Raw genomic sequence first — 42309 nt, 5'->3', positions numbered from 1 at the left:
AGTAGCTGTTTTTCAGGTTTCCGGCCGTGTTGGCAGCCAGCATATTGGTGTTGAGCGAGACCATCACGCGCCCCCTTCAGCGGCGGCGAAGGACGCGCGACAGTGCAAAATTTCAGCGATGATTCCGGAAAGACAGGATGCTACGGAGGCGGCAGGGCGCAGCCAGGGGGAGAAACCCGCGCCCACTGGCGGGTGTATCGCGGGAAGGCTGTTAAAACGCGGTGTTAATGTGTGTGTGTGTGTGTGTGTGTATATATAGCAAGAATCGTACACAACAGCGAAGCATTCCGCGTGCCGTGTATGCCGGAAGCACTATGACGGTGTGGATCGCGCATCATGATACCTCATGCCTGTCCGCATCGTGGATCCGCCGGCATGCCCGTCCGGCTGGGGGTGTCCCTTCTTCTTATCGGTCAGGATCCCGGCGGCGTTATGCCCCCGCATGTTCGTATGCAAGGTTCGCGCCAGGAATGTCTTGCCGGGTCTCTTCACCGGCGGCCGCTTGTTCCCCGCAGACGGTACCGCGCCGTCCCGCTACGCGACCGCGTTTCGTTCCTCTTCGGCCCAGGCGGCAAGGGCCTTGGTCAGTTCCGGGCCGGGCCGCACCTTGAGGGCGGCGTCCAGCCGCAGGCGGCACTCGCAGCCGTCCAGGCGGACGATGGCTTCCGCTTCCACCTCTCCCGCATGGCGTTCCAGAATGTTCCGCAAGGCCAGTATGTCCGCCCGGCCAAGCCGGTGCGCCGGTATCTCCACCTGGATGGGCGTATCGCTTTCGGCGCAGACCTCGGCCAGCAGGCGCACACGCTGGCCGAGCAGCTTGCACTCGGCGGCGGGCGCCTCGTTTTCCTCTTCCGCCTCGGGATTTTCGCGGTTGCCTTCTCCCTGGCTTTCCAGCCGCGCCGTCAGGCACAAGGGCTGTTCGCCGCGGATGAGTTCGCGCGCCTCGGCATAGTCTTTGGGGAAGAAGGTCACTTCCGCATGGCCGGTGAAATCCTCCACTGCCACAAAGGCCATACGGTCACCGCGCTTGGTGACGACCTCGCGCACGCTGGTGACAAGAACGGCGCAGTTGACCCGCGCGCCGGCGAAAAGTTCATGCAGCGCTTCAAGTGTTGTGAGGCCCAGGCGCGGGATCTCGCGGTTATAGGGCTGGAGCGGATGGCTGGTGAGGAAGAAGCCCAGGGCCTCCTTTTCCGCCTTGAGCCTGAGGTCGTCGGCCATTTCCGGAAGCGCCGCTTCCGGGCAGTCGAGTCCGATGCCGGGCAGGGGGGCGCTCTCCTGCGGCGGGGCCATGCTCAGCAGCGAGACCTGCGGGGAATTGCGGGCCTTGGCCTTTTTTTGCGCGCGCAGGACGACCAGCTCCAGCGCGGCGAGCATGGCCGCGCGGGGCACGCCGAAACAGTCGCAGGCGCCGCCCTTGATGAGCGATTCCAGAACGCGCTTGGTGACCTTGCGCAGGTTCACGCGGCAGGTGAGGTCGAAAAGGGAGGCATAGGCGCCGCCCTCGCGGCGCGCTTCCACAATTTCGCGGATGGCCTCGTCGCCCACGTTCTTGATGCCGCCCAGGCCGAAGATCACGCGACCGCCCCGGGCGGAAAACTCGCGCTCGCTCTCGTTGACCGAGGGCTGGGCCACTTCGATGCCCATGTCCTTGCAGGCGGCAACATATTTGAGGAGCTTGTCCTGGTTGCCCATCTCCGAAGTGAGCAGGGCCGCCATGAATTCCACCTTGTGGTGGACCTTGAGATAGGCCGTGAAATAGGAAATGAGCGCATAGGCGGCCGAATGCGACTTGTTGAAGCCGTATTCGGCGAATTTTTCCATGAGGTCGAAGATCTCGTTGGCCTTTTCGGCGGCGATGCCGTTTTTTTCCGCCCCGGCCACAAAGGTCACGCGTTCGCGAGCCATGGCCTCGGGCTTTTTCTTGCCCATGGCGCGACGCAGCAGGTCCGCCCCGCCCAGCGTGTAGCTGGCGATGATCTGGGCGATCTGCATCACCTGTTCCTGATAGACGATGACGCCGTGGGTATCGCGCAGGCAGTCCCGCAACGACTCGTGCGGAAAGATCACCGGCACCTGGCCGTGCTTGCGCTTGATGAATTCGTCCACCATGCCCGAGCCGAGCGGTCCCGGCCGGTAGAGGGCCAGCATGGCGATGATGTCCTCAAAGCAGGAGGGCCGCAGCATGCGAAGATACTGGCGCATGCCCGAGCTTTCCACCTGAAAGATGCCGTCCGTGTCGCCCCGGGCGTAAAGCTCGTAGGTGGCGGCGTCATCCAGGGAGAGCGTGTCGAGGTCGGGCGCCTCGGCGCCCTGGCGCGCGATGTTGTCCAGCGTATCCTGGATGAGGGTCATGGTCTTGAGACCGAGAAAGTCGAACTTGACCAGCCCCGCCTTTTCGGTCATGGGTCCGTCGAACTGGGTGACAAGTTCGCCGCGCTTGCCGAGATAGAGCGGCAGGTATTCCTCCATGGGCCTGTCCGAGACCACCAGACCCGCCGCGTGCGTGGACGCGTGGCGCGCCAGGCCCTCCAGCCGCCGGGCGGTGTCGAGCAGGCGCCGCACCTGAGGTTCCTCGTCCTGCAGGCGCTTGAGTTCCGGCTCCAGCTCAAGGGCCTTGTCGATGGTCATCTTCAGGCTTTCGGGCACCAGCTTGGCGATGCGGTCCGTCTCCGCAAAGCTCATGCCCAGGGCGCGGCCCACATCGCGCACCACGCCCCGCGCCTTCATGGTGCCGAAGGTGGTTATCTGCGCCACCGAATCCTCGCCATAGGTCTCCACCATGTGGCGGATCACGTCGCCGCGCCGCCGTTCGCAGAAGTCCACGTCGATATCGGGCAGCGAGACGCGCTCGATATTGAGGAAGCGCTCGAACAGCAGATTGTAGGGCAGCGGGTCAAGGTTGGTGATCTTCAGCGCCCAGGCCACCAGAGAGCCTGCCGCCGAACCGCGGCCCGGCCCCACGGGGATGGCGTGGTTCTTGGCCCAGTTGATGAATTCCTGCACGATGAGGAAATAGCCCGGAAAGCCCATTTCCAGGATGACGTCGATCTCGTGTTGCAGGCGCTCCCGGTAGCGGGCCGGGTCGATATGTTCGCGGTCCGGGTGCGCCTGGAGGCGTTTTTCCAGCCCCTCCTCGGCCAGCCGCCGGAATTCGGACTCCATGCTCGCGCCTTCGGGCAGCGGATACACGGGAAAATAATGGTGCCCGAAATCCAGTTCCACCTGGCAGGATTCCGCAATGCGCGCCGTATTGGCGAGCGCCTCGGGCACATGGCTGAAGGCGCGCTCCATTTCCTCCGCGGTCTTGTAATACAACTCCCGCGTTTCAAAGCGCATGCGCTTGGGGTCGTCCATGGTGGTCTGCGTCTGGATGCAGAGCAGCACCTCGTGGGCGTCCGCATCCCCGGCCTCAAGGTAGTGGCAGTCATTGGTCGCCACAAGCGGCAGGCGCGCGCTTTCGGCCAGTTCCAGCAGCCCGGTGTTGACGCGCTCCTGTTCGGCGAGTCCATTGGACTGAAGCTCCAGATAAAAGCGCCCGGGGTAGATGCCCGCGTACTCGTCGGCCAGGGCGCGGGCCTTGTCCATGTCGCCGGCGAGGATGGCGCGGGGGATCTCGCCCGCAATGCAGGCCGAAAGGCAGACAAGGCCGTCGGCATAGCGGCGCAGTTGCTCCTTGTCCACGCGGGGCTTGTAGTAAAACCCGTCAAGAAAGCCGTGGCTGACGAGCTTGACGAGATTGTGATAGCCGGCATCGTTCTGGGCAAGAAGGATCAGGTGGTTGCGACGCTTGCCCGTCTCCGGGCTTTTGTCCGTGTGGTCGGGGCAGACATAGACCTCGCAGCCGAGAATGGGCTTGAGGCCGAAGTCCTTGCAGGCTGTATAGAAATAGGCCGCGCCGAAGAGATTGCCGTGATCCGTGATGGCGCAGGCGCCCATGCCGTTGTCCTTGGCCCTGGCGCAAAGGTCCTTGATGCGGATCGCCCCGTCAAGAAGGCTGTATTCCGTATGGCAATGAAGATGGACAAAATCGGACATGGCGGCTCCGGAGAAGGCTTCAGGCTGTCGGGGAAGGATATCCTTCTAGCATAGGGGAGGGCCGGTCTCAAGGCGCCCGTGCCGTGCGGCGCGGCCGGATGCCGCGGGCACCGGGCGGGCGCAGCGCGTTTTTTGCGCGCAGGACCGTTCGGGAAGCGGTGCCCCCTCTGGTGTCCGCCTGCAAAAGCAGACGCTAGGGTCTGGGCCTATGTACACTCCCTCCAAAAATCGTCCACTTCCTTGCCAGCGCAAAAAAATCTTATTTTTTAGGATCCTTGCGGCGACAGCCCCCGCCCTTCGCTCCGCTTCGGGCGGCCAGCGGAAAAACCTCTTTTCCTCGCTGAAAAAAACATAACGTACTTTAATGAGTCCAGACCTAGAGAGGACGCGCCCGGGCAACACGCGCCAGCAGCGTCGCCACGGCCGCCGCCAGCAGAAGCCCCGGCGCAACGGCGTAGGCGCCTGTTGTTTCCAGCACGAGCATGATGCCTGTCAGCGGGGCGCGCTCGGCGGCGGCAAAGGCGCTTGCCATGCCCATGGCAATGAACGCCGCCATACCGCCGCCCCCGGCGATGCCGGCGGCCGTGAAAAAGGCGGCGCACAGCCCCCCGGCCACACCGCCCAGGGCCAGCACCGGCACCATCACCCCGGCGGGAACGCCCGAACCATAGCAAAACGACGTAAACAGGAGCTTGACGCACAGAAAGACGAGCAGCGCCGGGAGCGCGCCCCCTGATTCCATGGACCCGAAAATGGCAAGCCCCTCGCCGGTCGCCTGCGGATAGAAAAAAAGCATGAATGCCGCGCCGAGAAAGGGGAGGAGCGGATGCAGCAGGAGGGGGATGCGGCGTCCGCGTGCGTAGAGCCTCTGTGCCCCCCGGAGCATGCCGCAATAGACGATGCCCACAAGACCCGCGCAAATGCCCACTATCGCCGCTGTCCAGAGGAAGGACGGCGCCGGCGGCGCGGCGTCTTTGAGGGGCAGCATGAGTCCAAGCCCGAAAAGCCCCGTGGTGGCAAGATAGACCCCCAGGCTCGCGCCCAGCATCAGGATGAGCAGATTGCGCGAGATCCGTTCCTTCATGATTTCCAGCACATAGAAGATCCCGGCAAAGGGGGCGCTGAAGGCGGCGGCAAGCCCGGCGGCGCAGCCGCACAGGATGAGCATGCGGCGCTTGGCCGCATGGGTGGCCGCATCTCCGCCGCCATCGCACCGGGCGAGGCCGAGAGCAGTGGAAGCGCCCATCTGGATGCACGGACCTTCGCGCCCGACGGAAAGGCCGCAGGCCATGACAAGCCAGCTCCCGAGAAACTTGGGCAGCAGGATGCGCGTCAGGACGTTTTTTTGCGGTCCGGCGAGCGCCTGCGTGATCCATGCGGCGCCCCCGGAGCGGATGGCCGGGTCGCGCATGAGGCGCCCGGTGATCAGGGCGGCCAGAAGCGCGGGCAGGCCCCACGCCGCGCACATGAGCGGCTCCCCGGCATGGACGCGGAACCAGTCGAGCACGGCGGAGAAGGCCGCGCTGGAAGAGATGCGGAACACGGCGATGATGTTGCCCGCCAAAAGGCCGATGATCAGCCCCCACAGGGCAAGCCGGACCTCCTCGCCGGCGGTGTGCGCGTCAGGCGCGGGGAAATGCAGAACTCCGCCAATGCGCTGGAAAAAGGATGGACCCGCCATGAGCCGCCCCTGCGTTGAAGGTTCCGCCGGAAGTGCCGCGCGCCTGCCTAGCCACGCCCACTGATGGCAGCATATATCCTCCGCCCGTGATTTCCAATGGGTCCGGACGGCCCTGGCCGTGTTTGCATGGCGGTGCCCATTGGCATATGCTCGGGCTGCGGCATGTGGCCCATGCGCCGCCAGCATGGCGAACACCAGATGGAGGACATATCATGAAATATACGCGTTTCCGCCGCTTCCCGCTCGCGCTGGTCCTGGTTGTCGCCCTTGTGGCGGCAGTGGCCGGCTGCCGGGGAGCGCTGCAACGGGGCATGCTCGGAACGGCCTATGTTTCCACCGCCCGGCCCGACATTGCCATTGAGGCCAGGAACATGCCCCTGATGACTGCGGGCAGGGGCATGGCAAGCCTGATATGGAGCGACATGCTCGGCGGCCTTCCCATCCAGATGTGGCTTGCCGTTTATGGCGAAGGCGGCCTCGCGCCACTGGCTGTCGTGGCCCAGGCGGCGGTGCCCCAGGGCTGGTACTGGGACAGCATCACGTCCCATCCCCAGAGCGTGGATGAGACCGTGGAGACCTTTGGCGGTGTGGGGTACCAGGCGTGCACCTTCATCGTCGATCCCGCCCGCGACCCCTTCAGCGGCCTGGTCACGGCCGTCCATCCTGACGGAAGCCCGCAACTGTGGCTGGCGCGCTCCTTTGCCGCCCGCTTCAACTTCAATGATGATAAAATCATCATGGAATATCGCGAGCCGCTCCCGGAAGGTGTCGAATCCCTTGCAGCGCTTCCGTTCGGCCACTCCGAACTGCTCGCCGGCTTCGAGCAGCGGGCGCGCGATGCCTTTGCGGTCAGCGTCGCCCCGCAGGAGCTTGCGGGCGTGAAGACGGGGTTCATCCAGGGCATCCGGTGGCAGTATATGGGGCAGAATTTTCTCGGCACCGCTTCCCGGTATGATATCTACAATTTCGACTAGTGCCTGCCTGCAAAAAGCAGGTACTGCAAAATCCGCAAGGGTCTTGCGGCGGCGTAGCCGCCGGGAGTGAGCGGAAAATCATGTTTTTTCGCGAACGATCCTGCAAAAATTCCGCGCAGAATTCTGCGCGGAATTTTTGCAATCAGACACGAGTGCCTCTTTCGCAAACTGGCATCAGGCGCGTTGCGGCGGCCAGCATCCCGCGGGAGCCGGTTGACGAAGCTGAGGGCGTCCCCGGGCGCCCTTTCTCATTGCCGGCCCTCATGCGCGGAAACAGGGCGGCAGGCCGAACAGCCAGGATGCGGAAAAATTCAGTTTCTTATATCTGGCTTCATGTTGGGGATGCGTTCTGGAAAAACAGTGCGGGCGCAGTGCGCGGATGCAATGGGATGTTTCATTTGCGGGTTGCATATGTGCACAAAAGAGGCATCCGCCCCGCCTCTTTTTTCTTTCGGAAGGAATTTTTTGCCACCCACGCGAAAGAATTGACGTTGTCGCAAAGGTTGTGTAGTGTCTGTCCGTGTTGATTGATTGAAAGAGTCAACGCGGGTGCCAGAAGCATGCATTTCCCTTTTGCCGTTGTGCCGGAAATCGCTTTTGTAATTTCAAAGAACGAGGTGAAGCCATGGATGACTATCTGAAGGAAGCGCTCGAAATCGCGCGTGCCCAGGCTGGCGTGCGCATCATGAGTGAAGAGGAAATTACCGCCTATATCCAGAAGCTGACTGCCGGCATCCGCGCCATTGCGGAGGATGCCGTTCCTGACGAGATGGATTGCGCGGAAATGGCCCAGGAAGCGCGCAAATCCATCAAGGAAAAATCCGTCACCTGCCTTGAATGCGGCAAGAGCTTCAAGATCCTCACCCGGCGCCATCTGGCGAGCCACGGACTCGATAGCGCCGCCTACCGCGAAAAATGGGGCCTCAAGAAAGATACGCCTCTTGTGTGCAAGTCGCTCCAGCGCGAACGCCGCAAGAAGATGAAAGACATGAAACTGTGGGAAAAGCGCCGCAAGGCCAACTAGCAGGGATGTGAGGCCGCCATTGGGCGGCCTTTTTCCCGGTGCGGCCGCCGAGCCTTTGCTGTTTTTCGGCGGCCGCTCACGCGCTCACGCCTTCCCTCCATACTGGACTCTCATGGACCTGCTCCCCGCCGCCACCGCGGAGGAAGCTCTTGCGCTTCTCTCCCTGCCGGATGCGGAACTCCTTTCCCGCGCCGCCTGCCTCCGCCATGCGGCCACAGGCCGCTCGGTGAGCCTCTGCGCCATCATCAATATCCGCAGCGGGCATTGCGGCATGGATTGCAGCTTTTGCGCGCAGAGCCGCCACGATCCGGCGCCGCAGCGGGGGTTTCCGCTTCTGGCGGATGCCGTCCTGCGGGAGCGCATCCTTGCCCTTGCCGCAACGCCGGTGCAGCGCATCGGCCTTGTGGCAAGCGGCGCAGCCTTGGATGGCGAAGACTTCGAGCGTGTCCTGCGCCTTGTGGCGGGATTGCCCGCCCCTGTCCGCGGCCGGCTCTGCGCGTCCTTCGGGCGTCTTGACGCCCGGCGCATGCAACGGCTCGTGCAGGCGGGCATTGTCCGCTACCATCATAACCTTGAAACGTCGGAACGCTGGTATCCGCGCGTCTGCACCACGCAACGCTGGGAACAGCGCCGGGATACGGCGCGCCGGGCGCTGGCCGCGGGGTTGAGCCTCTGCTGCGGCGGCATTTTCGGCCTGGGCGAGACCTGGGAGGAGCGCATCAGTCTGGCCTTTGCCCTGCGGGACCTCGGCGTGGCGCATGTGCCATTGAATTTTCTCCACCCGCAGCCGGGAACCCCCCTGGCGAAACGTGTCCCGCTTGCTCCGGAGGAGGCCTTGCGGATCATTGCCGTTTTTCGGCATGTGCTTCCCGAGGCCGCCCTGCGCGTTTGCGGGGGGCGTCCGCTGGTGCTGGGCGCGCGGCAGGGCGAAATATTCGCCGCAGGCGCGAATGCGCTCATGACAGGCGATTATCTGACCACCAGGGGAGAGTCCCTGCACAACGACCTTGCCCTGATCTTTGCCCATGGCATGGAGCCTGATACCGATGCCGCGCGCTGATGCCGGTTGCACCCTTCGCGCCGTTGCCGTGGCCGGAACGGGCACGGATGTGGGCAAGACTGTTGTCACATCTGCCCTGTTGCGCGCTCTGCGGGGGCTTGGTGTGGCGGCTCAGGCGGTCAAGCCGGTCCAGACCGGGGTCTCCGCCGCGGGAGGCGTCCGGGACGGAGGAACCGGCGGCATGCCCCGCAGGGGAGACGCAGGAACCTATGCCTCGGCTGTGGCCGATATGGCGGGCGCCTCATCCGTGCCGCCGGCAGCGGCATTGCGGACCTTTGCCCTCGCCGCATCACCGCATTTTGCGGCTGCCGCCGAGGGTGTTTGCCTGAATGCCGCGGGGCTTGCCGAAGACATCCGCGGGCATTGGGCGCGACTGTCGCCGCCCGCGGAACTCCTGCTTCTGGAAACAGCGGGGGGCCTTCTGGCGCCGCTCAATGCGCGCGAGACGATGCTCGACCTTATGGCCTTCCTGGGGGCGCCGGTCATCCTGGTCGCTCGCAACGAACTGGGCGCGCTCAACCATGCCCTGCTTTCCCTTGCGGCGCTGCGCCGGCGGGGCCTTGCGCTGGCGGCCCTGGCGCTTGTGGAGCCGCCGCGTGAGGTGCGCGAGGCATCAGGGCCGGCCATCCTGGAAGAGAATATCCGCTACCTGCGCGAACGGCTGCGCGCGGACTGGCCGGGCGCCGTCATGTGCTGTCTGCCGCATGTGGAAACACTGGGACCGGAAGGCTGGAGCCTGCTTGCGGAACAGCTTTTGCCGCTCGCGCATTCCCTGCGCGGAAAGCCGGCGCCGGGCTTTCCCGATACGTCGGATGACCTCGAGGGCCGCGACCATGCCGCGCTCTGGCATCCCTACGCTTCGGCAACGCGCCTGCCGCCGCTGGAAACGGCGTCCCGCAGCCATGATAACCGCATCGTCTTGGCCGATGGGCGGGAACTGGTGGATGGTATGTCCTCCTGGTGGGCGGCGGTGCACGGCTACAACCACCCGCGCCTGCTCGCGGCCCTGCGCGCCCAGAGCGGCCGTATGCCCCATGTGATGTTCGGCGGCCTTACCCATGCGCCGGCGGTCACGCTGGGGGAGCGGCTGCTTGCCGCCATGCCGGCGGGGCTGGAACGGCTCTTCTTTGCGGATTCAGGCTCCGTCGCGGTGGAGGTCGCGCTCAAGATGGCCCTCCAGTGCCAGCAGGGACGGGGGGAACGGCGGCGCACCCGCTTTCTGGCGCCCCGCGGCGGCTACCATGGGGACACCCTGGGGGCCATGTCCGTATGCGATCCGGTCACCGGGATGCACAGCCTGTTTGCCGGGCTGCTTCCGGAACAGCTTTTCATGGAACGGCCCGCCTGCCGTTTCGATGCGCCGTTTGCCGCCGCCTCGCTTGAGGATGCGCGTCGTATCCTCGCCGAGCGCGGCGACGAGGTCGCGGCCGTGATCCTGGAACCTGTGGTGCAGGGCGCGGGCGGCATGTGGTTTTACCATCCCGACTATTTGCGCGGGCTTGCGGAACTGTGCCGCAGGGCGGGCGCGCTGCTGATCCTTGATGAGATCGCCACGGGATTTGGCCGTACAGGCCGGTTTTTTGCCGCCGAATGGGCTGATGTCCGTCCGGATATCCTCTGTTGCGGCAAGGCGCTGACCGGCGGCGTGCTCTCCCTGGCCGCCACGGCCTGTACCGCGGCCGTGGCCGGGGATATCTGCCGGGATGGCCGCGTTTTCATGCACGGCCCGACCTTCATGGGCAATCCGCTGGCATGCGCCGTGGCGGGCGCCTCGCTGGACATTCTGGAGGAAAACCGCTGGCAGGCGCAGGTGGAGCAGCTCGAGAGGCTGCTTGCCCGGGGGCTTGAGCCGTGCCGCCGGTTTTCGGATGTCGCCGATGTGCGCGTTCTGGGCGCCATAGGCGTGGTGGAGATGAAGGCGCCGGTCAACGGCGCGGCCCTGCAACGCTTTTTTGTGGAACGCGGTGTCTGGATACGCCCCTTTGGCAGACTCATCTATCTGATGCCGCCCTACATCACCCCGGCCGAGGATGTGGCACGGCTCTGCGATGCGGTGTTCCGCGCGCTGGAAGCGGACGCCTGGCGCCTTCCGGTCTGATGCGGACCTGCCGCGCCCCGGCGGTCAGGATTTTTGGCCGTCATCGACTTCCGGCGGCTTCCGCGTCGGCATGAGTCCCGGGTTGAGTCCCCTGTAGATGAGCCGTGTGGCGGACTCATCGGCAAGCTCGGCCACATCCATGAGCTTTTCCAGCAATTCCAGGAGATAGTGGCGGTCGTTCTCGCAACCGTCCTGAAAATCCTTTTCCAGCTGGCCGGAGCGGATATAGGTCTCCAGCGATTCCAGGTCCTGGATGTTCAGCATGTTCCGCTGCTCCTTGTGTTCGGGGAAGGACAGCACCGTTCGGCAAGCCCGGCGGCCATGCGTTCCACAATGGCGATCTCCGCGCGGGTGATGCTCCTGAAGTGGATGCCCGCGCTGACGCTCACCGCGCAGTCGAAGGCCTCGGCAAGACGGCGCGCCACCAGACCCGCGAGGGCGCCTTCCCGATGTCCGGGACGTTGGCAGACCTGCGTGGCTTCACCGGGCGCGGCAAGGGCGGTGGCTCCCACATGGGATTCGCCGCCACACAGAAAGGCATGCAGATCAGGCCCCTGGCGGAACAGGCTGAGCCGCAGCTCCAGACGGCCCTCACGGGCATGGAATTCCCCGCACGGCGCAGAAGGGGGCGGCATCTCTTTCATGAGCGAAGTGTACCGGAAACGGCCTGCGACGCAAGGCCCCGTGGCCGCTCCGCGGGCGAGCCTTGCCATGCGGCGCGGATCGTGCTTGCATGCGTCTGCCGGATGATCCACAGCACCAGGGAGGGATGCATATGAGAGAGATTCCTGCGGCAGCCATCACCGCCGCTGTGGCGGAACTGGCCGTGAACGCCTGCTGCCGTCTGCCGGACGATGTGCGCGCCGCCATCTGCCGGGCCAGGGACACGGAGCCTTCGCCTGTTGGGCGCGGCATCCTGGAGCAACTGGAGGAAAACGCCGCCATCGCCGCCGCGGAGACCATCCCCCTCTGTCAGGACACGGGCCTGGCCGTCATCTTTGCCGACATCGGGCAGGATGTCCACATCGTGGGCGGCGATTTTACCGAGGCGGTCAACGCCGGAGTGCGCCGGGGATATGCGGAGGGGTATCTGCGGAAGTCCTCGGTGGCGGAACCGCTCTTTGAGCGCAGGAATACCGGTGACAACACGCCCGCCGTCATCCATGTCCGCATCGTGCCCGGTGACGGGATACGTCTCAGGCTCGCACCCAAGGGCGCCGGTTCCGAGAACAAGAGCGTGCTGCAAATGCTCGTGCCCGCCGACGGCATGGAAGGCGTGCGCGCCGTGGTCCTGGGGGCCGTGGAGGCGGCTGGTCCCAGTTCCTGCCCGCCCATGGTGGTGGGGGTGGGCATTGGCGGCACCATGGAGCTGGCCTGCCTTCTTGCCAAGCGCGCCGCCGCGCGCGACCTTGGCAGCCGCAATGCCGATGCGCGCTATGCGGCTCTGGAGCGGGAGCTTCTGGAAATGCTCAACAAAACCGGCATCGGGCCTCAGGGGCTTGGCGGGTCCACCACGGCCCTGGCCGTCCATGTGGAATGGGCGCCGACCCATATCGCCTCTCTGCCGGTGGCGGTCAATATCAACTGTCATGCCGCGCGTCATGCGGAAGCGCTTTTGTAGAGCGTTTTCGCAAGGAACATGCGTAAACGCTCCCGCTGTCGCCAGAGCGGCTTGGATGCTTTCATTGCCAAACCGCTCTGAATAGCGGCAGCGAAACCTGAGGAGAATGTTTTGGGGGGTTCCATGTCCGCTCCACAGCCCCGGCGCATTCGTGCGCCTTTTGATGATGCCACGGCCCGCAGCCTGCGGGCGGGCGAGCGCGTGCTCATTTCCGGCGTGCTTCTGGCCGCGCGTGATGCCGCGCACAAACGTCTGGTCGCGCTGCTGGAAGCGGGAGCGCCCCTGCCCGTGGATCTGGACGGCCAGGTCGTCTATTATGTGGGACCATCCCCGGCCAGACCGGGGCGGGTCATCGGCTCGGCGGGTCCTACAACGGCGGGCCGCATGGATGCTTATACTCCCCGCCTGCTGGATGCCGGACTCAGGGGGATGATCGGCAAAGGCTACCGTTCGCCGCGGGTGGTCGATGCCATGGTGGCGCATGGCGCGCCCTATCTTGCCGCCATCGGGGGGGCGGGCGCGCTCATAGCCCGCAGCATCAGAAGCTATACGGTGCTCGCCTGGCCGGAACTGGGTCCGGAAGCGCTTGCCGCCATGGAAGTGGAAGATTTTCCCGCCATTGTGGTCATCGACAGTATGGGCAACGATCAATACGCCCTGGGGCAGCGGCCCTATCGCAGGCTTTGAGGCGGCCCGACCGCTATGCGGCGAGAGCTTGCCGCCGCCGCGCGACGACCAGCCACGCCGCAAGGCACAGCCCTGAAACCGCGGCGGAAATGCAGCCCACGGCCATGATGGCGCTAGGCCAGAACGCCAGGCTCGCCAGCAGCATGGAAACGGCGCCAAAAAACAGGCCGGTGCAGTTGATGAGCGATGCGACGATGCCATTGTCTCCCTGAATGCTCTCCATCATCAGCACTGTTGCGGGGGCGCGCATGGCGCTGCCGCAAAAACTGATGGGCGCGAACAGCAGGGCAAAGGCCCACGGGCCGTTCGCTCCCCAGAGCATGACGCCAATGCCTACCAGGCACATGACCAGCAGATGCCCCGTCAGGACGCTGTTGCGGTTCCAATGCCGGAAAACGCTGATATGCAGAAAGGGACCAAGCAGGGAGCAGAAGGCATTGAGCGCGAAGAACAGGCTGTAGTGCTGGGCGGAAACATGGAAGGTATTCTGAAAGATGAAGGCTGAGACAGCCAGGTAGGACATGAACGGCATGGACATTGCCGAAAAGATGAGTAGAGGGAAGAGAAAATTTTTGTTGGCAACGGCATGGCCCATGCGCCTGAAGGTTGCCGACAGGGAACGCGCGTTGCGGCGGGAGCTGGTTTCCTTCAGGCAGAGGGCGCCGAGCAGCGCCAGTGTGCCGCAGGCGGCAAGGCAGAGGAAAATGCCGCGCCAGTCGGTCACGAGCAAAAGCCAGCCGCCCAGCACCGGGGCGGTGAGCGGGGCGATGATGACCGTGGCCTGCATGACGGCCACGACATTTTCCATGGAACCGCCGCGCAACACGTCCTTGACAACGGCCAGCGACATGGCGCAGGCGGCGCCGCTGCCCAGGGCCTGGATGCCGCGCCAGACAAGAAAGACCTCAATGGAGCGCGTCAGGCACAGGGCCATGCTGGCGACGATGTAGAGCGCAGACCCCGCCACGAGGACCGGCTTGCGGCCATATCTGTCGCTGACGGGACCCCAGAAGAGCATGGAAACGGCAAAAAGCAGAATGAAGGCGCTGATGGTGGCGCTTGCCAGTTCGTTGGTGGTGGCGAATGTCCGGGCGATGGAAGGCAGCGCCGGCAGGTACATGTCCGTTGAAATGGGGGCAAAGGCGCTCAGGAAGGACAGATAGAGGATGAGGAAACGGTTTCCCGGGAAAAAAAGACGGCGGCTTTTCATCGCGGCAGCTTAAATCCGAATGTTCGCGAGGGCAACTGTCTGTGGTCCCGGCATCCGGCGACGCTCCGTTACATGACCGACAAAGATCGCCCAGTGACGCGACCGAAGGCGGCGCGAAGCGCGGCGTACGCAAATGGACAGCGGCTCAGGGCTGTTCCTGACGGATGACTGTGGCATTGCACAAGCTGCCATCCCAAGCCGGCAGCCGCATCAATAGGTCCAGACCCTAGAAAAGCTCTCTCCGGAAGGGATGGGTGGAATGGCGGTCTCTGACCAGGAACCAGCCTGTGAACCAGCCGGCGAGGGAAAAGGCAAAACCGGCGAAGAAGGGGGGGATGATGCTCGCCGTTTCCCAGAAAAGCGGCAGCACGCCGAGGCTCTTGTGCGCCATGAGATACCAGAACATGCAGACCGAAAAGCCCGCCACGCAACTCATCCAGGCGGCCACGGGGCAACGTTTGCCGAAGCGTACCAGGGCCACATAAGGCACCAGCACGGTGGCTCCCACGATGCTCCAGCTGGTGGTGCAGAGCAGGGCGATGAGCTGGCCCTTGATCTGGGCGCAGCCGCCGGAAAGGAGGACGCAGAAGATGATGCCCGCAAGCCACGCGCCACGCGAAGCCTTGCGGCCCGGAAGATCCTCCGCCAGGGCCGAGACCGCGATGTGAAAGATGGCCGTGGCCGTGGAGAGCGAAGCCGAGACAATAGCTAGGACAAAGAGCTGGAGTCCGGCATTGGGCAGGAGCATGCGGACGAGCATGGGCATGACTTCGTCCGGTGAAGTGACGGCCGGCAGGATGAGCCGCGAAAGCGACGCGGCAAAGTAGGCGCCGCCCACGAGCAGGGTCAGCACGAGCATGGCGAGCGGCGTGATGCGGTCCACCTGCCGCGCCGAAGCCAGGGCGAAATGGCGCTGGATCATCTGCGGCTGCGCCCATACGGCAACGGACGTCACGATGACGAGTGAAATGATGAACCAGCCCTGTTCTCCGGCGGAAAGGGCAACGAAGCCATTGTTGACGGCATCCGTGGGCGGAAGGGCCGCGAGCTTTTCAATGCCCGCCGAGGGGCCGCCCACAGCCGCGAAGACCGCGCCCACGAGCATGCAGATCCCCACGAGCATGACAAAGCCCTGCATGGCTTCCGTATAGAGCACGCCCCGCAGGCCGCCCACAAAGACCGCGAACCCCACCAGGAGGGCCACCGTCCAGATGAGTATCCACACCGGCACCGGGATGATCTGCGCCAGGAGCAGGGCTGCCCCCTTGATGACCGCCGAGGCATAGACGCCGAGAAAGACGGCGAACAGCACAGCCAGCGCCTTGCCGAGCAACGGGCTTTCATGCCCCCTGGCGATGAGCTGGGTGGGCGTGCGGGCGCCCAGCGCCCGCTGGCAGACGCGCGTGGGCCATGCCAGAAAACGATAGACCATCCAGGTGCCGAGCCAGACGTTGCCGGCGGCCACCAGAAGCATCTGCAGGCCATAGGCGTAGGCCAGGCCGCCGAATCCCACCAGGGCCACCGCGGAAATATAGGTAGCCACATAGGCGAACGCCTGAATGCCGAAGCCGACCCGACCGGCGGTGAGGGCGTCATGGCCGCGTCCCTTGCGCGCAAGCCAGATGAACAGCGCGATATAGGCCGCCCATATGAAGATATTGAACAGCATCAGTTACGACCGCCCCGGTGTTTGCGGGCCAGAGCCACAAGGTTGGCGAGGGCCAGCACCAGCGCTCCCGCAAGGGAGAGCACAGCGGTCCTGACAGCCATGTCGGTGAGCATGAGCACCTTGAAAAAATCCATGCAGTCTCCTGAAAGCGGCAGCTCCCCGTGCCGCGCCCCTGCCGGGCGCCATCGCGGGGGGCGCCAGGTCAATGGGGCGCCGTCTCGTGCCGGACCCCGCCATGCGGGCGCGTGTTCCGGAGGGAACGGGAAACGAAGGCAAGCGTTTCCTCATAGAGCGCCGGCGGCGCATATGGCGTGAGCACGCGCGTGCGATTGGCGCCCACCAGCAGCGAAATGACCACCTGGGCCGTGTCGTCGGCATCAAGCGCCACGAGGCTGCCATCCTCCACGCCGCGGACGAGCAGCCCGGCCAGGAGTTCATGGATCCTGGCAAAGCGTGAATCCATGAGATCCCGGTCCGTCTTGGTCTTCATGTCGCTGTAGGGGGAGCAGCGCACCAGCACGAGCCAGTTGGAGTCCGGATCCACGGAAAACTCGAGATAGGCGCGGCAAAAGCGCATGACCGCGTCATAGCCCGTGGCCGCGCCGCTGATGGCCGCCGTGAGGTGGGCGAGAAAGTGCTCCAGCACGTCCAGGCCCGAGGCAAGGAACAGTTTTTCCTTGTTGCCGTAATGGTGCGTCAGGAGGCCCAGTGCCACGCCCGCCCGGTCGGAGATCTTTTTGAAGGTGGTTTCCGCATAGCCATACTCCCCAAAAAGCTCCTTGGCGGCGCGGAGGAGGGCGGCTTTCTTGTTTCCGTTCCTGTTCATGACGGTTCCTGCCCCGGCTCAGTTGCCGCGCGTTTTCCGGCAGGGGTTCTGGCGGAAGGCGTGCTGGGCGTAACAGCCAAGGCGCTCCAGGCGCCTGTCCACGAGGTCATAGAGGCTCCCGGGCGTGAAGCGGCCGTTGGCGCGCCGCCTGCCCGCCGCGAGTCCGCTCAGGAGCGTGAGCGCCTCTTCCATGCGTCGCACGGGATAGATGGCGAAACGCCCGGACTCGACGGCATCGAGCACTTCCGGGGAAAGCATGAGATGGTCCACATTGTCATGGGGAATGATGACCCCCTGGGAGCCTGTGAGACCATGGCGCGCGCAGACCTTGAAAAAGCCCTCGATTTTGCGGGTGGTGCCCCCGACGGCCATGATCTGCCCGGAATGGCTCACCGCGCCGGTGAAGGCGAGATCGAGACGCATGGGGACATCGGCCAGGGCGGAAAGCAGGGCGGCCAGCTCCGCGCCGGAGGCGGAATCGCCCTCGATGCCGGCGTAGCTCTGCTCGAAATAGAGGGAGGCCGAGAGCATGAGCGGCTTGGTGCGGGCAAAAAGATCCGTCAGGTAGCTCTTGAGGATCATCATGGCCTTGGTATGGATGGGTCCGCCAAGGTCAGCCTCGCGCTCCAGGTCGATGATGCCGTCCTGTCCCACGCCCACGGTGCAGGAAATGCGGTGCGGCAGGCCAAATTCGTAATTGCCGTGCCAGGTCACGGAAAGCCCGTTCACCTGGCCCACCGCCGTGCCCGAGGTTTCCACCTTGATGATCTCGCGGTCGTACTCCTCCATGAAGATCTCTTCTTCAAGATTGGCGCGGTAGGTACGGGCGGCGTAGGCATCCTCGAGCGTGGCGGCATTCACGCGCGGCAGGCCGCGCAGTTCCGCCAGGGCCGCGGACTCGATCATCAGCTCGCGCAGCAGGGGAAAACGGAGCGAGAGCCGGCGCTGGTCCTCGCAGAGATGCGAACCCAGGTCCACGAGCCATGCCAGGGCGTCGCGCTCGAAGGGCGGAAGCTGCGCCTCGGCGGCGATGCGCGCGATGTGACCGAGATAGGCGCGCACATTGGGCGCGGTGCGGTCCGCCACATCGGTCATGTGGGCCTTGATGCGGAAAAGCTTGGCAAAGCGCTCATCCGCCATCAGCAGGTTCTCGTACAACTCCTCGCCGCCGATGAGTACGACCTTGAGATCGAGTCCAAGGGGTTCCGGGAGGATGCCCTTGGTGCGTATGGCGGTTTCGGGGACCTCCCCGCCATCCTCGATGCGGGCCTGGTTGGCGCGCAGGGCGCGCAGCAACCCCTCCCATGCGCCGGGATGCTGGAGGATGTCCTCCATGTGCAGGACGAGAAAGCCCCCGTTGGCCTTGTGCAGACTGCCGGCCCGGATGAGGGTGAAGTCGGTGACAAGGGCGCCCATTTCGGACTCGCGTTCCACGCAGCCGAGAAGATTGAGCGCCGTGGGATTGTCCTCCACCACGATGGGCGCCCCGGCGAGGTCGCCGTTGTCCACGAAGAGATTGACTTCGTAGCGGTAGAAACAGTCATCGGCAGGGGGCTGCCCGTGGGCCTCCGGCTGGCCCGAAGTGGTTTCCCGCGGGAGGAATGCCTCGGTATTGCGCAGGATATCCTCGCGCAGACCGCTGAAATAGGCCTTCATGGCCTCTGTGGGACAGGCCTTGAGCATGCGCTCGCGCGCGGGCGTGAGCTGCGCGTCCAGCACCTGATCCATGGCCTGAAGCTCCAGCTCGCGCTCGTCATTGCGGAAGGATTCCTCGGCCTTGTTCATCTGGCGCAGAAAGCCCGCCATCTTTCCGGCAAGGCTGTCGCCGCGCCGCTTGAGGTCGAGGCGCAGGGCATTGTCCAGGCGCCCGTATTCCTCTTCGCTCAGGCGTTTGCCCTTGACCAGCGGAAAGAGCGTCAGGCCGCCGTTTTCATCCACATCGAGGTTGAAGCCCTTGAGCGCGGCCACATCGTTCATCTTGTGGATGAGCCCCATGCGGACTTTCTGGAAGCGCTCCATGAGCCGCGCGCGCTGGCGCACATAGGCGGAGGTCTCGAAGCGGCGCGTCAGCTCGCGGCCGATGGCGTCCATCATATCTTTCAGGCAGTTCTTGAACTTTTTTCCCTGTCCCGCGGGCAGGGAAAGCAGGCGCGGTCTGTCGGGGTCCGCAAAGTTCTGGACATAGACGAGATCCGGAGGCGTGGCGCCCCGGCGCGCGCGCGGGCGCAGATAATTGAGCAGCATGTAGCTGCGGCCCAGATCCGCCTCGCCGGAAAGATAGACGTTGTAGCCGGTGGCCCGGATCTGGAGCGCGAGGTCCAGGGCCTGCATGGCCCGCGGCTGGAAGGGATTGGCGCGGCCCGTGCCCGCGCGTGACGCGGGAATGGCCGAACTGTCCTCCCAGGGGATGCGGGCGGGGTCAAAGGTGGCGTGGAGGCGTGACGCCGGAAGCGGAGCAATATGTGCCATGTTGAGTATTAAAGTTTTGGATAAAGTTTTTCCAGGATGGCCCTGCCGCCGCCGTCCAGAAGCTCGACCGCCAGCGCCTGCCCGATCTGTCGGGCGTCGATGGCGCTGCCGCTCCTGCTGCCGCGCAGGATGACGCTGCCGTCCACTTCAGCCACAAGGCCGTCCAGGACGAGCGTTTCCTCATCCGCGAGGCGCGCATGCGCGGCGATGGGGACCTGGCAACCGCCGTCCAGTCCGGCGAGGAAGCCGCGTTCGGCATCCACGCAGACGCGCGTATCCCGGTCCTCCAGGCTGGCAAGAAGCACAAGGAGGTCGTAATCGTCCTCCCGGCATTCAATGCCAAGCGCGCCCTGGCCCACCGCGGGCATGAAGCGTTGCGGGTCAAGGGGCAGCATGTGGGGCGCGCGCAGGCCGAGACGCTGCAAGCCCGCCGTGGCAAGGATGATGGCGTCGTATATGCCGTCTTCGAGTTTGCGCAGGCGCGTGTCCACATTGCCGCGCAGGCTGGAAACGCGCAGGTCCGGCCGCAAGGCCAGCAACTGGGCCTGGCGGCGCAGGCTGCTCGTGCCCACATGGGCGCCTTCGGGCAGGGCGTCCAGATCCGGGTACTGGCGGGAGAGCAGACAGTCCGTGGGGGATTCGCGCGGGGGCACACAGCCGAGGAGGAGCCTTTCCGGCAGCTCCATGGGAACATCCTTGATGCTGTGCACCGCCAGGTCCGCCCGGCCGTCCAGCAGCGCCTCTTCGATCTCCTTGACGAAAAGGCCCTTGCCGCCCACCTTCGCCAGCGGCACGTCAAGAATGACGTCGCCGCGCGTCTTGATGACATTGAGGGAAATGGCGAGGCCGGGATCAAGCTCTTCCAGCAGATGCTTGACGTGTGCCGCCTGCCAGAGTGCCAGTCTGCTGCCGCGCGTGGCGATGACAAGGTGCTTGCGCATGCGTGCCGCCCTGGCGGCCATGCCGCCGACGCCGGAGGTCAGACCGGCCTGAATGGTTACGGAAAGGGGGACCGGAGCCTTCTGAAGGCAGGGTGCTCTGCCGGCCGCGCGGTCGTGCCCTGCCCTTTGGCCCTGGAAAACGTCAAAATCGTCTAGTGGCCGCAGCTCGCGCAGTTGCCTCCGGAACACCCGGCACAGCCGCCGCCGGCGGCCGGAGCGGACGCCTCGCCGGACATGCCGGCGTTGCCCCGGCACCGGGCGCAGCGCGACATGAGCTTGTGCGTTTCCGTTGCGCCGCAATAGGGGCAGGCCGGGAGTTCCTCCCCGAAAACCAGTTCCTCGAAGTCACGGCCGCATTTCTCGCAGCCATATTCGTAAATGGGCATGTTCAGTCCTTTGCCTTGCGCCGCGCCTCCAGATGGGAGGTCAGCGCCGCCGCGTTCTCGAAAAGGTAATGATCCGCCAACTGGCAGAAAAGATGCCCGGCGGCGATATGCAGTTCCTGCACCAGGGGCGTGCCCGCCGGGGGCGTTGCCAGAAGGATGCGGCAGAGTCCGCGCATCCTGCCGCCGCCGTGGCCCGAAAGCCCCACCGTGAACACCCCGGCCCGGGCCGCCGCCTCCAGCGCGCGGATGACGTTGGGGCTGTTGCCTGAAGTGGAAAGGGCCACAAGCAGGTCGCCGGGGCGCCCCAGCGCCTCCACCTGGCGGGAGAAGACTTCCTCATAGCCCATGTCGTTGCCGATGGCCGTGAGGGCGGAGGTGTCCGTCGTCAGGGCGATGGCGGGCAGCGCCGGACGATCCATGAGGAATCGGTTGACGAATTCGGCCGCAAGGTGCTGGGCGTCCGCAGCACTGCCCCCGTTGCCGCAGAAAAGGAGCTTGCCGCCCCCGGCGATGGCCGCGGCGGCTTCCATTGCTGCCTGGCGCAGAGCCTCGGCCTGCAGGCGGAAGAACTCCTCGCGCAGACGCGCGCCCTCGGCTGCATGCCGGGCGATGATTTCCAGTGCGGCATCGGTCATCACGGTTTTCCGTTTGTAGGTGGGTCCGGGGCATCCCTGAGGGACCGGCCATATGTATGCCAAAGCGCGCGCGCTGACAAGAGCGGGGGCCAGGGGCGCCCGCGGGCTTGCGGTCAGGCCCCTGATGACGTAATCAAGCCGCATGCGCAGTATCGAGACGCCCGATGTCCTTGTGGTCTGCAAGGCGCGCCATGCCAGGGCGCATGCCCTTGGCCGCGAGGTGCTCGCCTGGCTTGCGGGCCGGGGGCTTGACGCGCGCCTGTGCGAGGCGGGCGCGGAGTGCGCCTCCGCGGAAAGCGCGGACGTGGCGCGCCCTCCACGGTGTGTCATCGTTCTCGGCGGGGATGGCACCATCCTCGGCGTGGCGCGCCGCTTCGCGTTCAGCGGCGTGCCGCTCTTCGGCATCAATTTCGGGCGCGTGGGCTTTCTCACCAATGCCGAACCCTGCAACTGGCGGCAACGTCTGGAGACCGCGCTCGCGCCGGAAACGCCCGGGCGCAGCTGCCTTGCCCTGCGCTGGCGGATCTTGCGTTCCGAAAGGACCCTGGCGGAAGGCGTTGCCGTCAATGACGTGGTGGTGGGCAGGGGGGCGCTCGCCCGGCTCACAGGCATCCATGTCGTTCTGGACGGGTGCGACATGGGCATCCTGCGCTGCGACGGACTGCTCTGCTGCACACCTGTGGGCAGTTCCGGCTACAGCGCTTCGGCGGGAGGGCCTATCCTGCATCCCGGCATGGACGCCGTAGGCCTGACGCCCATCTGTCCGTATCCCGGTTCCGCGTCGCCGCTGGTGCTGCCGGGCGGGGTGGTCTGCCGTCTGGGCGTCGCCGCTTCCACAGAGGCCTGGCTTACGGTGGACGGCCAGGAAGGGCAGATGCTCGAGGGCGGTGACGAGGTGGTGTTGTCCGGCGTGCCGGACGGTGTGCGTTTTCTTGGCGGCGCGCGGTTTTTTGAGCGATTGCGCGTGCGGGGCTTTGCCCTGGATGCCGAAGATGGCGGGGAAGGGCGGCCCAAGTGCCGCGCCGGCGTCCCGCCGGTGCCGGGCGCCCGGGGGGCGCGCCGCGAGGGGGAATGATCCATGGGTGCGTATGAGGCGGTCATCGGCCTTGAAGTGCATGTCCAGCTTGCCACGGATTCCAAGCTGTTCTGTTCCTGTCCGACAAAATTCGGGCAGCCGCCCAATACCAATGTGTGCGAGGTCTGCGCCGGAATGCCCGGCGCCCTCCCTTCGCCCAACCGGCGCGCCATCCGCTATGCGGCCACGGTGGGCCTGGCCGTCAACTGCGCCATCAACCGCCGCTCGCGCTTTGACCGGAAGAATTATTTTTATCCCGATCTGCCCGCAGGATACCAGATATCCCAGTTCGAACTCCCCATCTGCGAGCATGGCTGGCTTGATGTGGAGGCCGACGGCGCGACCCGGCGCATCGGCATCACGCGCATCCACATGGAAAACGATGCCGGCAAGAACATCCACGCTCCGGCCGAGAACGCCAGTTACGTTGACCTCAACCGCGCGGGCACCCCGCTGGTGGAGATCGTCTCCGAGCCGGACATGCGCTCGGCGGCGGAAGCCGTGGCCTATCTGCGGGCGCTGCACGGCATTGTCACCTATCTTGGCGTGAGCGACGGCAATATGGAGGAGGGGAGCTTCCGCTGCGATGCCAATGTCTCCATCCGTCCGCGCGGACAGGCCGAACTGGGGACGCGCACCGAGCTTAAAAACCTGAATTCTTTCCGTAACGTGCAGCGGGCCATCGAGTTCGAGATCGCGCGTCAGGAAGACATCCTCGAGGATGGCGGCGCCGTGGTGCAGGAGACGCGCCTGTATGACGCGGTGAAAAACGTCACGCTCGCCATGCGCGGCAAGGAGGAGGCGCAGGATTACCGTTACTTCCCCGATCCCGATCTTCTGCCTGTGGTCATCAGCGAAGAGGAGCTGGCCGCCTGGACGGCGGCGCTGCCCGAGCTGCCGCGCGAGCGTGCGCGCCGGTTCATGGACATGACCGGGCTGCCGGCGGCTGATGTTGAAGCGCTGGTGCAGAACCGGGGCCTGGCCGACTTTTTCGAGACTGCCGCCGCGGAGGCCGAGCCGCGCAAGGTGGCGGCCCTCATCCTGGGTCCGCTGTTGCGCGAGTGCCATGCGCGGGAGCTTCCGCTTTCGCCCGACAAGTGCCCGGATGTGTGGAAAATGACGCCCAAGGCGCTGGGAACGCTGGCGCGCGTTATTGACGAGGGGCTTATCAGCGCCAAGATCGCCGGCGATATTTTCGGCGATCTGTTCACGAGCGGCGCCATGCCCGATGTCTATGTGCGGGAAAAGGGCCTCGGGCAGATCTCCGACGCGGGCGCGCTGGAGGCGGCGGTGGACGGGGTCATCGCCGCCAACCCCGCCGAGGTGGAGTCCTACCGGGGCGGCAAGACCAAGCTCATGAGCTTTTTTGTGGGCCAGGTCATGCGCGCCACCAGGGGCAAGGCCAACCCGGCGCTGGTCAACGAACTGCTGGCCCGAAAGCTCGCCTGAGCGGGGGCAGCCCTCAAACGCTGAGGTTGAGTCCGGAGAGCAGGGAGAGATTGCCCCCGGAGTACGCGCCGAAATAGGAGTTGGCGCTGCCGGAATCGGCCCACCATGAGGCCATGGATTCGATCTGGATGCGCTTGCGCATCTCCGAGGGCGCAAGCTGCATGGCCTTGCGGGCGTCGTCAATGCCGGAGAGCGTTTCTATCTGGCGGTATTTTTTGACGATATCCGGGTTTTCATCAAAGAAGCGCTGCACCTTGTCGCGGTCGGGATGGTCGCTGACCACCGTGAGGCTGCCATCGTCACCGATCTGGATGGAGAAACTGATATTGGGGTCCACGCCCAGCCCGTTCAGCCCTGTGGCGAGCTTTTTGCCCGTGTCGCCGTTCTCGTCCAGCACCGCCTGAATGTCCTTGAGTTCGCCGTTATTGACGGTGATCCGCACGCCGCCTTCCGCGTTCAGGCGCAGGCTCACGGCCGAGGTGTCCACATCCTTTTTTTTCAGTTCTTCCTTGACGGCGTCGGCCAGCGCGGGGTTTTCCTTCAGCCACTGGTCGATGGAAGCGGCGTCCGCATGGTCGCCCCTGACCGCGAGATTTCCCGCGTCATCGAAACCCAGTTCAAGGGGACCCGTGAGCGTGATGCCCAGGCTGTCGAGTCCGGCGCGAAGATCCTTCGTCAGGTCCGCGGCGCCGTCCAGCGCCGCCTGGATGCTGTCGCCCGCGCTGTTGACGACGCTCATCCTGCCGGAAGCGCTCAGGCGGAACTCCACGGGCGTTGCGTCATCCACCCCCGCCTCCCGAAGGGCGGCCCGCACTTCGTTGCCGAGCGCCGGATTGGCGTCCAGCCATGCCTGGGCGGTTTTCCGGTCCTGCGCGTCCGCGCCGATGGCCGAGAGCTTGCCGTCCTTGTCCAGAGAAAACGTGAGCTGGGAGAGGTCGCTGATGCCCGTCTGGGCAAGCCCGTTTTTGACCGCCTCGCTGAACTCGCTCTGGAGCTGCTCGCGGTACCGCGAGATCTGGCTGAAGGTGACGCGGCTGTTGCCCGTGACCCCCATGGCGTCCATGGCGTATTTCGTCAGCTCCACCATGCTTGAAAGCTGGTTCGTCATGGAAGTGCCGCCGAAAAGCGAACTCAGGCTGTCGGCTGCGGAACTTCTGGCCGTTTCCGAACCTGTGCTTTTCAGCTGCTGGCCCTGCCACTGGAACAGGACGTCACGGTAATTGCTGATGCCGGAAATGCTCATGGCCGCTCCAGGCAGTTTTTGCCGCCGAAGTGCCGGAGTGACCGGAAATATGGCGTCCGGCGGCTGAAGTGAAGGATCGCTCCCAAAGTTATGCAGGTATCGTGCCAGATTTCCCTTCCGGGAAGCGGGAACGCCCCCCTGATGGACAGCCCCGCGGAAATAGGCTACATCCGACACATGCCTGAGTGTCCCCCTGCGCCGGAGATCGTGGAATTTGACGATCCCGCGCTCGCCAACCTGCTGTTCGGGCCGCGCAACGCGCATCTCGACCTGCTGGCCGCCGCCAGCGGCGCGCGTATTACGAGCCGCGGAGCAAGCGTCCTTGTGGAAAGCGACGATCCCGATGTGCGGCGCGATCTCTGTCAGGTCTTTGTCCAGCTGTACGCGCTCCTGCGCGGCGGACTCGTCCTGGGCGGGCAGGACGTGGCGCGCGCCTATGCCATGGTGCGGAACGATCCCGGCCTGAACCTCGGCGCCGTCTTCCGCGATGCGGTCTTTGTGAGCACGCCGCGCAAGAGCGTGACGGCGCGCAATGTGGCGCAGAAAGCCTATCTTGAGGCCTTGCGCGCCAATGAGCTTGTTTTTGCCGTGGGTCCGGCCGGCACGGGCAAGACCTATCTGGCCGTTGCCATGGCGCTATCCATGCTCCAGCGCCACCGCGTCAAGCGCATCGTGCTGACGCGTCCGGCGGTGGAGGCGGGCGAACGGCTCGGCTTTCTCCCCGGCGATCTGGCGGAAAAGGTGAATCCCTATCTCAGGCCGCTCTACGACGCGCTCTATGACATGACGCCGCAACCCAAGGTGGCCGCCATGCTGGAGAGCGGCGTCATCGAGATCGCGCCGCTCGCCTTCATGCGCGGCCGCACCCTCAACGATGCCTTCATCATCCTGGACGAGGCGCAGAACACCACCCGCGAGCAGATGAAGATGTTCCTCACCCGCATGGGCTTCGGCTCCCGGATGGTGGTCACAGGCGACGCGACCCAGATCGACCTTCCGGCCCAGCCGGGCGCGGACAGGCCACGTTCGGGCCTGATCCACGCCCTGGGCCTGCTGCGTGATGTCCCCGGGCTTGCCATCCATCGGTTCACCAAGGCCGATGTGGTGCGTCATCCTTTAGTCGGAGCCATTGTCAGCGCATATGACGACGCAGAAAAAGCCGGCGCGCCCGTCTAGCACCCTGGCGCTCTTCCGCGCGCTCAAGGCGCGCCACCATTGCGGTTGGGGCATATGGGCCCTTGTGGGGAGCCTGCTCTTTCTTTCCCTGCTGGCGGGCGCCAATTTCGAGACCGCGCAACGCCTCTATGTGGCGGGGCAGGTGGCGGAAAGCGATGTCATCGCCGACAGGGACCTGCTCGTGGAGGACAGCCAGGCCAGCAAGGCGCGGCGCAAGCAGGTCCTGTCGCTCCAGCCGCCGGTCTATGATCTGAGCATCGAGCCATATACGCAGTTCCAGGGCCGTATCCTGGAGATCCTCCGGGCGCTCAATAGCGGCCCGGAGCACAGGAATTCTCCGGAACTTCAGCGCCTTGCCGAAGAAGTGACCCCCGCTGTCGCGGACGAGGTGCTTCCCGAACTGTCGCGGCGCGAGGTGCAGACCTATCTTCTGAAAAAGCTGCTGCCCCAGATCCGCGAACAACTCGCGGAAGGGCTGGTGTGGGATATCCGCGCGGCCCGCGTGGGGCGTTCGGGCATCATCCTCCGCAATCTGGACGCCAATACCGAGACCCTGCGCCCCGACGTGCGCGCCCTGCCGGACGTGCAGTCCTTCCTGGCCGAGGTCTCCGCGCAGCTGCGGGAGGTTCCTGAACTCAATCCCCAGTCGCGGCGGGCCATCAACATCCTGCTTTCCGCCACCATGCCCGCCTCGCTGACGCTCAACCGCGAGGCCACCCAGAAGCGCGGCGCCGATGTGGTCGCCTCGGTGGCTCCCGTTTATTACCAGATCCAGAAAGGGGAGCTTGTCCTGCGAAAAGGGGAGCGCGCGAGCCGCGAGCAGCAGATCAAGATGCAGGCCCTGTACACCTCCTCTGCCGATCCCATGCGCTGGGAAACGGCCGGGGGGGCGTTCCTGTGTTCCCTGCTGCTTTCCGTGGGCTTTTTCGTCGCCCCCAGCGGGCGCCCGGGCACACCGCTCCGGCGCAAGGACATGCTGCTCATCTCCCTGGTGCTCCTGCTCTTTGGCGTGGGGGCCAAATGTGTCTGGCTCCTGGGTCTGCGTCTCGACAGCCCGAGCCTGCTCAGCGCGTTTGCCATCGCCTTTCCCGTGGCCGGATCCGTGGGCCTTGTCGCCATGGTCTTCGCGGCGCGGCGCTACTGCACCATGGGGCTGCTCCTTTCCCTCTTCTGCATGCTCATGTTTCAGGAAGGATTTCCGCTGTTTCTCTATTACTTTCTCGGCGGCATGCTCGCCACCTGGCTGGTGACGAGCGCGCAGAGCCGCCAGGATGTGGTCTGGAGCGTCGTTCCGCTTTCGCTCGGCCTGCTGGCTGTCTGGGCCGGCATGGCGCTGCTCGCGCAAACGCCGCTCTTCCAGATGCCTGTCCAGATGATCGCCGTGCTGATCAGTTCCCTGCTTTCGCTCATCCTGCTCTTTGCCGTAAGCCCGGTGCTGGAAATCGCCTTTGGCTACAGCACCCGTTTCCGCCTCATGGAACTCATGAGCCTGGAGCAGCCCCTGATGCAGGAGATCATGGTGACCATCCCCGGCACCTACCACCACTCGCTGGTGGTCGCCAACATGGTGGAAGCCGGCGCCAAGGCCATTGGCGCCAACAGCCTGCTCTGCAAGGTGGCGGCCCTGTATCATGACGCGGGAAAGCTCACCTATCCCGACTACTTCATCGAAAACCAGTTCGGCGCGCCCAACAAGCATGACAAGCTGGCGCCGTCCATGAGCGCGCTTGTCCTGCTTTCGCACGTCAAAAAAGGTACGGAACTCGCCGAGCGCTACAATCTCGGCCTGGAAATTTGCGACATCATCCGCCAGCACCACGGCACGCGCCTGATGCGCTATTTTTACCAGAAGGCCGTGGACCTGGGGGAAAAGCCCCAGGAGTCCGACTTCAGCTATCCCGGCCCGCGCCCGCAGACCAAGGAGGCGGCCATCCTTATGCTCGCGGATTCCGTGGAGGCGAGCAGCCGCACGCTGACCGACCCCACGCCGGCCCGCATCAGGAGCCATATCGACGCCATCATCAAGGGGATCTTCGCCGAGGGCCAGCTTGACGAATCCGAACTGACCTTCAAGGACCTGCATTACCTGAGCGAGAATTTCCAGCGCATCCTCACGGGCATTTTCCATCAGCGTATCACGTATCCCGAGGCGCGGAAAACGCCGCAGGAAGCGGGCCGCAAGCCCGAAGCCCCCCATGAGGGGCGGCAGGGATCCTGCGGGGAACAGACGCATCCATCCGGCCTTCGCGAAACTCCGCAACCGCCGGGGTCCGCTTCCCCCTGCGCCGCACGCGAGGCGTCGCTGCCCGGGGAGAAGCCCATTGCGCTCTGAGGGGCGCCCGGACATGGCCGCCATTGGCGGCCCTGGATGCCCTGCGCCTGTTGCGGCCGTTTTTGTCCGGCACGGCGGCATGGGCTGGATGTGCCCCCTGGACCGCCGGGAATTGCGGCACGCCCTGGAAACCATGTGCGCCACGGTGGCCGCCGCCGGGCGGCCGGTGGAGTCCGTTGACCTCTACCTGCTGGACGATGCGGGCATGGCCGCGGCCAATGCGCGGCATCTCGGCTGCCATGGCCCGACCAATGTCCTTTCCTTTCCCGGGGCTGCCGGCATGGCGGGCAGTCTTCTGCTTTCTCTGGATACGCTGGCGCGGGAGTGTCTGCTCTACGGACAGGACCCCTGCGAACATCTGTTGCGGCTGCTCGCACATGGCATGGGGCATCTTGCCGGGCTGGATCACGGGCCGGAGATGGATGCGCTCTGCGCCGCCTGCCGGGACGCGGCGGAAGCGGGGAATGCCCGGTGAACGGGAACGGCGCGCATCCCTGTGCCGTGGCGGTGAGCGGACCCGGCGCCGGACCGGAGATCTTTCCTTTTGCCGAGGTGCCCTCGTGCCTGGATGCGGCTTTTGAGCTGGCACGCGCCGGGCGCCTCCGCATTTGGGACAGCGCCCTTGCCGCGAGCCAGACCGCGGGACGCGGCCAGTTGCGGCGCCAGTGGCATTCGCCGCCGGGCAATATTTATGCCGCTCTGCGTCTGCCGGTCACGCCGCCGTTTGACGGCTCCTCCGCAGCGCCGGCGGTGGGCCTTCTCGCGGCGGAGGCCCTGGGGGCGCTCGGGTGGCATGTCCGCATCAAATGGCCCAATGACCTCGTGCTCCACATGGCCGGGGTGCCCCGCAAGGTGGCGGGCATCCTGCTGGAGGAGCGGGGCGGCGTCCTTTTGGCGGGCATTGGCGTCAATGTGGCGTCGCGGCCGCCGGATGCCGCCCTGCGGCCGGATGCGGCGCTGGGCGCCGCCTGTCTTGCCGAGAGCGGCAACGGGCCGGACCCGGTGGCGGCCGAGGTCTGGGCGTGCCTTGTAAGGCGTATGGTTTCGGCATATACTGGCGCGCGCGTTTTCGCAGGCTCATGGCGCGGGCGCGCGGAGTCGCTCCTTCTCTGGCGGGGGGAGACGGTGGAGGTCGTGGACGGCCACATGGCGGTGAAAGGACGGTTGGCCGGACTCTGGCCGTCGGGCGCCCTGCGCCTTGAAACGGAAAGCGGCATTCTGGAATGCACGGGTGGCAGCCTGAGACCCGTGTGATGCATGGGGCGCGCCGCCGGCGCCCGCGCATGGCGGGCGGCACGCAAGGAGACAGAGGAAAGGGATGGGCAGAAAAACATTCGCCGACGTTCAGGAATTTCTCAAGGGCAAGGTCATTCTCGTGGCAAACCGGGGCATACCTGCCCGGCGTATTTGCCGCTCCATCCGCGAACGCTTCGATGCCGTCGCCGCCATGACCGCCACGGATGTGGACAAGACCGCCCCCGCTGCCGCGACGGCCCAGGAACTCATCCTGCTGGGCAACGAGCCGCGTGCCTATCTGGATATCGACGCCATCATCGACAAGGCCAAGCGCCGCGGCGTGGTGGGCATCCATCCGGGCTGGGGCTTCGCCTCCGAGGACACGCGCTTTCCCCGGCGCTGCAAGGAGGCGGACATCACCTTCATCGGCGCCACGGCCGAAGCCATGAACCTGCTGGGCAACAAGGTGCAGGCGCGCGCGGTGGCGCGCAGGCTGGGCATTCCCGTGGTGCCCGGCTCAGACGGCGCGGTGGACATGGCGACCGCGCGCACGCTTATCAAGGAGATCGGCCTGCCCATCATGCTCAAGGCCGAAGGCGGCGGCGGGGGACGCGGCATTTTCGCCATCCACAACGAGGCGGAACTGGACGACGCCTTTTTCAAGGCATCCTCCATGGCTCAGGCTTCCTTCGGCAATCCGCGCCTTTTTGTGGAAAAGTTCCTGGCCGATGTGCGCCATATCGAGATCCAGGTCATCGCCGACATGTACGGCAATGTGTTTGCCTTTGACGAACGCGACTGCACGGTGCAGCGCAACCACCAGAAGCTCATCGAGATCACGCCGTCGCCCTGGAAGGGGGTGACGCCTGAACTGCGTGAGCGCCTCAAGGACTATGCCCGCCGGCTGGTGCGCGACGTGGGCTACCATTCGCTGGCTACGGTGGAATTTCTCATTACCCCGGACGGCGAGCCGTATCTCATTGAAGTGAACACGCGCCTTCAGGTGGAGCACGGCATCACGGAATGCCGCTACGGCATCGACCTTGTGGAGGAGCAGATCGCCGTGGCCTTCGGGGCCGAACTGCGCTATCGGGAGGAGGATCTGCGGCCCTCGTACTGCGCCATGCAGGTGCGTATCAACTGCGAGAACCCGCAGGAGAACTTCGCGCCCAATTCCGGGCTGATTTCCCGCTATGTCTCCCCCGGCGGCCCTGGCGTGCGCCTGGATTCCAACATCAGCGCCGGGTACGAGTTTCCGGCCAACTATGATTCGGCAGGCTCGCTGCTCATCGCCTATGCCCATGACTGGGAAAAGACCCTGGGCATCATGGACCGCGCCCTCAGCGAGTATGTCATCGGCGGCATCAAGACCACCATTCCCTTCTTCCGCAAAGTCATCAAGCAGCCGGAGTTCCGCCGCGGCGAGATCAACACCAACTTCATCGCCGACCATCCCGAGCTGATGTTCTACACGGACATCGCTCCCGAAGGCGAACGCCTGGCGCGCCTGGTGGCCGAGATTTCGGCCAAGGGCTACAATCCGTATGTCCAGCTCGGGGAATACCGTTCCATCACCACCCCGGCGCTGGGTCCCTTCGCGCCGGTACTGCCGCCCATCAGCCCTTCTGTCCGGCGCAGGCCGTCGCCCTATCCGCACGGGGACAGGCTGGCAACGCTCGATTATATCCGCGATGCCGGCTACGTCCATTTCACGGACACGACGCCGCGTGATTTCACGCAGTCCAATTCCGGCAACCGGTTCCGCCTTGCGGAAGACAGGCTCATCGGCCCCTATCTCGACAATGTGGGCTATTTTTCCATTGAGAATGGCGGCGGCGCGCATTTTCATGTCGCCATGCTCGCCAACATGACGTATCCCTTCACGGAAGCGCGGGAATGGAACCGCTTCGCGCCCAAGACCTTCAAGCAGCTGCTGGTGCGGTCCACCAATGTGCTGGGCTATACGCCCCAGCCGCGCAATCTCATGCGCGCCACCGGCGAGATGATCTGTGACTGCTATCAGGTGGTGCGCTGTTTCGATTTTCTCAATCATGTGGAAAATATGCGCCCTCTGGCCGAAGTGGTGCTCTCCCGCAAGGATGTCATTTTTGAGCCGGCCATTTCCCTTTCCTGGAGCAAGGGGTTCGACATTCCGCACTATCTGGAGGTGGCCCGCGGCATGATCGCCATGGCGGCGGACATCCTCGGGGTCGATCCCCGGGTGGCGGAACGCCATATCATCCTGGGCCTGAAGGACATGGCCGGGGTGTGCCCCCCCAGGTTCATGGAGGAGCTTGTGAGCGCCCTTCGCAGGGAATGGCCCGGGCTTGTCCTTCATTATCACCGCCATTATACGGACGGCCTTTTCGTGCCCGCCTGCGGGGCCGCGGCCAGGGCCGGGGCGCACATTCTGGATGTCGGCCTGGGCGCAGCCGTGCGGTCCTACGGCCAGGGCGATGTGCTCTCCATGATGGCGTATCTGGAAGACGAGCTGGGGTTGAAGTGTCATTTGAACAAGGACGCCATCCGCGACGCCAATTTCGTCTGCAAGCAGATCATGCCCTACTATGACCGCTATTGCACGCCGTACTTCCAGGGCATCGACCACGATGTCACGCTGCATGGCATGCCCGGCGGGGCCACTTCCTCCTCGCAGGAGGGGGCCATGAAGCAGGGCTACATCCATCTGCTGCCCTATATGCTCAAGTTTCTGGAAGGGAGCCGCCAGATCGTGCGCTACCATGACGTGACGCCCGGCTCGCAGATCACCTGGAACACGGCGTTTCTTGCCGTGACCGGGGCATGGAAGCGCGGCGGCGAGGAAGAGGTGCGCTACCTCCTGGAGGTGCTCGGAGAGGTGACGCGCACGCCGGAGGCCGAGCTTTCGCCCGAAATGCGTCAGGCGCGTCTTACCATCTATCAGGACTGCAACGATGCCTTCCGCAATCTGTTGTTGGGGAAATTCGGCAAGCTCCCGCTGGGCTTCCCCGCCGACTGGGTGTATGAAAGCGCTTTCGGCGCGGACTGGAAAAACGCCATCGAAGCCAGGACGGAAGCCTCGCCCCTGGAGTCGCTGCCGGACACGAACCTTGCCGCCGAGGAACGCGCCTGCGCCGATATCCTCAAGCGGCCGCCCAATGCGGAAGAGTTCATCCTCTACCTGAATCATCCGGCGGATGCGCTCAAGACCATCCAGTTCCGCGCCAGATTCGGCGACCCCAACAATCTGCCGCTGGATGTCTGGTTCGAGGGCATGAAGGTGGGGCAGGACCTCAACTTCACGGATACGAGCGGCAAGCCGCATCATCTGCTGCTGTTGAGCATTTCCCGTCCCAATGACGCGGGCATGGCTATCTGCCGCTATGTGCTCGATTCGGAATTCCTGAGCTGCGAGGTGCAGGTCAGCCAGCCCACCGCCCAGAAAAACCGGGGCCTGCCCATGGCCGACCCCGCGGACCCGTATCAGGTGCCCTCCCCGAGCAATGGCGACCTGTGGGTCATGTATGTCCATCCGGGCGATATCGTGAAGGCGGGCGAGGAGCTTTTCAACGTTTCCATCATGAAGCAGGAGAAGGCGGTGCTCGCCCCGGTGGACGGCATCGTCAGGCGCGTGCTCAAGACGGCGGACTTCAAGGAGAGCAAGCAAATGGTCTCGGTGCACGAGGGCGAACTCATCGTCGAGCTTGGGCCGGTGCCGCGGCTTTGCCCCAACGAGGCCTGCGCCCAGCCCATCCCCTCGGAGTCCATGCGCTTCTGTCCTTCCTGCGGCACCTGCCTGGTCAAGGAGTGAGCTTCGCCGGAACGCCCGCCCTGCGCATGGTGGGCGTTCCGGAAAAATCGGGGGAAATCTCCGGCCCTGTGCCGGGTTTTTGTGGACAGTTCCGCCATCCCCGTATATTCTTGGTTCCATCTCCAGCGCGTCTTTCCAACTCGGAGGAAGTCATGGCCAAGAGTCCTGCCAAAGCCACGCATCCCAAATCCAAGACCAATTCCGGCGAAGCGGTGCAAAAGAAACTCGTCCTGACTGGAGCCGACATCGTTGGTCTGGGACCGGACGCGGAACTCCTTGTTGGTGGCAAAAACTACAACACGGCACTCATCAGCCAGATCGAGGGCATCCAGGCGCCGCATTTCCGCGCCATCTCCTCCCTGGCGTTTCACCGTCTTCTGGACGAAACCAAGGTGAACGGCCGTGTCGTCCGTTCCGTCGTGGACAAGGAATACGGCCGCATCGACTGGATGGACCCTGAGATCAACGGAGACCCCGATTTTCTCCAGAAATTCGTGCGCCAGCTCGGCAAGCAGAGCCATGACGCCGCCAAGGCCTCCGGGGAGGAGGCGCACACCAAACTGCGGACCTTCATCAACAATATCGTGGAAGGTTTCGCCACCTCTCCCGAGGGCATCGACCAGCTCCGCAAGCGTTCGGTCCTGGTGCAGGCGGCCATCCTTTCCGTGGAACTGCCCCCCGAGGTCGATGAAGCCGTGCGCGGCGCCTACAAGGCGATCTGCGAGGAAAACGGCGACGACATGACGCCCGTTGCCGTGCGGTCGTCCGCCGCTGGTGAGGACTCGCGCAAAAAAGCGTTTGCCGGTCTTCAGGACACCTATCTGAACATGGTCGGCCCGGATCATGTGGCGGAAGCCTATCACTGGGACTGCGCCTCGGCCTATAATCTCCGCTCCATGACCTATCGCCGCGAAGCCATCCTCGACGCTCTCGCCAAGGCCGAGGAAACGGGCGACGATTCCATCGCCGATACGGCCAAGAAAGAATGGGCCATTGAAAATACGTCCCTTTCCGTCTGCATGATGCAGATGATCAACCCCGTCATTTCCGGCACGGCCTTTTCCGCGGATACGGCCACCGGCTGCCGGGGAACCGCCCGCAAGGATCTTGTGAGCATCGACGCCAGCTACGGTCTGGGTGAAGCCGTGGTGGGCGGCAAGGTGACGCCCGACAAGCTGTATGTCTTTCAGCGGGATGACGGCAGCGAGGTCGTCATCCGTCAGATGGGCTGCAAGGACATGAAGATCGTCTATGACGAGAAGGGCGGCACGCGCGAAGTGCCTGTGCCTGAACTGGAGGCCCTGCGCTGGGCGCTTTCGCTGAGCCAGGCCGAGAAGGTCGCCAGGGGCGTGCGCGCCGTCAGCCGCGCTTACGGCGGCATGATCATGGATACGGAGTTCTGCATCGACGCCAACGACAAACTCTGGTTTGTCCAGGCGCGTCCCGAGACCCGCTGGAACGAGGAGCTTGAGCTGCACCCCACCACCATCTTCATGCGCCGCATGGAGGTGGACCCCAAGGCGGCCGCCGCCGCGGAGATCCTCGTTGAGGGCAATGGCGCCTCGCGGGGCGCGGGGCAGGGTACGGTGCGCTTTTTGCGTTCCGCGCTGGAATTGAACAAGGTCGCCAAGGGCGATGTGCTGGCCGCCGAACGCACGGACCCGGATATGGTGCCGGGCATGCGCGTGGCCTCGGCCATCATGGCCGATGTGGGCGGTGACACGAGCCACGCGGCGATCACTTCGCGCGAGCTGGGCATCGCGGCGGTCATCGGCATCCAGCGGGTGGAGGTCCTCCGCGCTCTGGACGGCTCGGACGTTACGGTGGACGGCACGCGCGGCCGCGTCTATCGCGGGCTTTTGCCCCTGCATCAGGTGGGCGGCGAGATGGACATCGCCAGGCTGCCCCTTACCAAGACCAAGGTGGGATTGGTTTTGGCCGATGTGGGGCAGGCGCTCTTCCTCTCCCGCCTGCGCGACTATCCCCAGTTCGAGGTGGGCCTGCTGCGCGCGGAATTCATGCTCGGCAATATCGGCATCCATCCACAGGCGCTGGAAGCCTTTGACAACGGCGAACTGGAAGTGGTGGTGGAGGCCAAGCTCAAGGAGCTGGAAAACCGCCTCTCCAAACTCCTGCGCGAGCAAATGGGCGCCGGACTCATTGTCTTCAATTTCAATCTGCGGGAATATGTCGGTGAAATAACCGGGCTTTCCGCAGAACTCAATACCCTTGCCGATACGGACAAGAACCTGACTTCCGACGAGATCCTGCTGCAACACCGCAAGATGCGCGAGCTGGACCACAAGCTGGATCAGCATATGGAAATGGCTTCGCGCCGGCTCGAGGTGCTCAAGACCTCCGCCGACCTCGCGGATCATGTGCGCATCATCATGGGCTACGATGACGAGCTGGCCCTGCTCTCTTCCTCTGATCCCGAATCTCCCAAGCGCGCCGCCGAAATCGAGGCCAGCGTGGAGGCGCACATCCAGCGCGTCAAGGATCTGCCCGCGGTGGTCAAACTGCTGGAGAACATCCGCCGTCTGCGTGAGGAAGTGGGCCTGCGCTCCGGACTCAAGAAGGAAATGGACGATGTCCGCAATCTGCCGGACAAGATCCGCGCCATCATCAAGGCGCGCGGTTTCAGGACCGGCAAGGAGCATTATGTCCAGACCCTGGCGCAGAACCTTGCCCTCTTTGCCATGGCCTTCTACGGCAAGCCCATCACCTACCGCACCACGGACTTCAAGAGCAACGAATACCGCAACCTTCTGGGCGGCAACCTGTTCGAGCATCAGGAAGCCAACCCCATGCTCGGCTACCGGGGCGTCTCGCGCAATATCCATGACTGGGAGATCGAGGCGTTCAAGCTCGCGCGCGGCGTCTATGGCGGCAGCAATCTGCGTATGATGCTGCCCTTTGTCCGCACGCTGGAAGAAGCCCGTTCCATGCGCTGCTATCTGGATCAGGTGCACAAGCTCAGGAGCGGCCAGGACGGGTTGAAGATCATCCTCATGTCGGAGCTGCCCTCCAACGCCATCCTTGCCAAGCAGTTCATCAGCGAGTTCGACGGATTCTCCATCGGCTCCAATGACATGACCCAGATGGTCCTTGCCACGGACCGGGACAACGCGCGCCTGTCCCACATCTATGATGAAGAGGACCCGGCGGTGGTGTGGGCCATCCTCGTCAGCATCTTCACGGGGCAGAAGTACTGCAAGAAGGTTGGCTTCTGCGGCCAGGGCGTCTCCAACAGCGTCATCCTGCGCGGGCTGGTCGCCATTGCCGGCATCACGTCGGCATCGGTCGTGCCTGATACCTATTTCCAGACCGTCTTCGATATCAGCGCCGTGGAGGAAGAGAACATTCCGCCCTCCGGACTCGGACAATGGCTGACCCGCCAGCACCACAAGCGCCTTTCCGAGCTGATGGAAAGCTCCGGGTATGGGCACATTCTCAAGAAGTACACCGAGCCGCAGGATATCCAGGAATGGTATGAAGGCGAACTTCAGCGCCGCCACGAACAGTTGCGCGAGCATCTCGACACGCCCAAGGAAGACTTCTACAGGGCGGAATTGCAAAACTTCCGCGCCACCTTCCACAAGCCGGTCATCTATGCCACCTGGAACTGGGAGGACACGGTCCTTGACGCATTGCATCAGGCCGGTTTTGCGGACTTTGAGGAGCAGGGCAGGGCCATGCTCAAGGCGCGGGAGATCGAAGCCTGACGTTGCGTGATTGCCGCATCCCCAAAGAAAAACCCGCTCTTCGGAGCGGGTTTTTCTTTGGGGATGCGCCGTCGATGCGGCGTCGTGAAATCCGGGGACAGGCTGCAAAAATGGCGGTATTTGCTGCGGCATGTGGATCGGCGGCCTGTTCAGGGCATCCCGCCGCTCCAGATCCCATGGAGCACAGGGATACTGTTCGTCAACAGCCCATATCGGTACGTTCGCGCGGTTTGGTCCGTTGTCTCCCATACTTGTTGACACACCGTGGGAAATGAAATATGGCCTTTCGCATAGCCTAGTATCGTACCTGTCATCCAGTCATCCAACGGAAGCGGCCCGCTTTCAGGGAGAAAAAGCATGCCATCTGTTACGGATATCGACACGGAATCAGTACTCGCCACCTCGCGTCAGGACTTCGCAACTTCACGCAACGAAGTGTATTTCGTGGATGCTTCGGTGACCGGCGCTGAAGCGTTGATGATCGGTCTGGGCGAAGGTTCGCGCGTCTATGCTCTGGAAAACACCAGCGATGTTTTTGCGCAGATCGATGCCGTGCTGGCCGCAACGGATGGCGCGGTGGATGCGCTCCACATCTACGCGCACGGTCGGGAAGGCGCGCTCCAGCTGGGCGGCCGCTGGGTCGATGCGGCCACGCTGGCCGACAGCGCGGAGATCCTTGCCCGCATCGGCGCGGCGCTGGCCCAGGGGGCGGACATCCTGCTCTATGGCTGCAACACGGGCGCAGGCTCACTGGGCGCCAACTTTGTCAGGACTCTGGCCGAACTCACCGGCGCGGATGTGGCGGCTTCGGATGACGTGACCGGCGCCAGGGGCGACTGGGATCTGGAATCTTCCGCCGGCGCGGTGGAAACCGCGCCCAAGATCCCCGGCGGCTGGGATGGCACCCTTGACGATACACACCAGCGCTGGGGCATCCTGGAGGGGACCGATAGCGCCGAGGCCCTGACGGGCTTTGTCAGCAATGACATCCTCATCAGCAATGGCGGCGAGGACACGCTCATCGGCGGCCGGGGCGATGACGCCTACTATGTGGGCGCTGACGCCAATGAGGTGACGATCGTCGAAAACACCGGCGAAGGTGTGGACACCGTTTTTTCGCAGGCTACGGAATTTGATCTCGGGGCTAAGAATGCCAGCCAGTCCATCGAATATGTGGTGCTTCAGGCCCAGCAGGGCATGGTCGCCCAGAACGCCAAAGGCAATGATCAGGCCAATATCCTTGTGGGCAACGAGCTTGCCAACATGCTCACCGGCGGGAAGGGCAACGACCAGCTCTATGGTTACGGCGGCAACGACTACCTCGACGGCGGCAACGGCAATCTGGATGACACGGCAAAGGCCGGGACGGATTATGCCAACGGCGAGGCCGATATCCTGGTGGGCGGCCTCGGCGACGACCAGTACATCGTCCGCAATGCCGGGGATGTGGTCGTGGAATATGCCGGTCAGGGCACGGACCATGTCTATTCCTTCGTTGACCACGCCCTTGCCGCCAATGTGGAGAATCTGACCCTGCTGGAAAACGGCAACGGCAAAAACGCCTGGGGCAACAACCTCAACAACGTCATCACCGGCAACGACAAGGGCAACACCATCGACGGCGGCGCCGGCGCGGATACCATGATCGGCGGCTTCGGCGCGGACAAATTTGTGGTGGATAACGCCGGTGACGTGGTATATGGCGAGCCGGGCCGTGAAAAGCCCGCCGGCGTGGAGATCGGCCTGAACACCATGGAGTCGTGGATCACGGTCGACCTCCAGAATGCCCGGCAGGCCAACGGCGAGCGGCGCTACCAGGGCATCGACGAAGTGCGGCTCCTGGGCAACGGGCGCCTCAATGTTACCGCCTATGCGGAAAGTTCGGGCATGACCCTCGTGGGCAATGCGGGCGCCAACATCATCACCGGCAGCAACGGCAGGTGGGAAAACGGCGTCCACTCCGGCGGCAATGACTGTATTGCCGGCGGCGCCGGGCATGACACCATCTATGCCGGAGAGGGCAACGACACCATCGTCGCCGACGGCGGCAACGACCAGATATGGACCGGCACGGGCCGCGACGTCATCAGGATCACAAGCGGCGCCATCGGCGCCAATATCCAGGTCAGGGATTTCGATGCCACGCAGGACTGCGTGAACGAGAGTGACCCGTCCATCAGGGGCTGGACGCGGACCGTCGCGCAAAGCCGGGCCAATACCATCGTCACATGGACAAATCCTTACAATACCCGCCAGAGGATCACCCTCACCCTGCTCAATACGCAGGCATGGCAGGTGCGCTTCGGCCAGAGCGAACAGACGGCCGGGAACTTCGATGCTCTGGCGAAAGACGCCGACACTCCCTGGGACATCACGGCCTCCGGCAGCAACACCACCATTCGCGGTGGCAACAACAACGACCTCATCACCAATACGGGCAGCAACAACCGGCTGGACGGCGGCACGGGCAACGACACCATCAGCGCCAAAGGCGGCGATACGGTGCTGGGCGGTGCCGACAATGACATCATCACCGTCACCGATCTTGGCGGCGCCACCGCGACCTCCGTGGACGGCGGCGCGGACCATGACTGGATCCAATCAACGGCGTGAAAAATGGCGGCGCGACCATTGCCGGTGGCGATGGCTCGGATACCGTGGCCTTTGGCGGCGACGCCGTGGGCCTGACCTTCGGGACGGACGGCACGCTGACAAAGATCGTCTCCGGCGCCGAAACCGTCAGCGTGACATCCTCGGGCGTCGAGTATTTTGTGGGAACTTCCGGAGCCGACAGCGTGGACGCCAGCGCCGTGGGCGCCGGAGTTGTTGCGCCCGTGTTCGTCAGCAATGGCGGCAATGATAGCTATACCGGCGGTGCCGGTATCGACGGGGTCCATCTGGCGCCGCTTGCGGCCACCTCCGCCCTTGCGCTGGACGGCGGCGGTGACAGCGCCGAAGGCATGGACGTGCTGGTGTTCGACAAGTCCCAGGCGGTCAATATCGACCTCGGGCTGGACGGGGACAACCGCGTGGCTGTGGACCGGAACACCTTCGCCGTCAACGGCCAGAAGGTGTCGGGCACGAGCATCAAGGGCTTTGAGACCTATATCCTCGGCGACAACAATGACACCATCACCGCCACGGGGGATGCTCTTGACGCCATCACCGGGCATGCCGGCTTCTATGTGGCGGCCGGCGGCGGCAATGACGTCATCAGCGTGGGCGATGTCAATGTGCACCATGACATCCATCTGGATGGCGGCGCGGGCAATGATTTCATCGGGGTGGGCAAGCTCGGCGGCAGCGGGTCTGTCTCACTTGAGGGCGGGGACGGCTGGGACACGCTCAGGGTCGCCACCGGCGAAGGGCTGTACTGGAAACTGGACGGCACGGGCAAGGTGAGCCAGCTCAGCTATTTGCAGGACACGCAGAACGGGCAGGGCACGCCCGCGGCCTCCATGGCGCCCACCACCATCACCGGCTTCGAGGCATTGGACGGCTCCGGCAACAGCGCCAACGTCTTCGATGCCGGAGACTATACCCTCACGTCCGGGCGCAGCATCGTCCTTTCCGGCGGCGAAGGTCACGACCATTTCAGCCTGGGCGCGGTGCAGACCGGTGGCGCCGCCTACCTGTACGGTGGCGGCGGCGATGACCGCTTTACCCTGGGGCAGGTGGGCAGGAATGCCGTGGTCCATGTGGACGGCGGCGCCGGGCAGGACCGCCTGAGCTTTGAGAACACGGACCAGCCGGTCCGCATGTCCCTCAACAATCTTGGCAATCTCGCCGGGGCCGTGACCGTTGCCGGGCAGAAAACCATGGTGACCACCGCCGGCATCAACCAGTTCTACGGCGGCAACGGCAGCGACTTCATCGACGCCCGGGGTGTGAGGACGCCCCAGAACGGCACCATCCGCCTTTCCGGCGGCCGCGATTCCGACCGGGGCAATGACACCCTCTATGCCGGCAACACCGGGTCTTTTGAACTGCACGCGGGCAATGGCAGGGACAGCCTTGTGGGCGGTACCGGCAATGACTTTTTCGTTCTGGGCGATGATGAGCGGGACGACAATGACGGCTTTGATACCGTCGTCACCGGCCGTGGCGCGGATACCGTCTGGGTCGGCGCCCATGCCAACGGCGCGCACCTGTACATCACCGATTTCCAGGTGGGCGTGGACCAGGTGCAGGACAGCCATCTGTTCAGGGACGGCTGGGTGCGGAGCGCGCCTGTCTTCATGGCCGGCTATGCGGGCCGGGCCATCGAATACAGCAAGAAGATGGAAGACGGCACGACCAGGAGCTTCTACCTGCATTTCAACAACATCACCTCAGTTGCCCTGTCCAATTCCCTGACCGCCCAGTTTCCGGGCTGCGCGCAGATCCCGTCAGACAGCCATTCTCTGGATATGTCCGGAATGGCAGGCGCCGTTCTGGTGACCGGCACAGCCGCCTCTGAAACGGTGGTGGCCTCTCTGGGCGGCAGCACCATCGTGGGCGGCGGCGGCAATGACGTGCTCCAGGGCAATGTGGGCAACGACTCCCTTGAAGTGGCAGGCGGCAACCAGTCCGTCCTTGTCAGCGGCGCCGGCGGTAACGACGTCATCCGGGTGAGCGGCGCCATCACCGGCGGCAAATATGAACTCATCGGCGATGTGCCCAACGGGCCTCAGGACCCGGCCTACGGCGTCGCTGGCAGCGACACCATCACCACGGATGATGTCAGCGGCGGTGAACTCTACGTCATAACGGGCAAGAGCGCCCATCTGGACGTGGTGGGCATCGGCAATGTGAGCGGCAGCGGCACCAAGCTGACCGTCGAATCCTACGGCGGCCCGGACAGCGTGACCCTCGGCCGCATCGACGGCGGAACGATCACGGTCGATACGGGCAAGTCCAATCCCGAGCTGACCGTCACCAGCAACGACACGATCGGCATCGGCGATGTCAGCGGCGGCACGGTG

28 protein-coding genes and 1 pseudogene are annotated in these 42309 nt (G+C 64.5%); 16 read left to right on the top strand and 13 right to left on the bottom strand.

Annotated features, from left to right (window positions below; all coding sequences use genetic code 11):
* Positions 1–534: 534 nt before the first annotated feature.
* Together dnaE and QZ294_RS07940 are read right to left on the bottom strand one after the other, a co-directional pair.
* Positions 535–4038, bottom strand: coding sequence for a DNA polymerase III subunit alpha (gene dnaE, locus QZ294_RS07945; RefSeq protein WP_297048693.1), 3504 nt, complete (start codon positions 4036–4038; stop codon positions 535–537).
* A gap of 376 nt (positions 4039–4414) precedes the next feature.
* The gene (locus tag QZ294_RS07940) at positions 4415–5719 is read right to left on the bottom strand and encodes a chloride channel protein (protein ID WP_297048691.1); all 1305 of its coding nucleotides are present in this window, start codon (positions 5717–5719) and stop codon (positions 4415–4417) included.
* A 212-nt stretch (positions 5720–5931) separates the two neighbouring features.
* Between QZ294_RS07940 and QZ294_RS07935 the strand changes: the two genes are divergently transcribed.
* From QZ294_RS07935 to bioA, 4 genes are all read left to right on the top strand, one after another.
* Positions 5932–6693 carry a DUF4851 domain-containing protein gene (locus tag QZ294_RS07935; RefSeq protein ID WP_297048688.1) on the top strand — a complete coding sequence of 254 codons (762 nt, stop codon included), beginning with the start codon at positions 5932–5934 and terminating at the stop codon, positions 6691–6693.
* 625 nt (positions 6694–7318) lie between these two features.
* Positions 7319–7717 carry a MucR family transcriptional regulator gene (locus tag QZ294_RS07930; protein ID WP_297048686.1) on the top strand — a complete coding sequence of 133 codons (399 nt, stop codon included), beginning with the start codon at positions 7319–7321 and terminating at the stop codon, positions 7715–7717.
* Between the two features lie 112 nt (positions 7718–7829).
* Positions 7830–8777: a biotin synthase BioB gene (gene bioB / locus QZ294_RS07925; RefSeq protein ID WP_297048684.1), complete on the top strand. Its 948-nt coding sequence runs from the start codon at positions 7830–7832 to the stop codon at positions 8775–8777.
* Positions 8764–10875, top strand: coding sequence for an adenosylmethionine--8-amino-7-oxononanoate transaminase (gene bioA / locus QZ294_RS07920; RefSeq protein ID WP_297048682.1), 2112 nt, complete (start codon positions 8764–8766; stop codon positions 10873–10875). The genes bioB and bioA overlap by 14 nt, the downstream gene beginning before the upstream one ends.
* 24 nt (positions 10876–10899) lie before the next feature.
* Here the strand turns inward: bioA and QZ294_RS07915 are convergent, their stop codons facing one another.
* Complete coding sequence (locus QZ294_RS07915; protein WP_297048680.1) at positions 10900–11139, bottom strand: hypothetical protein; 240 nt, start codon at positions 11137–11139, stop codon at positions 10900–10902.
* Positions 11133–11510 (bottom strand): hypothetical protein, encoded by a 378-nt coding sequence (locus QZ294_RS07910; RefSeq protein WP_297048679.1) that lies wholly within the window; start codon positions 11508–11510, stop codon positions 11133–11135. Before QZ294_RS07910 ends, QZ294_RS07915 begins: the two co-directional genes overlap by 7 nt.
* Before the next feature lie 140 nt (positions 11511–11650).
* Between QZ294_RS07910 and QZ294_RS07905 the strand changes: the two genes are divergently transcribed.
* Both QZ294_RS07905 and QZ294_RS07900 read left to right on the top strand, forming a co-directional pair.
* Positions 11651–12496 carry a fumarate hydratase gene (locus QZ294_RS07905; RefSeq protein ID WP_297048677.1) on the top strand — a complete coding sequence of 282 codons (846 nt, stop codon included), beginning with the start codon at positions 11651–11653 and terminating at the stop codon, positions 12494–12496.
* Positions 12497–12619: 123 nt separating this feature from the next.
* Positions 12620–13183, top strand: a complete 564-nt coding sequence (locus QZ294_RS07900) for a Fe-S-containing hydro-lyase (RefSeq protein WP_297048675.1) — start codon at positions 12620–12622, stop codon at positions 13181–13183.
* A gap of 13 nt (positions 13184–13196) precedes the next feature.
* Here QZ294_RS07900 and QZ294_RS07895 read toward each other — a convergent pair whose 3' ends face one another.
* The 8 genes from QZ294_RS07895 to QZ294_RS07860 form a co-directional block, all read right to left on the bottom strand.
* Positions 13197–14393: a Bcr/CflA family efflux MFS transporter gene (locus QZ294_RS07895; protein ID WP_297048673.1), complete on the bottom strand. Its 1197-nt coding sequence runs from the start codon at positions 14391–14393 to the stop codon at positions 13197–13199.
* 226 nt (positions 14394–14619) lie between these two features.
* Positions 14620–16062: a sodium:solute symporter family protein gene (locus tag QZ294_RS07890; protein WP_297048671.1), complete on the bottom strand. Its 1443-nt coding sequence runs from the start codon at positions 16060–16062 to the stop codon at positions 14620–14622.
* Entirely contained in the window at positions 16062–16196 is a 135-nt protein-coding gene (locus tag QZ294_RS07885) for a hypothetical protein (RefSeq protein WP_297048668.1), read from the bottom strand. The genes QZ294_RS07890 and QZ294_RS07885 overlap by 1 nt, the downstream gene beginning before the upstream one ends.
* Before the next feature lie 68 nt (positions 16197–16264).
* Complete coding sequence (locus tag QZ294_RS07880; RefSeq protein ID WP_297048666.1) at positions 16265–16888, bottom strand: TetR/AcrR family transcriptional regulator; 624 nt, start codon at positions 16886–16888, stop codon at positions 16265–16267.
* An 18-nt stretch (positions 16889–16906) separates the two neighbouring features.
* Positions 16907–19357, bottom strand: a complete 2451-nt coding sequence (locus tag QZ294_RS07875) for an AAA family ATPase (protein ID WP_297048664.1) — start codon at positions 19355–19357, stop codon at positions 16907–16909.
* Positions 19358–19365: 8 nt separating this feature from the next.
* Positions 19366–20298: a hydroxymethylbilane synthase gene (hemC, locus tag QZ294_RS07870; RefSeq protein ID WP_297048662.1), complete on the bottom strand. Its 933-nt coding sequence runs from the start codon at positions 20296–20298 to the stop codon at positions 19366–19368.
* 152 nt (positions 20299–20450) lie between these two features.
* Positions 20451–20684, bottom strand: coding sequence for a zinc ribbon domain-containing protein (locus QZ294_RS07865; protein WP_297048660.1), 234 nt, complete (start codon positions 20682–20684; stop codon positions 20451–20453).
* Positions 20685–20686: 2 nt separating this feature from the next.
* The gene (locus QZ294_RS07860) at positions 20687–21319 is read right to left on the bottom strand and encodes a D-sedoheptulose 7-phosphate isomerase (protein ID WP_297048658.1); all 633 of its coding nucleotides are present in this window, start codon (positions 21317–21319) and stop codon (positions 20687–20689) included.
* A 142-nt stretch (positions 21320–21461) separates the two neighbouring features.
* Between QZ294_RS07860 and QZ294_RS07855 the strand changes: the two genes are divergently transcribed.
* Together QZ294_RS07855 and gatB are read left to right on the top strand one after the other, a co-directional pair.
* Positions 21462–22394, top strand: a complete 933-nt coding sequence (locus tag QZ294_RS07855; RefSeq protein WP_297048656.1) for an NAD(+)/NADH kinase — start codon at positions 21462–21464, stop codon at positions 22392–22394.
* Positions 22395–22397: 3 nt separating this feature from the next.
* Positions 22398–23843 carry an Asp-tRNA(Asn)/Glu-tRNA(Gln) amidotransferase subunit GatB gene (gene gatB / locus QZ294_RS07850; protein WP_297048654.1) on the top strand — a complete coding sequence of 482 codons (1446 nt, stop codon included), beginning with the start codon at positions 22398–22400 and terminating at the stop codon, positions 23841–23843.
* A 13-nt stretch (positions 23844–23856) separates the two neighbouring features.
* Here gatB and QZ294_RS07845 read toward each other — a convergent pair whose 3' ends face one another.
* Positions 23857–25086, bottom strand: coding sequence for a hypothetical protein (locus QZ294_RS07845; RefSeq protein ID WP_297048652.1), 1230 nt, complete (start codon positions 25084–25086; stop codon positions 23857–23859).
* A gap of 177 nt (positions 25087–25263) precedes the next feature.
* Between QZ294_RS07845 and QZ294_RS07840 the strand changes: the two genes are divergently transcribed.
* The 8 genes and pseudogenes from QZ294_RS07840 to QZ294_RS07805 all read left to right on the top strand — a co-directional run.
* Positions 25264–26262 carry a PhoH family protein gene (locus QZ294_RS07840; protein ID WP_297048650.1) on the top strand — a complete coding sequence of 333 codons (999 nt, stop codon included), beginning with the start codon at positions 25264–25266 and terminating at the stop codon, positions 26260–26262.
* Complete coding sequence (locus QZ294_RS07835) at positions 26228–28594, top strand: HDIG domain-containing metalloprotein (RefSeq protein WP_297048648.1); 2367 nt, start codon at positions 26228–26230, stop codon at positions 28592–28594. Before QZ294_RS07840 ends, QZ294_RS07835 begins: the two co-directional genes overlap by 35 nt.
* A gap of 133 nt (positions 28595–28727) precedes the next feature.
* Positions 28728–29069: an rRNA maturation RNase YbeY gene (ybeY, locus tag QZ294_RS07830; protein WP_297048697.1), complete on the top strand. Its 342-nt coding sequence runs from the start codon at positions 28728–28730 to the stop codon at positions 29067–29069.
* Positions 29066–29848 (top strand): biotin--[acetyl-CoA-carboxylase] ligase, encoded by a 783-nt coding sequence (locus QZ294_RS07825; RefSeq protein ID WP_297048646.1) that lies wholly within the window; start codon positions 29066–29068, stop codon positions 29846–29848. The genes ybeY and QZ294_RS07825 overlap by 4 nt, the downstream gene beginning before the upstream one ends.
* A 64-nt stretch (positions 29849–29912) precedes the next feature.
* Entirely contained in the window at positions 29913–33620 is a 3708-nt protein-coding gene (locus QZ294_RS07820) for a pyruvate carboxylase (RefSeq protein WP_297048645.1), read from the top strand.
* A gap of 152 nt (positions 33621–33772) precedes the next feature.
* A complete protein-coding gene (locus QZ294_RS07815; protein ID WP_297048644.1) occupies positions 33773–37345 on the top strand; it encodes a PEP/pyruvate-binding domain-containing protein in 3573 nt (1190 codons plus the stop codon).
* A 357-nt stretch (positions 37346–37702) separates the two neighbouring features.
* The gene (locus tag QZ294_RS07810) at positions 37703–39958 is read left to right on the top strand and encodes a DUF4347 domain-containing protein (protein ID WP_297048642.1); all 2256 of its coding nucleotides are present in this window, start codon (positions 37703–37705) and stop codon (positions 39956–39958) included.
* Positions 39955–42309: pseudogene (locus QZ294_RS07805) on the top strand (hypothetical protein); the annotation flags it as partial. The gene QZ294_RS07810 and the pseudogene QZ294_RS07805, both read left to right, overlap by 4 nt.

It is taken from the genome of uncultured Desulfovibrio sp. (genome assembly GCF_910584445.1).
GTDB lineage: Bacteria > Desulfobacterota > Desulfovibrionia > Desulfovibrionales > Desulfovibrionaceae > Desulfovibrio.
The sequence above is the reverse complement of the archived record's forward strand: the minus strand, read 5'-3'. Positions and strand labels throughout refer to the sequence as shown.

Excerpts from the sequence above, each read along its gene's own strand:
- QZ294_RS07885 (WP_297048668.1), bottom strand. The coding sequence starts at position 16,196 with ATGGATTTTTTCAAGGTGCTCATGCTCACCGACATGGCTGTCAGGACC.
- gatB (WP_297048654.1), top strand. The coding sequence starts at position 22,398 with ATGGGTGCGTATGAGGCGGTCATCGGCCTTGAAGTGCATGTCCAGCTT.
- QZ294_RS07835 (WP_297048648.1), top strand. The coding sequence starts at position 26,228 with ATGACGACGCAGAAAAAGCCGGCGCGCCCGTCTAGCACCCTGGCGCTC.
- QZ294_RS07855 (WP_297048656.1), top strand. The coding sequence starts at position 21,462 with ATGCGCAGTATCGAGACGCCCGATGTCCTTGTGGTCTGCAAGGCGCGC.
- QZ294_RS07815 (WP_297048644.1), top strand. The coding sequence starts at position 33,773 with ATGGCCAAGAGTCCTGCCAAAGCCACGCATCCCAAATCCAAGACCAAT.
- QZ294_RS07845 (WP_297048652.1), bottom strand. The coding sequence starts at position 25,086 with ATGAGCATTTCCGGCATCAGCAATTACCGTGACGTCCTGTTCCAGTGG.
- QZ294_RS07900 (WP_297048675.1), top strand. The coding sequence starts at position 12,620 with ATGTCCGCTCCACAGCCCCGGCGCATTCGTGCGCCTTTTGATGATGCC.
- QZ294_RS07820 (WP_297048645.1), top strand. The coding sequence starts at position 29,913 with ATGGGCAGAAAAACATTCGCCGACGTTCAGGAATTTCTCAAGGGCAAG.
- ybeY (WP_297048697.1), top strand. The coding sequence starts at position 28,728 with ATGTGCGCCACGGTGGCCGCCGCCGGGCGGCCGGTGGAGTCCGTTGAC.
- QZ294_RS07865 (WP_297048660.1), bottom strand. The coding sequence starts at position 20,684 with ATGCCCATTTACGAATATGGCTGCGAGAAATGCGGCCGTGACTTCGAG.
- bioB (WP_297048684.1), top strand. The coding sequence starts at position 7,830 with ATGGACCTGCTCCCCGCCGCCACCGCGGAGGAAGCTCTTGCGCTTCTC.
- hemC (WP_297048662.1), bottom strand. The coding sequence starts at position 20,298 with ATGCGCAAGCACCTTGTCATCGCCACGCGCGGCAGCAGACTGGCACTC.
- QZ294_RS07905 (WP_297048677.1), top strand. The coding sequence starts at position 11,651 with ATGAGAGAGATTCCTGCGGCAGCCATCACCGCCGCTGTGGCGGAACTG.
- QZ294_RS07930 (WP_297048686.1), top strand. The coding sequence starts at position 7,319 with ATGGATGACTATCTGAAGGAAGCGCTCGAAATCGCGCGTGCCCAGGCT.
- QZ294_RS07890 (WP_297048671.1), bottom strand. The coding sequence starts at position 16,062 with ATGCTGTTCAATATCTTCATATGGGCGGCCTATATCGCGCTGTTCATC.
- QZ294_RS07875 (WP_297048664.1), bottom strand. The coding sequence starts at position 19,357 with ATGGCACATATTGCTCCGCTTCCGGCGTCACGCCTCCACGCCACCTTT.
- QZ294_RS07860 (WP_297048658.1), bottom strand. The coding sequence starts at position 21,319 with ATGACCGATGCCGCACTGGAAATCATCGCCCGGCATGCAGCCGAGGGC.
- QZ294_RS07895 (WP_297048673.1), bottom strand. The coding sequence starts at position 14,393 with ATGAAAAGCCGCCGTCTTTTTTTCCCGGGAAACCGTTTCCTCATCCTC.
- QZ294_RS07940 (WP_297048691.1), bottom strand. The coding sequence starts at position 5,719 with ATGGCGGGTCCATCCTTTTTCCAGCGCATTGGCGGAGTTCTGCATTTC.
- QZ294_RS07840 (WP_297048650.1), top strand. The coding sequence starts at position 25,264 with ATGCCTGAGTGTCCCCCTGCGCCGGAGATCGTGGAATTTGACGATCCC.
- QZ294_RS07810 (WP_297048642.1), top strand. The coding sequence starts at position 37,703 with ATGCCATCTGTTACGGATATCGACACGGAATCAGTACTCGCCACCTCG.
- QZ294_RS07935 (WP_297048688.1), top strand. The coding sequence starts at position 5,932 with ATGAAATATACGCGTTTCCGCCGCTTCCCGCTCGCGCTGGTCCTGGTT.
- QZ294_RS07915 (WP_297048680.1), bottom strand. The coding sequence starts at position 11,139 with ATGCTGAACATCCAGGACCTGGAATCGCTGGAGACCTATATCCGCTCC.
- dnaE (WP_297048693.1), bottom strand. The coding sequence starts at position 4,038 with ATGTCCGATTTTGTCCATCTTCATTGCCATACGGAATACAGCCTTCTT.
- bioA (WP_297048682.1), top strand. The coding sequence starts at position 8,764 with ATGCCGCGCGCTGATGCCGGTTGCACCCTTCGCGCCGTTGCCGTGGCC.
- QZ294_RS07880 (WP_297048666.1), bottom strand. The coding sequence starts at position 16,888 with ATGAACAGGAACGGAAACAAGAAAGCCGCCCTCCTCCGCGCCGCCAAG.
- QZ294_RS07910 (WP_297048679.1), bottom strand. The coding sequence starts at position 11,510 with ATGCCGCCCCCTTCTGCGCCGTGCGGGGAATTCCATGCCCGTGAGGGC.